The organism is Planotetraspora sp. GP83 (genome assembly GCF_041262585.1).
In the GTDB taxonomy this organism is placed as follows: domain Bacteria; phylum Actinomycetota; class Actinomycetes; order Streptosporangiales; family Streptosporangiaceae; genus JAOEGB01.
Window position 1 is genome coordinate 230353 of the sequence record NZ_JBGCBZ010000007.1, and the last position, 57671, is coordinate 288023.

At 71.6% G+C, this 57671-nt stretch carries 36 protein-coding genes (2 of these 36 only partly in view); 25 read left to right on the plus strand and 11 right to left on the minus strand.

The window, feature by feature from the left end:
- On the minus strand, positions 1-624 hold the 5' portion of the coding sequence (locus ABH927_RS12900) for an acetyl-CoA C-acyltransferase (RefSeq protein WP_370021174.1). It extends 585 nt beyond the left edge of the window; the window shows 624 of its 1209 coding nt (coding positions 1-624); the start codon lies at positions 622-624; the stop codon falls past the left edge of the window.
- 163 nt (positions 625-787) lie between these two features.
- On the opposite strand from ABH927_RS12900, the gene ABH927_RS12905 reads away from it, so the two are divergent.
- The 4 genes from ABH927_RS12905 (at position 788) to ABH927_RS12920 (ending at position 6178) form a co-directional block, all read left to right on the plus strand.
- A complete protein-coding gene (locus ABH927_RS12905; protein ID WP_370021176.1) occupies positions 788-2023 on the plus strand; it encodes an acetyl-CoA acetyltransferase in 1236 nt (411 codons plus the stop codon).
- A 32-nt stretch (positions 2024-2055) separates the two neighbouring features.
- Positions 2056-3567 (plus strand): carotenoid oxygenase family protein, encoded by a 1512-nt coding sequence (locus ABH927_RS12910; protein WP_370021178.1) that lies wholly within the window; start codon positions 2056-2058, stop codon positions 3565-3567.
- A gap of 102 nt (positions 3568-3669) precedes the next feature.
- A complete protein-coding gene (locus tag ABH927_RS12915) occupies positions 3670-4632 on the plus strand; it encodes a winged helix-turn-helix transcriptional regulator (protein ID WP_370021180.1) in 963 nt (320 codons plus the stop codon).
- A gap of 19 nt (positions 4633-4651) precedes the next feature.
- Positions 4652-6178 carry a long-chain-fatty-acid--CoA ligase gene (locus ABH927_RS12920; RefSeq protein WP_370021182.1) on the plus strand — a complete coding sequence of 509 codons (1527 nt, stop codon included), beginning with the start codon at positions 4652-4654 and terminating at the stop codon, positions 6176-6178.
- 42 nt (positions 6179-6220) lie between these two features.
- On the opposite strand, the gene ABH927_RS12925 is transcribed toward ABH927_RS12920, so the two are convergent.
- Positions 6221-7252 (minus strand): DUF418 domain-containing protein, encoded by a 1032-nt coding sequence (locus tag ABH927_RS12925; protein ID WP_370021184.1) that lies wholly within the window; start codon positions 7250-7252, stop codon positions 6221-6223.
- A gap of 120 nt (positions 7253-7372) precedes the next feature.
- Here ABH927_RS12925 and ABH927_RS12930 point away from each other — a divergent pair, with 120 nt between their 5' ends.
- From ABH927_RS12930 to ABH927_RS12940, 3 genes are all read left to right on the plus strand, one after another.
- Positions 7373-8521, plus strand: a complete 1149-nt coding sequence (locus ABH927_RS12930) for a sensor histidine kinase (RefSeq protein ID WP_370021185.1) — start codon at positions 7373-7375, stop codon at positions 8519-8521.
- The gene (locus ABH927_RS12935) at positions 8518-9186 is read left to right on the plus strand and encodes a response regulator (RefSeq protein ID WP_370021187.1); all 669 of its coding nucleotides are present in this window, start codon (positions 8518-8520) and stop codon (positions 9184-9186) included. Before ABH927_RS12930 ends, ABH927_RS12935 begins: the two co-directional genes overlap by 4 nt.
- A gap of 129 nt (positions 9187-9315) precedes the next feature.
- Positions 9316-10215, plus strand: coding sequence for an aminoglycoside phosphotransferase family protein (locus ABH927_RS12940; RefSeq protein WP_370021189.1), 900 nt, complete (start codon positions 9316-9318; stop codon positions 10213-10215).
- A gap of 265 nt (positions 10216-10480) precedes the next feature.
- Here ABH927_RS12940 and ABH927_RS12945 read toward each other — a convergent pair whose 3' ends face one another.
- From ABH927_RS12945 to ABH927_RS12965, 5 genes are read right to left on the minus strand one after another with little or no spacing between them, the layout of a single operon-like run.
- Positions 10481-12106, minus strand: a complete 1626-nt coding sequence (locus tag ABH927_RS12945) for a long-chain-fatty-acid--CoA ligase (protein ID WP_370021191.1) — start codon at positions 12104-12106, stop codon at positions 10481-10483.
- Positions 12103-13155 (minus strand): hypothetical protein, encoded by a 1053-nt coding sequence (locus ABH927_RS12950; protein WP_370021193.1) that lies wholly within the window; start codon positions 13153-13155, stop codon positions 12103-12105. Before ABH927_RS12950 ends, ABH927_RS12945 begins: the two co-directional genes overlap by 4 nt.
- Positions 13152-13892, minus strand: a complete 741-nt coding sequence (locus ABH927_RS12955) for a VOC family protein (RefSeq protein ID WP_370021195.1) — start codon at positions 13890-13892, stop codon at positions 13152-13154. The genes ABH927_RS12950 and ABH927_RS12955 overlap by 4 nt, the downstream gene beginning before the upstream one ends.
- The gene (locus ABH927_RS12960; protein WP_370021197.1) at positions 13889-14626 is read right to left on the minus strand and encodes an SDR family oxidoreductase; all 738 of its coding nucleotides are present in this window, start codon (positions 14624-14626) and stop codon (positions 13889-13891) included. The genes ABH927_RS12955 and ABH927_RS12960 overlap by 4 nt, the downstream gene beginning before the upstream one ends.
- Positions 14623-15180, minus strand: coding sequence for a nuclear transport factor 2 family protein (locus ABH927_RS12965; RefSeq protein WP_370021199.1), 558 nt, complete (start codon positions 15178-15180; stop codon positions 14623-14625). The genes ABH927_RS12960 and ABH927_RS12965 overlap by 4 nt, the downstream gene beginning before the upstream one ends.
- Positions 15181-15368: 188 nt before the next feature.
- On the opposite strand from ABH927_RS12965, the gene ABH927_RS12970 reads away from it, so the two are divergent.
- The 15 genes from ABH927_RS12970 to ABH927_RS13040 all read left to right on the plus strand — a co-directional run bounded on the left by ABH927_RS12970 (position 15369) and on the right by ABH927_RS13040 (position 31554).
- A complete protein-coding gene (locus tag ABH927_RS12970; protein ID WP_370021201.1) occupies positions 15369-16160 on the plus strand; it encodes an ABC transporter ATP-binding protein in 792 nt (263 codons plus the stop codon).
- Positions 16157-16867: an ABC transporter ATP-binding protein gene (locus ABH927_RS12975; RefSeq protein WP_370021203.1), complete on the plus strand. Its 711-nt coding sequence runs from the start codon at positions 16157-16159 to the stop codon at positions 16865-16867. The genes ABH927_RS12970 and ABH927_RS12975 overlap by 4 nt, the downstream gene beginning before the upstream one ends.
- Positions 16868-16879: 12 nt before the next feature.
- Positions 16880-17776: a branched-chain amino acid ABC transporter permease gene (locus ABH927_RS12980; protein WP_370021205.1), complete on the plus strand. Its 897-nt coding sequence runs from the start codon at positions 16880-16882 to the stop codon at positions 17774-17776.
- The gene (locus ABH927_RS12985) at positions 17773-18903 is read left to right on the plus strand and encodes a branched-chain amino acid ABC transporter permease (RefSeq protein ID WP_370021207.1); all 1131 of its coding nucleotides are present in this window, start codon (positions 17773-17775) and stop codon (positions 18901-18903) included. Before ABH927_RS12980 ends, ABH927_RS12985 begins: the two co-directional genes overlap by 4 nt.
- Complete coding sequence (locus tag ABH927_RS12990) at positions 18900-20198, plus strand: ABC transporter substrate-binding protein (protein ID WP_370021209.1); 1299 nt, start codon at positions 18900-18902, stop codon at positions 20196-20198. Before ABH927_RS12985 ends, ABH927_RS12990 begins: the two co-directional genes overlap by 4 nt.
- A 7-nt stretch (positions 20199-20205) precedes the next feature.
- The gene (locus ABH927_RS12995) at positions 20206-21855 is read left to right on the plus strand and encodes a class I adenylate-forming enzyme family protein (RefSeq protein ID WP_370021210.1); all 1650 of its coding nucleotides are present in this window, start codon (positions 20206-20208) and stop codon (positions 21853-21855) included.
- Positions 21852-22244, plus strand: coding sequence for a nuclear transport factor 2 family protein (locus tag ABH927_RS13000; RefSeq protein ID WP_370021212.1), 393 nt, complete (start codon positions 21852-21854; stop codon positions 22242-22244). Before ABH927_RS12995 ends, ABH927_RS13000 begins: the two co-directional genes overlap by 4 nt.
- Entirely contained in the window at positions 22241-23794 is a 1554-nt protein-coding gene (locus ABH927_RS13005) for a class I adenylate-forming enzyme family protein (RefSeq protein ID WP_370021214.1), read from the plus strand. Before ABH927_RS13000 ends, ABH927_RS13005 begins: the two co-directional genes overlap by 4 nt.
- Positions 23795-23826: 32 nt before the next feature.
- A complete protein-coding gene (locus ABH927_RS13010) occupies positions 23827-24771 on the plus strand; it encodes a LysR family transcriptional regulator (RefSeq protein WP_370021215.1) in 945 nt (314 codons plus the stop codon).
- A 114-nt stretch (positions 24772-24885) separates the two neighbouring features.
- Positions 24886-26607 (plus strand): ABC transporter substrate-binding protein, encoded by a 1722-nt coding sequence (locus ABH927_RS13015; RefSeq protein ID WP_370021216.1) that lies wholly within the window; start codon positions 24886-24888, stop codon positions 26605-26607.
- Positions 26592-27551 (plus strand): ABC transporter permease, encoded by a 960-nt coding sequence (locus tag ABH927_RS13020; RefSeq protein WP_370021218.1) that lies wholly within the window; start codon positions 26592-26594, stop codon positions 27549-27551. Before ABH927_RS13015 ends, ABH927_RS13020 begins: the two co-directional genes overlap by 16 nt.
- A complete protein-coding gene (locus tag ABH927_RS13025; RefSeq protein ID WP_370021220.1) occupies positions 27548-28441 on the plus strand; it encodes an ABC transporter permease in 894 nt (297 codons plus the stop codon). Before ABH927_RS13020 ends, ABH927_RS13025 begins: the two co-directional genes overlap by 4 nt.
- Entirely contained in the window at positions 28438-30303 is a 1866-nt protein-coding gene (locus ABH927_RS13030) for a dipeptide ABC transporter ATP-binding protein (protein ID WP_370021222.1), read from the plus strand. Before ABH927_RS13025 ends, ABH927_RS13030 begins: the two co-directional genes overlap by 4 nt.
- Positions 30300-31112 (plus strand): SDR family NAD(P)-dependent oxidoreductase, encoded by an 813-nt coding sequence (locus tag ABH927_RS13035; protein ID WP_370021224.1) that lies wholly within the window; start codon positions 30300-30302, stop codon positions 31110-31112. Before ABH927_RS13030 ends, ABH927_RS13035 begins: the two co-directional genes overlap by 4 nt.
- Positions 31113-31143: 31 nt before the next feature.
- Entirely contained in the window at positions 31144-31554 is a 411-nt protein-coding gene (locus tag ABH927_RS13040; protein WP_370021226.1) for an ester cyclase, read from the plus strand.
- Here ABH927_RS13040 and ABH927_RS13045 read toward each other — a convergent pair.
- Genes ABH927_RS13045 through ABH927_RS13060 form a run of 4 tightly spaced genes read right to left on the minus strand, consistent with a single transcriptional unit; the run spans position 31544 to position 55496 of the window.
- A complete protein-coding gene (locus tag ABH927_RS13045; protein ID WP_370021228.1) occupies positions 31544-32317 on the minus strand; it encodes an SDR family NAD(P)-dependent oxidoreductase in 774 nt (257 codons plus the stop codon). The two genes, ABH927_RS13040 and ABH927_RS13045, sit on opposite strands and share 11 nt — an antisense overlap.
- Positions 32314-38532 (minus strand): type I polyketide synthase, encoded by a 6219-nt coding sequence (locus ABH927_RS13050; RefSeq protein WP_370021230.1) that lies wholly within the window; start codon positions 38530-38532, stop codon positions 32314-32316. Before ABH927_RS13050 ends, ABH927_RS13045 begins: the two co-directional genes overlap by 4 nt.
- Before the next feature lie 6 nt (positions 38533-38538).
- Positions 38539-47277 (minus strand): type I polyketide synthase, encoded by an 8739-nt coding sequence (locus ABH927_RS13055; RefSeq protein WP_370021232.1) that lies wholly within the window; start codon positions 47275-47277, stop codon positions 38539-38541.
- Positions 47278-47318: 41 nt separating this feature from the next.
- Entirely contained in the window at positions 47319-55496 is an 8178-nt protein-coding gene (locus ABH927_RS13060; protein WP_370021234.1) for a type I polyketide synthase, read from the minus strand.
- Between the two features lie 589 nt (positions 55497-56085).
- On the opposite strand from ABH927_RS13060, the gene ABH927_RS13065 reads away from it, so the two are divergent.
- The 3 genes in view from ABH927_RS13065 to ABH927_RS13075 are tightly spaced (at most 1 nt apart) and all read left to right on the plus strand, a layout consistent with a single transcriptional unit that may run on beyond the window.
- Positions 56086-56685 (plus strand): sulfite oxidase-like oxidoreductase, encoded by a 600-nt coding sequence (locus ABH927_RS13065; protein ID WP_370021236.1) that lies wholly within the window; start codon positions 56086-56088, stop codon positions 56683-56685.
- Positions 56655-57413: a ferredoxin reductase gene (locus ABH927_RS13070; protein ID WP_370021238.1), complete on the plus strand. Its 759-nt coding sequence runs from the start codon at positions 56655-56657 to the stop codon at positions 57411-57413. Before ABH927_RS13065 ends, ABH927_RS13070 begins: the two co-directional genes overlap by 31 nt.
- Before the next feature lies 1 nt (position 57414).
- On the plus strand, positions 57415-57671 hold the 5' portion of the coding sequence (locus ABH927_RS13075) for a DUF6510 family protein (protein WP_370021239.1). It continues 22 nt past the right edge of the window; 257 of the gene's 279 nt are visible here — the first part of the coding sequence; its start codon is at positions 57415-57417; its stop codon lies off the right edge, out of view.

Genomic DNA, 57671 nt, shown 5'->3' on the forward strand with positions numbered 1-57671 from the left:
CCGGATCAGTTCGTCGCGGTCGAAGACCGTGCCGTCGGCGCGGTTCATCGGGATCACCGAGCCGGCGTAGTGGCCCCGGTCCCAGGCGGCGGCCGCCTTGGCCTGGGTCTCGACCCCGTAGGCGTCGAGCTCCTCGCGCCGCCACCCGTCGATGGTGGCGTTGAGGTCGGCCGCGATGCCCATGTGGACGGAGCCGATCCGCTTCACCGTCTCCGGGTCGGACCACAGCGGACCCCGGTCGCTGAACATCGGCACCCGGGAGACGCTCTCGACGCCCCCCGCCACGGCGAGGTCGAGGTCGCCGCCGCGGATCCGGCCGGCGGTCTGGGCGACCGCGTCGACGCCCGAGGCGCAGAAGCGGTTGATGGACCCGCCGGGCACGCCGTGGCCCCAGCCCGCGAGCAGCGTCGCGGTGCGGGCCAGGTTGGCGCCCTGCTCGTCCACCTGGGAGGCGGCGCCGACGACCACGTCGCCGACCGCCGAGGGGTCGATGCCGGTGCGGTCGACGAGCGCCCGCTGGAGGGCGACGACCAGGTCCACGGGGCTCAGATGGTGCAGCGATCCCCGGGCGGAGCCCTTCGCTCTCGGGGTTCGGACGTAGTCCAGCACGTAGACGTCGGGCACGCTGACGCCGTCCTCTCTGTCCTCAGTAACTCTGCTAAATGTAGTGTTGTGCGGTGAGCCCGGCAAGACCGGATTTCCGGCTCGACATGGAGATTCGGCCGCCGCGCGTTGACGCTTCACTCTTCTTGTTGTAGTAAGAATCGAAGAAATGGAGGTGCCGGACATGCCGGAAGCCGTGTGGATCCTGGGTGGGTACCAGACCGACTTCGCCAAGAACTGGGCCAAGGCCGGGCAGGAGTTCTCCGACCTCACCGAGGAGGTCGTCCGCGAGACGCTCGCCGACGCCGGGGTCGCCCCCGCCGACATCGGCGTGGTGCACGTCGGCAACGCGTTCGGCCAGCTCTTCACCCGTCAGGGCCAGCTCGGCGGCATGCCCGCCACGGTCGAGCCGGAGCTGTGGGAGGCGCCCTCCGCCCGGCATGAGGCGGCCTGCGCCTCCGGAGGCGTCGCCGCGCTCGCCGCGATGGCCGACATCGAGTCCGGCCGCTACGACAGCGCGCTCGTCCTCGGCCTGGAGCTGGAGAAGACCGTCCCCGGCGACCTCGCCGCCGGCCACCTCGGCGCCGCGGCCTGGATCGGCCACGAGGGTCGGGACGCCCAGTTCATGTGGCCGTACATGTTCAGCGCGCTGGCGGACGAGTACGACCGCCGCTACGGCATCGACGACGCTCACCTGCGCGCGATCGGCGAGCTCAACTTCCGCAACGCCCGCGCCAACCCCAACGCGCAGACCCGCGGCTGGACGCTGACCGACCGGAGCTTCGCCGCCGACGACGAGGCCAACCCCCTGGTCGAGGGACGGCTCCGCCGCTCCGACTGCAGCCAGATCACCGACGGCGGAGCGGGCGTGGTCCTGGTCGGCGAGCGTTTCCTCGCCCGCAACCCCGAGATCGCCCGTGGCCGCTCGCTCGCCCGCGTGCTCGGCTGGGGCCACCGGACCGTCGGGCTCCCGCTGGCCCAGAAGCTGGAGCGCAGCAGGGACGACGAGTACGTCCTGCCCCACGTCCGCCGGACCGTGCTCGACGCGTTCGCCCGCGCCGGGATCGCCGGCGTCGACGACCTGGACGGCATCGAGACCCACGACTGCTTCAGCATGTCGCAGTACGCCGCGATCGACCACTTCGGCATCACCGGCCCGGGGGAGAGCTGGAAGGCGATCGAGAACGGCGAGCTGGAGATCGGCGGCCGCATCCCCGTCAACCCGAGCGGCGGGCTCATCGGCGGCGGCCACCCGGTCGGCGCGACGGGGGTCCGCATGCTGCTGGACGCCGCCCGCCAGGTGACCGGCACGGCCGGCGCCTACCAGGTCGAGGGCGCGCGCCGGTTCGGCACGCTCAACATCGGTGGCAGCACCACCACGACCGTCAGCTTCGTCGTCGGCGCCGAGCCGGCGGCGTAACTGACCTCGCTCAACCAGAGGAGAGCATCAACGTGGACGTCGAAGTTGTCGGGCGCGTGCTGTCGACCCTTCCGGAGGATGACGACCATCCGTACCGGACGGGTCCCTGGCGGCCGCAGACGACGGAGTGGCGCGCGGACGACCTGGAGGTGATCGGGGAGATCCCCCCCGACCTCGACGGCGTCTACCTGCGCAACACCGAGAACCCGGTGCATCCCGCGCTGGAGCGCTACCACCCCTTCGATGGCGACGGCATGGTCCACGTGGTGGGCTTCCGGGACGGCAGGGCGTTCTACCGGAACCGGTTCGTCCGCACCGACGGCTTCCTCGCCGAAGGGGAGGCGGGCAAGGCGCTGTGGGCCGGCATCGCCGAGCGCCCCGCCAGGTCGATCCGCGAGGACGGCTGGGGCGCGCGCGGCCGGATGAAGGACGCCTCCAGCACCGACGTCGTCGTGCACGCCGGGGTCGCCCTGACGAGCTTCTACCAGTGCGGCGACCTCTACCGGCTCGACCCGCTCACGCTGGAGACGCTCGGCAAGGCCGACTGGGGCGGCGCCTTCCCGTACGCCTGCGGGGTGTCGGCGCACACCAAGGTCGACGAGCACACCGGCGAGCTGCTGTTCTTCAACTACGGCACGGCCGAGCCGTACATGCACTTCGGCGTCGTGGACTCCGGCAACCGCCTCAGCCGCTATGTGGAGGTGCCGCTGCCCGGGCCGCGGTTGCCGCACGACATGGCCTTCACGGAGAACTACGCGATCCTGAACGACTGCCCGCTGTTCTGGGAGCCCGAGCTGATGGCCAAGGGCCTCTACGCCGCCCGGTTCCACCCGGAGCTGCCCACGAGGCTCGGCGTCGTCCCGCGCCGCGGCGACGGCGAGGTCCGGTGGTTCGAGGCCGCGCCGACGTACGTCCTGCACTGGGTCAACGCGTACGAGGAGGGCGACGAGATCGTCCTCGACGGGTTCTTCCAGGGCGACCCCGACCCCAAGGACACCGGCGACGGCGGCTACTACCAGCGGATGTTCCGCTTCCTCGCGCTGGACAGGATGCAGACCCGGCTGCACCGCTGGCGGCTGAACCTGGTCACCGGCCAGTGCAAGGAGGAGCGGATCACCGACTCGATCACCGAGTTCGGCGTGATGAACAACGCCTACGGCGGACGCCGCCACCGCTACGCCTACGCCGCCAGCGGCGTCGAGGGCTGGTTCCTGTTCGACGGGCTGGTCCGCCACGACATGCTCACCGGTGCCGAGGAGCGGTTCAGCCTCCCGGCCGGGGTGTACGGCAGCGAGCCCGCGATGGCCCCCCGTGTGGGATCGGCCGCCGAGGACGACGGCTACCTTGTTACCCTGACGACCGACATGAATGAAGATCGTTCCGAGTGTCTGATCTTCGACGCCTCTCGGGTGGCGGACGGTCCGGTGGCCCGGATCCGGCTCCCCGAGCGGATCTCCAGCGGCACGCACGCCACGTGGGCGGCGGGGGACTCCATCCCCGGCTGGCGCGAGGCCGAGTCGCCCGAGAGCGCACTGGGTCTTTGAGGGCGCTGGGTTTCCGGTGAAGCGCGTCGGCGAGCTGGACGTCGTCTCGGAGCGGCATTCGAAGCCAGCGGGATGAAGCCAGGGGATTCGGAGCTACCGCCTATGGAGACGCACGTGCTCGTCCACCCACCGGATCGGCCCACGCAACTGCCTCCCGGGCACGTCAACGCGGTCGGCCTCACGCTGGGGCTGATCGGGGACGAGTGGAGCCTGCTGATCCTGCGGTACGCGATCCGCGGCGCCCGCCGCTACGGCGAGTGGCGGGCGGCCCTGCCCATCTCGCATGCCGTGCTGACCCGCAGGCTCGCCCAGCTCACCGAGATGGGGGTCTTCGAGCGGGTCGAGTACCAGAGCCGGGCCAAGCGGTTCGAATACCGCCTGACCAAGCGCGGGCGCGACCTGTGGCCCGTCCTGCTGGCCATCTGGGCGTGGGAGGCGGCCTGGGTTCCCGAGCACGTCGAGTCGCTGCCCGTGATGGTCCACCGGCGCTGCGGCCAGGAGTTCCTGCCGATCCTCACCTGCGCCGCCTGCGCGGAGCCGGTGCGCCCCCGGGACATCGCCGGCGGGTTCGGCCCGAGCGGCACCTGGGAGCGGTCCGCGCCCGCCGCCACGACCCGGCGCCGGTCGGGCTCCACGTTCGACAGTGGCGCGGGCATGTTCCCCCAGACGATGGCGCTCATCGGCAACCGCTGGTCGGCGGCCATCCTCGGCGGCGCGTTCCAGGGCCTGCACCGGTTCAGGGACTTCGAGCAGCGCCTCGGCGCACCCCCCACGATCGTCGCGGAGCGGCTCCGCGCCTTCTGCGAGCTCGGCGTCTTCGCGCAGACGCCGAGCCCGGAACGGCCCGACTGGCCGAGCTACCACCTCACGGAGAAGGGCCGCGCCTTCTTCCCAGTGATCATGACGCTGATCGACTGGGGCCAGCGGTGGTTCCGGGCGGCCGAAGGGCCCGCTCTGGTCTACATCCACCAGGCCTGCGGCCGCGCCTTTCAGGCGCAGCTCGTCTGCGACGCCTGCAAGGCGCCGCTGCGCGGGAACGAGGTCGCGGTGGAACCCCCCGCATGACAGAAAGGAGGACGCCCCCATGTCCTCGTCCATCGCCGGTCTTCTACGCCAGTCCGCCACCCGGGAGCCCGGCGCCCCCGCCGTGACCGGTGACGGCCGGTCCGTGACGTACGGCGAGCTCGCCGAGCGCTCCGACCGGGTGGCCGCCGCGCTGGTCGCCGCCGGCCTCGCCCCCGGAGACCGGGTCGGCTACGTCGACCGCAACGCGACCGAATACTTCGAGCTGCTGTTCGGCGCGGCGAAGGCCGGGGTCGTGCTGGTGCCCCTCAACTTCCGGCTCGCCCCGGACGAGATGCGGTGGATCCTCGGCGACGCCGAGGTGTCCCTCGTCGTCGCCGGGCCGGACCACGCCGCGTCGCTGGACGGGATCGGCGTTCCCGTCGTCGCCGTGGGGGACGGGTACGAGCGGTGGCTCGCGGAGCACGACCCGGTGGACCCGCGGCGCGACGCCACCGGCGACGAGCTGATCGTGCTGATGTACTCCTCCGGCACGACCGGCAGGCCCAAGGGCGTGCACGTCACCGTGAACAACCTCAGCGGCGCGGTCGAGCTCTTCGGAGGGTGCTTCAAGCTCGGCCCCGACTCGGTCAGCATGGTGCCGATCCCCTACTACCACATCGCCGGCGCGGGCTGGGCGCTGATCACGCTCGCCCAGGGCGGCACGCTCGTGCAGTGCCGGGAGCCCACCCCGGCGTCCATGCTCGACCAGCTCGTACGGCACCGCGTCACGCACACCGCCATGGTCCCCGCCGTCATCCAGGTCATGACCGAGCTGCCCGCCGCCCGCGACGCGGACTTCTCCGCGCTTCAGCAGATCGTGTACGGCGCGTCGCCCATCTCCGAGAGCCTGCTCAGCCGTGCCGTTGCCCTGTTCGGCGCGGAGTTCTTCCAGTCGTACGGCCTGACCGAGACCGTCGGCGTGACCACGCTGCTCGGCCCCGACCAGCACCTTCCCGGCAACCCCGTCAAGGGGCGGCTGCGCTCCGCAGGCCGGGCGGTGCCGGGCATGGAGGTCGCGATCGCCGACCTGGAGACCGGCCGGCCCGCGGAGCCCGGCGTGGTGGGCGAGGTCATCGTGCGCGGCCCCTGCGTGACCACCGGCTACTGGCGCAACCCGGCCGCGACCGAGGCGGCCTTCCTGCCCGGCGGCTGGCTGCGCACCGGCGACGCCGGATCTCTCGACGCGGACGGCTACCTCTACCTGCACGACCGGATCAAGGACATGATCGTCAGCGGCGGGGAGAACGTCTACCCCGCCGAGGTCGAGAGCGCGCTCGCCGGGCACCCCGCCGTGCTGGAGGCCGCCGTGATCGGGATCCCGTCCGAGCGCTGGGGCGAGACGCCGCTCGCGGTCGTGGTCCGGCGGCCCGGCACGGAGGCGACCGAGGAGGAGCTGCTCTCCTGGACGCGGGAGCGGCTGGCCCACTACAAGTGCCCGACCGCGATCACGTTCGCCGACGAGCTGCCGCGCAACCCCTCGGGCAAGATCCTCAAGCGCGAGCTCCGCCGCCCCTGGTGGGAGGGGACAGACCGGCAGATCAGCTGATCGGTCCGGGTGAACGCCCTGGCCCCGCCAGGGCCAGGGCGTTCAGCGGCGCAGGGGCGGGCGGCGGGCCCAGGTGGCCCAGCGCCAGAGCCACTCGAGGGGGCCCTGGCGGTATCGGCGCAGCCAGAGGGTGGACCACAGCCACTGGGCGGTGAGGATGGCCCCGGCGATCAGCGACACCGTCGTCATGGACCAGCCGTCCGGCGGGCCGCCGAGGACGTGACCGACCGCCAGAACGAGGACCGTGGCGGTCAGATAGTTGGTCAGCGCCATCCGGCCCAGCGGTGCGAAGATCACCCGCAGCGCCGGTCGGAGCGGCGTCCTGAGCACGACAAGCAGGGCGCACACGTACACTCCGGCGACGAGCAGCCCGGCCACGGCCATCGAGAGGCCCATGTCGCTCCGGTCGCCCGTCTGCCACCACAGGGCGGGCGCCGCCCCCGCCGCGAAGACCAGGCCGGCCACCGCCGGCACCAGGATGGACCGCTCGGTCCGGTCGATCAGCCCATACCTGGTCAGGGCCGAACCCAGCAGGAACAGCCCGGGGACCAGCGCGGTCCCGCCGCCGTAGACGGCCAGCGACGTCGCGAGGAGCGCGGCGGCGAGGCAGGTCACGGCCCACCGCGGCAGCCAGGTCGACGGCAGCAGCACCACCAGGCCGACGACGGCGTAGACGGTCAGGATGTCGCCCTGCCACAGCAGCATGTGCGCCAGGCCGAACCCGAGCAGCGCCAGAAGCCGCCGCAGCAGGAGCAGCCGAGGGCGGGCGGCGCGGTCCGCGGCCGACTCCAGCAGCAGCGAGAACCCGATGCCGAACAGCAGCGAGAAGATCGGGAAGAAGCGCTGCTCGGCGAGCAGCCCCATCCACGCGTCCCCCGGGCGTGCCGCTGAAGGGGGCAGGACGACCTCGCCGGCGTTGGCTATCGGCTGGACGTTGACCAGCAGGATCCCGCACAGCGCGAACCCTCGCACCACGTCGAGCGCGGCGATGCGCGGCCGTCCGGAGCCGGTCGTCGCGGGACCACCCGCGCCGGACGGCGCCGGGGCGTGGGAAGGGGAGTCGTGATGGGGCATGAGCCTCACCCTGCGGGCGGCGACCGGGGCCTGGCATCGGCCGGAAGCACGGTTCGCGTCCGCGGGGATCGTACTTTTGACCGGTTCGAGGCGCGGGCGCAGGCCCGTAGCCTGAACGCTGTGAACGTTCCGGATCGGCCGCCCGGGCGCGCCCGGGTCGCGGCCGACGCCGCGCTGGGCGCCGTGTTCGCCGCGGCGCTCGCCGTCTGGGCGGCCGCGATCGCGGACAGCTGGGGCGGCGGCTACTGGCGGTTCGACTGCGCAGCCGGCGCGGTGGTGTGCCTGATCGCTCTGGTGCGCCGGCGTGACCGGCTGCGGGCGGCGGTCGCGGGCCTGGCCGTCGCGGCGGCCGCCATCCTGGTCGCCCGGTTCGCCCAACTGCCCGGTGAGCCCGGCCCCGCCATGGCCTTGGCCCTGTCCGTGCTCGTGGGCTCGGCGATCAGAGCGCTTCCGGTCTTGCCGGCCGGTGCCGTCGCGGCCGGAGGGTTCGCGGTGGCCGCCGGCAGCCTTGCAGCTCACAAGACCTCCCCCGGAGTCCCGGCCGTGATCGTGTTGAACGGCACGGGATGGCTCGCCGCCGTGGCGATCGGGCTGGGTCTGCGACTGCTCGACGCCCGCCGCCGGGCCATCGCGGAGAAGGTGCGCCGCGATGAGCGCCTGGAGCTGGCCAGGGAGCTGCACGATGTGGTCGCCCACCACATCACCGGCATCGTGGTCCAGGCTCAGGCCGGGCGGCTCGTCGCCCGCAAGCACCCTGAAAAGGTGGAGGGCTCACTGGCGGGCATCGAGGCGGCCGGTTCCGACGCGCTGGCCGCGATGCGCCGCGTCGTCGGCCTGCTGCGCGACGCGGACGACGCGGCCCCCGCCACACCCGGACCTGAGCAGCTCAGCGAACTGGTCAGACGCTTCGATGGGCACGGACCCGCGGTGCGCCTGCGACTGCCCGACGGCGAATCGGTGTGGCCACCCGAAGTGACCAGCACCGTCTACCGGGTCGTCCAGGAATCGCTGACCAACATCGCGCGCCATGCTCCGCAGGCCCGCTCGGTCACGGTCAGCGTCGCCCAGGATCGGCAGGCCGTCACCGTCGAGGTCGTCGACGATGCCCCGCCGGTCGCGGCCCGGCACCACCACCGCGGCGGGTACGGTCTGGCCGGGATGCGCGAACGCGTCGAGGCCCTCGGCGGCACGCTGTGTGCCGGCCCGCGCCTCGAGGCCGGCTGGTCCGTGGTCGCCACCCTGCCCGTCCCCGCGGGGGAGCCCCGATGACCGTGCCGACGACGATCAGGGTCCTGCTGGCCGACGACCAGGCGATGGTGCGCGGCGGACTGCGGCTCATCCTGGAGGACCAGCCCGACATCAGCGTGGTCGCGGAGGCCTCGGACGGCGCGGAGGCGGTGGCCCTGGCCCGGCGGCTGCGGCCCGACGTGTGCCTCGTGGACATCCGGATGCCCCGCCTCGACGGCATCGAGGTCACCCGGGCCCTGGCCGGCCCCGGCGTCCCCGATCCGCTCCGGGTGATCGTGGTCACCACCTTCGACCTCGACGAGTACGTGTACGGCGCGCTGCGCGGCGGGGCGGTCGGCTTCATCCTGAAAGACGCCGGCCCCGTCCTGCTCGTCGAGGCCGTCCGGGCCGCGAGCGCCGGGGACGCCCTGATCTCGCCGTCGGTCACGCTACGGCTGCTGCGCCGCCTGACGGCCGCCGGAGCGCCCGCGGCCCGGGGGCCCGCGCGGCCGCTGTCCGAACGGGAGACCGAGGTCGTCCGGGCCATCGCCAGAGGCCGCACCAACCAGGAGATCGCCGCGGAGCTGTTCATCTCGTTGAGCACGGTCAAGAGCCACATATCCGGCATCCAGACCAAGCTCGGGATGCGCAACCGGGTCGAGATCGCCGCCTGGGCCTGGGAGCACCACATCATGGCGCCCGAATAGCGCCGGCTGCCCGGCCTCCGCGCCGTACACGAGGATGAGACACATGAATCCCGGAGGCCGCCAAGCGCTGCCGTTCTCCCATGGTGGCCGTAGGTGAGTGTTGAGCTATTTCCGTCTTCGTTGCCGGTTGTGAGCACGGTGGGCCGGACCGAGAGCGGCCAGTCGTGGCTGGCACGGCTTCCGTCGCTGGTGGAGGAGCTTCGGGAACGGTGGTCCCTTCGCCTCGGGGCGCCCTTCCATGGCGGAAGCTGTTCCTGGGTGGCGCCCGCGAGGCTGCCGGACGGGAGCATGGTGGTGCTCAAGGTGAGCTGGCCGCACCGGGAGGCGGCGGGCGAGGCGGAGGCGTTGCGGTGGTGGAACGGCCGCGGAGCCGTGTGGGTGCATCGGCATGACGAGGAGAGCTACGCGCTGCTGGTGGAGCGGTGTGAGCCGGGCGGCCCGCTGGGGTGCGCGGACCAGCTTCAGGCGGAGGAACGTCTGTTGCTGGGCGCTGAAGTGCTGGGGGAGTTGTGGCGGGTGCCGCCGCCGGAAGAGACTGGCCTGGAACGTCTTGGGGACGTAGCCGGCGAGTGGGCCGATCTGGTGGAGGCCCGGATGGACCGGCTGCGGCCCGGTTTCGACCCGGGACTGGTGGCCCACGGCGCACGGTTGCTGCGCGAGCTGCCCGCTACCGCCACGCGTGAGGTGGTCGTCCACGGCGACTTCAATCCGGGCAACGTGCTCGCCGCCCAGCGGCGACCCTGGCTGGCCATCGACGCCAAGCCGATGATCGGCGATCCCGGCTACGACCCCTGGCCGCTGCTGGGGCAGATCGACCGCCCTTTCGCGTACCCTGATCCGCGCCGTCCGCTCGCCTCCCGCTTCGCGCTGGTGGCAGATGCCCTCGGGGAGGACGAGAGACGTATGCGGGCATGGGCCGTGGCGCGCCGCGTGGAGACGGCGCTCTGGGCCGTCGAGCACGGGGATTCGGCTGGCGCGTGGGAAGCCATGGGCGAGGCTCGGGTGCTGGCGGATCTGACCGGAATGTAATGGTTGGCGGCCGCACGCGGTGTGAGGGCACCGGCCGCCAGATCACCAAGATCAGGCGTGCGCTCGGCCTCGTTCAACAGGGCGGCGAAGCTGCGAGATGCCTCGGTGGCAGTCATCGCTTTCATAGAATCAGATGATCGGTTGTCTGGTTGCTCTGTGCGTGAAGGAGCATGCGGTCATTGATCGACCCGGCCGGACATCGGGGGAGCCGGTGCGGTACGGCCGGCGGAGCCCCGGCGCGGTGGGGCTCCGCCGTACGACGCGGTCAGGGGCGGGGTGAGCCGTGGGTTTCGCGGAGGCGGGTCTTGAGGAGCTTGCCGCTGGCGTTGCGCGGCAGGGTGTCCACGAACGAGACGCCGCTGGGGCACTTGAAGTGCGCCAGGCGCTCGCGGCTCCAGGCGATCAGCTCCTCGCCGGTCACCGCCGCGCCCTGCCGTAGGACCACGACCGCGTGGGCGACCTCGCCCCAGCGCTCGGACGGCACGCCGATCACGGCGACCTCCAGCACGGCGGGGTGACCGGTCAGCGCGCTCTCGACCTCGGCGGGGTAGACGTTCTCCCCGCCGCTGACGATCATGTCCTTGATCCGGTCGTGCAGGTAGAGGTAACCGTCCTCGTCGAAGGAGCCGCCATCGCCGGTGCGCAGCCAGCCGCCGGGCAGGATCGCCGCCTCGGTCGCCGCCGGGTTGCGCCAGTAGCCGGCCATCACGTGACCGCCGCCGATCAGCACCTCGCCCCGCTCGCCGGGCGCCACGTCCTTCAGGGTGTCCGGGTCCACGATGCGCATCGGCACGCCGTGCATGGGACGGCCCGCCGACAGCAGCCGCCGCTCCTGACCGGGATCGGGCAGATGGTCCTCCGGGCGGAGCACGGTCACGCCGCCGGTCGACTCGGTCAGCCCGTAGCTCTGCAGGAAGGAGCACCCGATGGCGTCGGTCGCCGCCCGGATGACCGGCAGCGGGATGGGCGAGGCCCCGTAGACGACGTACTTGAGCGCCGACCAGTCGTAGGAGGAGACGTCCGGCAGCGACACCAGGCGCTGGATCAGCGTCGGCACCAGCGCGGCGTGCGACACCCGCCGTGAGATCAGCAGGTCGCGCAGGTCCTCCGGGGCGGTGGCCATCTCCAGCAGCAGGGCGGCCCCGTTGACGGCGGCGACCATGGCGAGCCCGAGCCCCGAGATGTGGAAGTAGGGGATGGGCGCCATCGCCACCGACGTCTCGTCGAGGTCGATCTCGTAATGCATGGTCGCCAGGGCCTGGCCGAGGTTGCGCCCGGTCAGCATGATGCCCTTGGGCAGGCCGGTCGTGCCCGACGTGTAGAAGATCAGCGCGGTGTCGCCGGGGTCCGCGAGGACGCCCGGGTCCGTCGCGGGCTGGGCGTCCAGCCACTGCTCGTACGGCGTTGCCCCTGCTCCTGCCGTGACCACGCGAAGCAGGGACGGCACGGTTTCGGGCGGCGGCGCGAGCCCGTCATCGCCCGCGCCGAGCACGAGGACGGCGGGCTCCGCGTCATCCAGGATCCGCGTTACCTCGGCCGGGGCCAGCCGGTTGTTCACCGCGGTCGCGATCGCGCCGATCTTGGCGCAGCCGTACAGCACCTCCAGGAACGACGGCGCGTTGACGCCGATGTAGGCGACCCGGTCGCCCGCCTCGACGCCGTCGGCCAGCAGGGCGCGGGCCACCTGGCTGGACCGGGCGTCCAACTGGGCGAAGGTGGTGACCCGGTCAGGCTCGATGACGGCGGGCAGATCGGGAGTGGAAGCGGCCCTGCGCCGGAGGATGTCGGCCAGCCGCTCGACGCGGGTTCCGTCGGCGTGCAGCGCGTAGCCGGCGTCCGGGCCCGGCCGGCTCGGCCCCATGACCACGCGGTCCGTGTCGTAGAGCGTCACGGTGCCTCCGGGAACCTGAACGGCGCGAAGACGGGGGGCTCGAAGAGACCGGGCGGGGCCGCGACCACCTCGGGGATGGCGCGGATGACCGGGCCGGCCGTCACGAACTGCGCCGCCGTCGTCCGGCTGACGGGGTCGTCCGGCTCGATGAGGTTGAGGGTCATGGTCATGGACGGCTTGCCGGTGACGGTGACCGTCCAGTGGTCGCGCCCGGCGTAGCGGGGCTGCTCCGGGTCCATCGTCCAGATGATCGACAGCGTCAGCACGCGCCGCCCGCCGGCGATGGCGTGCCAGCGCCACTCGGTGGCGGCGACGGTTCCGGCGGGGATGGTGCCCGCCGCCACCTGGAGGTCGCGGCCGGCGAGCTCGACGTGGTGGTCCGGCTCGTAGCGCTCGACGTCGAGCCCCATGCGCTCCGCCATGAACGCCAGGGTCTCCTTGTACAGCATGCCGTACAGCTTGGGCAGCTCACCGGCCGTGAGGTCGATGGCGGCGGGGTCGGAGCCCATGCCCATCACGTCGAACACGAAGTTGGGGTCGGGCATCCGGGTGGCGTCGAGCACCTCGTCGATGGCGATGTGCTCCAGCTCCAGGTTGACCCCGCTCAGGGCGAGGACGATCCGCTCGCCGATCACGCCGGGGCTGACGCCCACGCCGTACAGCGTGGTGCCGCCCTCGCGGCAGGCGGCGAGGAACATCTCCTCGCGCTCCAGGCCGTGCGCGCGGGGGAAGTGGTGGCCCGCCGTCGTGATCACGTTCTTGCCTGACCGCAGCAGCGCGCGGATGTCGGCGTCGTGCGTCTCGTACGGCACCTGCAGGCGGGGGGTGTGGATCACCACGTCGGCCGCCGTGTCCAGGATGTCCTTCACCTCCCGGGTGGCGATGACGCCGGTGAGGGGGCGGCGGGCGATGTCTCCCGCGTCGCGGCCGGCCTTGCGGTCGCCGTAGACGTAGAGGCCCGCGAGTTCGAGGTCGGGGGAGTCGAGGATCGCCCGCAGAGTGGTCTTGCCGATGGCGCCGGTCGCCCACTGGATGACGCGCAGTGTCACGTGTTCTCCTTTCCGGTGGCTCCGCCGATGAGGCCGGGGATGAGCCGCAGGGTCACGCCCGCCAGGGAGAACTCGCGGGCACCGCCGGTTTCGTGCGGGGCGCCGCGAAGGTCGGCGGCCACCAGGCCGCGCCGGTCCGCGACCGGGACAAATCTGACCAGGCCGTCGCCCACGCGGACGCCTTCGGTGGTCCGCTCGGCGCCGAACAGCCGCGCCCAGAGCTTCGCCGTCTCCTCGGGGCGGTCGACGGCGATGTCCACCGCGAGCAGGTCGAGAGGCGTGCCGGGGCTGCCGGGCGTCTCCCAGTCGTCGTAGTGCCACTCCTTGCCCGGCGGGATCTCGTCGGCCTCGACGAGCACGCCGAGCTCGCGGGGGTGGAGCTGGGTGATGGTCGCGCCCTGGAAGTCCTGCTGGTGGGTGATCCTGACCCCTTCCTTCTCGGCCCGCGCGGTCAGCCCGGCGGTGTCCGGCACGCGGAGGGCGACGACGTAGCCGCCCTCCCCGGAGGCGAGGAAGCGGTGCAGGGGGGAGGTCTCCGAGGCGGGGGCCACGATCTCCAGGTAGGTGCGGCCCAGGGTGAGCACCTCGTTGGCGATGCCCCAGGCGTCGAGCTCCGGGTCGGGGAACCCCTTGGGGAGGCCCAGCTCGCGGCGGGCCAGCGCGGCGGTCGCGGCCAGGTCGTGGGTCGCGACGGTCGCCTGTATCAGGCCGAGCTGGACCAGGTCGAGCGCGCTCATTTGGTGGTCCTGAGCGTCTGGGCGTTCAGCAGCTTGGCGAGCTGGCGCTCGTATCTGGCGGGGTCGCGGGCGGCGCGGGCGCGGGCGTCGACGGCCATCCAGTCGGTGTCCGCGACGTTCTCGCCCCGCTCGACCGCCTTGAGCCCGGCCCTGGCGATGTCGCGCGGATTCTCCTTGGCGCCGTCCACGTGGGCGGCCATCCGGGTGTCCACCGAGCCGACGATCAGCGCGGTGACCTGCGTGCCCTGCGGCTCCAGCTCGGCCCGGGAGATCGTGCTCAGCCAGAGCGCGGCGGCCTTCGAGGGGGAGTAGCCGCCCATGAACGGGGCCGGCACCATCCCGGCGACCGAGAGGACGTTGGCGATGGCCCCGCCGCCGTTCGCACCGAGCACCGGGGCGAAGGCGCGGGTCATGTTGAGGACGCCGAAGAAGTTGACCTCCATCTCGTCCCGTGCCGCCTGGTGGTCGTCGGTCAGGACGAGGCGCTGGTTGGCGTGGTAGCCCGCGTTGTTGATCAACAGATTGACGTCGGGGCAGGCGCTCGCGGCCTCGGCGACCTGGCCGGGGTCGGTGACGTCCAGCCGTACCGGCGTCCCGATCTCCACGTCGCGCGGGTCGCGCGCGGCGGCGTAGACCTTGGCCGCGCCCTGGGCGAGCAGCTCCTCGACGAACGCGCGGCCGATGCCGCGGTTGCCGCCGGTGACCAGGGCGACGGCCCCCTCGACGCGGATCATTGGGCGGCTCCCTTGTCTCCCTGGTGTCCCCGGTAGACCAGGTCGCTCGGGTACTTCCCGCCGCGGGCGAGGACTCCGGTGTCGGGGACGAGCATGCCGAAGATCCAGGTCTCGGCGGCGGGCGCGTCGTGGTTCCACTCCCACACCAGCGCGCGGTGCGCGATGCCCCAGCGCCCGTCGCGCCGCTCCATGCGGTCCACGATCCGCGCGCCGACGAAGGAGTGGCCGAGGCCGTCCGGAGTCTTCACCCGGCTGAACGTGGTGACGTACGACTCCGCCTGCGCGGTGTCGCCGTCCAGATCGATCAGCACGTTGGTCATGCAGTGCATGGTCAGGCTCTTGGGGTGGGTGACCGTGCGGGAGATGCTCGCGACGTAGTCGGCGGCGGTCCCGCTGAACACGCCGCCGTGGTCCTCGGTCGCGCCGGGCAGGTAGCAGGCGGCGAGGCCGTCCACGTCGCCCCGGTCGGCCGCGCGCAGGTAGCGCGCCAGCACCTCGTATATCTCCTGCTTGTCGAGCAGCGCCTGGACCGCGGGGTCGCGCTGGTCAGTCACGTGTGGCCTCCTCATCGCGTGTCTTCTGCTGCACGCTACAACTAACAGAGTTAGTTCGCCAGAGGTCGTTACGGACAGGTTTCGACCGGGTTGCGGACCGTTGACGTGTTCACTCTTTTTGTTGTAGTAAATGCGGTCACCGGCATCACACTGCTAACTGAAGCATGAAGCTCGCATTGGAGCGGCAGATGCAGACGGACATAGAGCCCGAAACCAGACCCTCGCTCGCGGTTTCGGACGTGACACTGCGGTTCGGCGGGGTGGCGGCACTCGACGGGGTCGGCTTCACCGTGGCCCCCGGCGAGATCTGCGGCCTCATCGGGCCGAACGGGGCCGGCAAGACGTCTCTGTTCAACTGCGTCACCCGGATCTACCGCCCCGACTCGGGGCGGATCGCCTTCGGCGGCACCGACCTCTCCCAGGTGCGGCCGCACGACGTCGTACGGCTCGGCATCGCCCGGACCTTCCAGAACCTCGCGCTGTTCCCCTCGCTGACCGTCCTGCAGAACACGCTGGCCGGCGCCCACGCCCGTAATCGGGCCGGGTTCGCCGGGGCCCTCGTGGGGTGGCCGGGGACCAGGGCCACCCAGCGCCGCCTCGAAGGGGAGGCCATGGACATCCTCACCGAGCTGGACCTGCGCGACCTCGCGCACCGCCCGGCGCGGGGCCTGCCGTACGGCACGCTCAAGCGGGTGGAGCTCGCCCGCGCGCTGGCGGCCAAGCCGCGGCTGCTGCTCCTCGACGAGCCCGCCGGCGGCCTGACCCACGCGGAGGTCCGCGACCTGGGCGACCTGATCCTGCGGCTGCGCCGCGACCACGAACTCGGCGCGCTACTCGTCGAGCACCACATGGGCCTGGTCATGAGCATCTCCGACCACGTCGTCGCGATGGAGTTCGGCCGGAAGATCGCCGACGGGACTCCGGAGCAGGTGCGCGCCGAGCCCCGCGTGGTCGAGGCGTACCTCGGGAAGGCGTCATGACACTCCTCACCGTGGAAGGGCTCACCGCCGGCTACGGCCAGGCGCGGGTGCTGCACGGCGTCGACCTGGAGATCGGGAAGGGCGAGGCCGTCGTCGTGCTCGGCGCCAACGGCGCGGGCAAGACCACGACCATGCGGGCCCTCGCGGGGCTCCTGCCGTACACCGGGCAAATCGGCTTCGAGGGCCAGGCCCTCGGCGGGCTCCGCCCGGACGCGGTCGTCTCGCGCGGCGTCAGCCTCGTGCCGCAGGGCCGGGGGACGTTCTCCCACCTCACCGTGCTGGAGAACCTGCACGTCGGGGCCGCCCTGCGCCGCGACAGGGACGGCATCCGCGAGGACGTCGAGCGCTGGTGCTCGGTCTTCCCCGTCCTCGCGGAACGTTCCCGTCAGGCGGCCGGGACGCTGTCGGGCGGCGAGCAGCAGATGCTGGCCGTCGCCAGGGCGCTGATGAGCCGCCCGCGCCTGCTGCTGTGCGACGAGCCGAGCCTCGGCCTCGCCCCGCGCGTGGTCGCCGGGCTCTTCGAGGTCCTCGCCCGAGTCAACCGTGAGGAGGGGGTCGCTCTGCTCATCGTCGAGCAGAACGCCGAGCTCGCCCTGAGCATCGCCCACCGGGTCTACCTGCTGGAAGTCGGCCGCGTCGTGGCCTCGGGCACCGCCGACGACTTCCGCGGCGACGAGACCATCCGACGCGCCTATCTGGGCTACTGAGGAGCGCCGCCCGTGGACATCTTCCTCGAACGACTCTTCGACGGCCTCACCAACGGAGCCGTCTACGCGATCATGGCGCTGGCCCTGGTGGTCGTGTTCCGCAGCACGGGCACGATCAACTTCGCCCAGGGTGAGATGGCGCTGTTCACCACCTACATCGCGTGGTGGCTGACGACCGTCGGCGTCCCGCTCTGGGCCGGCACGATCGCCGCCGCCGCCGTGGGGTTCCTGCTCGGCGCGGTGGTGGAGCGCACGCTGATCCGGCCCGTACGGCGGCGCAGCGACATGGCCACGCTCATCGTCGCCCTCGGCCTGTTCACCGCGTTCAACGCGCTGGCCGGGCTGCTGTGGAACTCCGAGACCAAGCCGATGCCCAGCCTCTTCCCGAGCGGGCTCAAGGACTACCTCTCCGTGGGCGGCGCCCGGCTGTACATCGACGCCCTCGGCGTCTGGCTGGTCGTCATCGCCCTGATCGGCGGGGTGTTCCTGCTGTTCAACCGCACCCGGCTGGGGCTGCACATGCGCGCGGTGGCCGACAATCCGGAGTCGGCGGCGCTCAGCGGCGTGCGGACCGGCCGGATCCTCATGCTGGGCTGGGGGCTCGCCGGGATCGTCGGCTCGCTCGCCGGGGTCCTCGTGACGCCGCTCTCCCCGCAGCAGCTCAGCCTCCAGACGATGTTCCCCATCCTGATCTACGCCTCGGCCGCCGCGCTGTTCGGCGGCCTCGACAGCCCGCTCGGCGCGGTCGTCGGCGGGCTCGTCATCGGCGTGCTGGAAGCGCTGATCACCGGCTACGTCGAGTTCATCGGCGGCACGCTGCCGCAGACGGCGGCCCTGGTCGTGATCGTCCTCATCCTCCTCCTGCGGCCCACCGGGCTGTTCGGGACCCGTCAGATGGAGCGGCTGTGACCCTTCTGGACCAGCACGACGCCGTGGGGGCCCCGCCCGCATCCCGCCGTCTTCCCATTGTGATCCGGGGCGGGTCCGGGGCGCACCGGGCGCTGCAGGTCGCCCTCGTGGTCGTCGTCGCCCTGGTGCTGCTCGGCGGGGCCTCCGCCGAGCCGTTCCGGGTCGGCCAGCTCACCAGCGTGCTGATTTTCGCGATCGCGATCAGCGGGCTCAACCTGGCCACCGGCTACACCGGGCTGCTGTCGATCGGGCATTCGGCGTTCTTCGGGCTCGGCGCGTACACCACGGGAGTCCTCGTGGTCTCCTACGGCGCGGCGCCGATGTCCACGATCCCGGTCGCCGTCCTGCTCTGTTTCGTGCTCGGGTTCGTCGTCGGGCTGCCCGCCCTGCGCATCCGCGGGCTCTACCTGGCGATGGTCACCCTCGCGGTCGGCGTCGCGTTTCCCGAGGTGGTCAAGCGGTTCGAGGACGCGACAGGGGGAGCGGCCGGCCTGGTCATCCGGTCCCGGCACCTCGCCCCGCCCGCGTGGACCGGCCTGACGGTCGGGCAGCGCGGCCTGTGGCTCTACTGGGTGAGCGCCGCCGCGCTGCTCCTGGTGCTGCTGCTCATCCGCAACCTGACCCGGAGCCGCGCGGGCATCGCCATGATCGCGACCCGGGACAACGAGATCGCCGCCGCCGCCTCCGGCGTACGGCTGGCGACCATGAAGACCGGCGTGTTCGGCCTCTCTGGGGCCGTCACGGGTCTCGCCGGAAGCCTGTTCGCCATGTACGTCGGCGCGCTGTCACCCGACGGCTCGTTCACGCTGCTGAAGTCGATCGAGCTGATCACCGGGCTCTTCGTCGGGGGCGCGGCCACGCTGCTCGGCCCCGTCATCGGCGCGCTCGCCGTCGTCTACCTGCCCTATTTCACCTCCGACCTGGCATCCGGACACGTGTCCGGCGTCCTGTTCGGCGTCATCCTCATCGTCATCGTGTTCCTGATGCCGGAGGGGGTCGCCGGAGTGGCCGGCCGGGCCGTACGACGTCTCGTCCAGATAAGCCCCGCGACCGGGGACGGCCCCTCCCAACCACGGGCCGAGCGGGCAACATCACCCACCCGTGAATCAGAGGGAGATCCCAGATGAGAACCAGATATCTGACCGTGGTCGGCGTCTCCGCCGCGCTGCTCGCCGCAGGCTGCGGCGGTGGCGGCGACAAGACGACGGACGACGACCCCGCCAAGCCCGCCGGATCGGCCGCCGCCGCCCAGGGCGTCACGCCGCTCGACGGCTGCGCCGACCCGGACGCCGCCAAGACGAAGATCACCGGGACGCTCAAGGTGGGCTGGAGCGCTCCACTGTCCGGGCCGCTCGCGGGGGCCGTCGGCGCCGTCCTCGACGGCATGAAGGCGCGCTTCGCCGTGGCGAACGCGGCCGGCGGCATCGGCGGCGTCAAGCTGGAGGTCGTCGCGAGGGACGACGCCTTCAACCCGGAGAAGGCCAAGGCCAACGTCAGCGAGCTGATCCAGAAGGACGGCGTGCACGTCCTCGACACGTTCGGCTCCGGGCAGCTGAACGCGGTCGCCGACGACCAGAACGAGGCCTGCGTGCCGCTGCTGTTCGCCCAGGCGGCCGTGCCGGCCTACCGCGACGCGGCGACCTACCCATGGACCACCGAGTACCTCGCGTCCGCCGAGGTCGAGATGGCCGTGGTCGTCCAGGGCCTCAAGAAGAAGTACCCCAGCGGCGCGACCGTCGCGCTCGCGGTGAACCAGACGGAGTCGGGCCAGGGGTACGCCAACGGCTTCAAGAAGGCGATCGAGGGCACCAACATCAAGATCGTCAAGGAGGCTCCGCTCACCGACCCGAACGCCGCCGCGACGACGCTGAAGGCGAGCGGCGCGCAGGTCCTCGTGGACGCGGGCGTCACCACCGACTGCCTCGCCCTGAGCATGGCCGTCGGACGGGCTGGCTGGAAGCCCGACAGCTTCATCCAGCCCGGCAACTGCGTCGACGGCAAGACGCTGTTCGAGCCCGCGGGCGAGGCGGCCGACGGCCAGCAGATCATGGTGTGGCTGAAGGACCCGGGCAACCCGATCTACGCCGACGACGCCGCGGTCAAGCAGTACCTGAGCGACACCGCCGCCAACGGCGCCAAGGCCCCCGCCAACAACTACACGGTGAACGGCTGGGCCATCGGAGACCTCATGGTGGACGCCTTCACCAAGGCGAACTCGTCCTCCGACGGCCTGAGCCGCGTCGGGATCATGAACGCGGCCCGGACCCAGAACTACCACCCGCCGATGTTCATCGACGGCATCGACTTCACGATGTCGGGTGCCAAGTCGATGGGGATCATGGCGTTCCGTCCCTTCACCTGGTCGAGCTCGAAGAAGGTCTTCGAGCCCGCCGGTGACGTCATCGACACCTCGGGAGACTGATCCAACGATGAGAGGGCTGCACCCCGCTGAGCGGGTCGAGGAGTACGTCGCCAGGGGCTGGTGGACGCGGGAGACGCTGGACGACCTGTTCCGGGCGCGGGTGGCCGCGGCGCCGGACCGGCTCGCCATCGTCGACCCCGCCAACAAGGCCGACCTGGTGGGCGCGGAACCGCGGCGGCTCACCTGGAGCGAGTTCGACGCCGAGGTGGACCGCCTCGCGTCGGTGCTGCGCGACCACGGGCTCCGGCCGGGCGACGTGCTGGCCGTACAGCTGCCGAACACGGTCGAGCTGGCCGCCGCCTACCTCGCCGGCTGGCGGCTCGGCCTGGTGATCTCCCCGCTGCCCGTGCAGTACAGGGCACACGAGATCGGGGAGCTCGGCGCGCTCGCGGGATTCGCCGGCTTTCTCACCGTGACAAGAATGGGCGGACGCGACATGGCTGAGGAGGCGCGCGCGGCACTGCCCGGCCTGCGCGTCCTCCTCGCCCACGGCGACCCCACGTTCGACGCCGAGCTGGCCGCGGCCCGCGGCCCGGTCGCGTCGCACGCCGGCGACCCCAACGACTGCGTGACCATCTGCTGGACGTCGGGCACCGAGAGCACCCCCAAGGGCGTGCGGAGGACCCACTACGACTGGCTCGCGGCGAGCTGGGTGACCGTGGACGCGCCCCGGCTGACCGCCGACGACGTGCTGCTGAACCCGTTCCCCATGGTGAACATGGCCGGCATCAACGGCATGTTCCTCCCATGGCTGCGGGTCGGCGGCGTGCTCGTCCAGCACCACCCGTTCGACCTGCCGACGTTCCTGCGGCAGATCGCGGAGGAACGCGCGACCTACACCGTCGCGCCGCCCGCGCTGCTCACCATGCTGCTGGCCAGGCCCGATCTGCTGGCGACGACCGACATCGGCTCGCTGCGCCTCATCGGGTCCGGCTCGGCTCCGCTGGCCCCGTCGATGGTGAAGGGCTGGCAGGAGGACTACGGCATCGGGATCATCAACTTCTTCGGGTCGAACGAGGGCATCGCGCTCATCACCGACCCGCATGACGTACCCGATCCGGAGCAGCGGGCGCTGTTCTTCCCCCGGTACGGCGTGCCGGGCGTGAAGTGGTCGATCCGGTCGGCGGAGCAGATCTCCACCCGCCTGGTCGATCCCGACACCGGTGAGGAGGTGACCGAGCCCGGCCGTCCCGGCGAGCTGCGCATCAAGGGGCCGATGGTCTTCCCCGGCTACCTCCAGGGCGACCGGCTCCCGAGCCCGTTCGACGAGCGGGGCTACCTGAAGACCGGTGACGTCTTCGTCATCGACGGTGAGCGCGGGGAGTTCCTCCGCTACGTCGACCGGGTCAAGGACCTCATCATCCGGGGCGGCATGAACATCGCGCCCGCGGAGCTGGAGGGCCTGATCAGCGCCCACCCGGACGTCGCGGAGGTGGCCGTCCTCGGCTACCCGGACGAGGTGCTGGGCGAGAAGGTGTGCGCCGTGGTCGTCCCGAAGGAGGGGCGCACCGTCACGCTGGACGCGCTGCTCACCCACCTGCGGGCGGCCCAGATCGCGTCCTACAAGCTGCCCGAACGGCTGGAGCTGCGCGAGGCGCTGCCCCGCAACCCGGTCGGCAAGATCCTCAAGCGCGACATCAGGAGAGAGCTCGCATGACGGACCAGAGACTTCGCGTCGCACAGGACATGATCGACGCCTGGAACGCGCTCGACTGGGAGCGGGTGATCGGCCTGTTCGCGCCCGACGGCGTCCTGCACAGCGTGATGCAGGAGCCGCTCATCGGGCGGGAGGCCATCCGGGAGCGGCTGGCCGTGCTCGCCGAAGGGCTGGAGCGGCTCGACATCAGGGTCAAGGCCATGGGCGTCGTCGACGGCCGCGTCTTCATGGAGCGGCTCGACGTCTTCGACGCGCGGGGCAGCCACGGCGAGGTCCCGGTCGTGGGAGTCCTCCGCATCGAGGACGGCCTGGTCGCCGAGTGGCTGGAGTACTACGACCGGGCCACCCTGCTGCGGGGCATGGGTCTGTCGGCCGACTTCGCCGAATGAGCGCCCCCGACGCGTTCCCGGACAGCTGGGGCGGCCTCCTCAGGGCCGCCACCCGCCGATTCGCCGACCGCACGGCGATCGTGGCCCACGGCGAGCGCCGGACCTACCGGGAGCTCGCCCGCAACGCCGCGAGGTTCGCCAACGCCCTGACCGGCCTGGGCGTACGGCCCGGCGACCGGGTGGCGCTCATGATGGAGGACCGGGTCGAGGCGCTGGAGGCCTACGTCGCCTGCGCCTTCGGCGGGTTCACGGCGGTGCACGTCAACGACCGGCTCAAGGCGGCCGAGGTCCAGGCCATCCTCGAGGACGCCGACGTCCGGGCGTTCGCCTGCACGGCGGGGCGGAGCGCCGTCGCGGGCCAGGTCGCCGGGCTCGGCGACCTGGCCGCGCTGGTCACCGTGGGCGGCGAGCCGCTTCCCGGCGGCCTGCGCTACGACGGCCTGCTCGCCAAGGCGTCCGACCGCGCCCCGGAGCCCGTCCCGGGAGAGGGCGCGGCGATCATCGGCTACACCAGCGGCACGACGGGAACGCCGAAGGGCGTCGTGGTGGAGAACGCGACGCTCGCCAGGATCATCCGGCACATGCCGTACCACTACCGCCTCGCGCCGGGCAGCCGCTGCGCGTTCACCGGCACGTTCTCGTTCGTGGCCGCGCTGTGGGGCGTCGTCCTGCCCCACCTCTACCTCGGCGGCACCCTGTCGTTCATGGCCGGGCGGGCGCCGGACGCGTGGGTGGACGCCATGATCCGCGAGCGCTCCACCTTCACGTACGCCCCCAGCCCGCTCGTCCCCGCGTTCACGGAGGAGGTGCGGCGGAGGCCCGAGGTGCTCGGCAGCCTCTCCGGGATCCTGCACTCGGCGTCCGCGCTCCCGCCCGACCAGGTCCGCGACCTGGTGGAGGTGGTCGGCCCGCGCTACATCGAGACGTGGGGGATGACCGAGACCGGCGCCCCCGTCACCGCCACGACGGCGGCCGACTGGGGCCCCGGCTGCCCGGCGGACGACATCTACGCGTCCGCGGGGCGGCCGGTGCCGATCGCGAGCGTGCGGGTCATCGGGGAGTCGGGGGAGTTCCTCCCGGCCGGAAGCACGGGGGAGCTGGTCGTCGAGTCCGACACGCTCTTCGCGGGCTACCACAACCGGCCCGGCCTGACCGCCGAGTCGTTCAGCGGCCCCTGGTTCCGCACCGGCGACGCCGGGCACGTCGACGAGGCCGGATACGTCTATATCACGGACCGGATCAAGGACATGATCATCACCGGAGGGATGAACGTCTACCCCGCCGAGGTCGAGAACGTGCTGGCCGGCATGCCGGGGGTCGCGCAGGCGGCCGTCTTCGGCCTGCCCGACGCCCGCTGGGGCGAGACCGTGGCCGCCGCCGTCGTCCCGGCCGGGGAACACGCGCCCGACGCCGAGGAGGTCGTCCGGTACGTCGGCGACCGGCTCGCCGGTTACAAGCGGCCGACCCGCGTGTTCGTCGTGGACGCGCTGCCCCGCACCGCCAGCCTGAAGGTTCGCAAGCAGGAGCTCCGCGACCGCTTTTTCCGGTAGGGAAAGTAGGCTTTTCCTCCTATCATGCGGCTATGGGAGCACTGCTCGACCTGGTCCAGCTACGAACTTTCGTCGCCATCGCCGACTGTGGAGGGTTCGGCCGCGCGGCGGCCGCGTTGCGGACGAGCCAGCCCACCGTGAGCCAACATGTGCGCGGTCTGGAGCGGGTCGTCGGCCGGCCGCTGGTCGAGCGGGCGGGCCGGCTGACCAGGTTCACGCCGGCGGGTGAGACGCTGCTGGTGGAGGCCCGGCGGCTGCTCGCCGTGCACGACGACGTCATGTCCCGCCTCGGGGCCGGCCGGCCGTCGACGCTGACAATCGGAGCCATCGAGGACGCGGCGGGCCAGGTGCTGCCCGACCTGCTCGCCGCGCTGCTGTCCGCGTTGCCCGGACACGACGTCGTCTTCCGGCTGGATCGCAGCCCGATCCTCGCCGAGGAGACGATGCGCGGAACGCTCGACATGGCGCTGATCCTCGGCGCCGTGGCCAACGTGGGTGGGACGGAGGTGGGCTCCCTGCCGCTGCGCTGGCTGGCGGCGCCCGGCTGGTTCCCGCCTCCCATGGGCGCGCCGCTGCCGCTCGTCGCCTTCCAGGAGCCGTGCGGCCTCCGGCGCCAGGCCGTACGCGTCCTGGAAGGGCTCGGCTGGGAGGTGCGGATCACGACCGAGGCGGTCAACCTGGAAGGCGTCCTCGCCGCCGCGCGGGCGGGCCTCGGAGTCGCCCTGCTGCCGACGGCGTACGGCGTGCCGGACGGCCTGCGGGAGGTTCACGAGCTTCCGCCGCAGGGAGCCATGGGACTGTGGCTGGTCGGCAGGCAGGGGCTGGACCCGGCGATCACGGCGAACTCCGGTGACATCCTGCGCAAGTTCTTCTCGTCGGTGATGATTCCCTCCGTGCCCGCACCGCCGACCGATAAGCGATTCGAATTGAAATTGATAGAGAATTCGAATTGTTCCGCCGAGGTGGAAAGCGCATAACGGCGTTGACCGGTGCGGCCGAATATGGTGTGATCGCCGAAGCGGGAACCGGGCATGAATGTTCTCGCGCCATCCGCCTGTTTCGCCCGCCGTTCCGGCAGAGAAGGTCGCACCATGTCCTTGAGCGATGACGCAGCCACTCGAGTCGAGGACGAACCCGTCAGAAAGCGCGGCCGACTGCGGTCGCGGCGCCGGAACGTCGTGTTCTCCGCCCTGGCCGCCCTCGTCGCCGTCGTCGTCGTCCTCGTGGTGTCCCTCACAGGCCGGGACGACGACCGGCCGCCGGCGCGGGGCTCCGGCAACGCCGGGCCGGTGGCCGGCGGGACCCTCAGGTACGCCGTCGCCGGCACCCAGGTGTCGCTCGACCCGGCGGTGGCGGCCACCGCGATCACCGGGCTCATCGACCGGAACATCTTCGACTCCCTGGTGGTGCAGACCGGCGCGGACAGCTTCGGCCCCTGGCTGGCGAAGCAGTGGGCGGTCTCGGCGGACGGCAAGACCTACACCTTCACCCTCCGCGAAGGCGTGCGATTCCACGACGGCACTCCGTTCACCGCGCAGGCCGTCAAGGCGTCGCTCGACCACGTCGTGGATCCCGCGACCAAGTCGGCGTACGCGGCGTCGCTGATCGCTCCGTACGAGAAGTCGCGGGTGGTGAGCGACCTGGTCGTCGAGGTGACGCTCTCCCGGCCCTTCACCCCGTTCCTGCAGGCGCTGTCGGTTCCCTACCTGGGGATCCAGAGCCCGGCCGCGCTCGCCAAGCCGGTCGCTCAGTACGAACCCGTCGGGACCGGCCCGTTCTCCTACGTCTCGTGGGAGAAGGACAAGCGTGTCTCGTTGAAGAAGAATCCCGGATATTCCTCTCCGCCGGAGAACGCGTCCCACCGGGGCGCGCCTTATCTGGACAATCTGGTATTCGAATTCGTCTCCGAGGACGCCACCCGGTACGGCGCGCTGACGAGTGGTCAGGTGCAGGCGATAGCGGGCGTCCCGCCGGTCGACGCCGAGCGGTTGAAATCTCTTCCCGGATTCACGTTGAACGCCCAGGAAACGCCGGGGCTCAATTACAACCTCTATTTCAACCAGACGCGCGGGCCGCTTCGGGACGTCAGGGTCCGCCGGGCGTTCTCGGCCGCCATCGACGTCGAAGGGCTCGTCAAGAACATCTATTTCGGCCATTTCAAGGCGGCGAGGAATCCGCTCAGCCCGACGACCGCCGCTTACGACGCCGGCGCCGAGAGCGCCCGCGCGGCCTACGACCCCGCTCAGGCGAAGAGGCTGCTGGACGAGGCGGGCTGGACGAAGACCGACGCGGACGGCTACCGCGTCAAGGACGGCAAGACCCTCACCCTGGTCTGGCCCTTCTGGGCCGAGGGCAACAAGGAGCAGCGCGACGTGCTGGCCGAGGGGATCCAGGCCCAGGCCAAGCTGGCCGGGATCAAGGTCGACCGGCCGGCCGTGGACACGGGGACATTCGTCAGCAAGCACCTCATCGGCGGCGGCTACGACCTGATCGACGTCAGCTTCGCCAGGCCCACGCCCGACGTGCTCCGTTTCGCGTTCGCCTCCGGCAACACCTACGCCAAGGCGGGCGGCAACGTCGCGCTCGTCAGGTCGCCCCAGATCGATCACTGGGTCGAGGAGGCGGCGGAGACCTCCGACCTCGCGACGGCCGTCCGTGACTACTCCGCCGTCCAGACCGAGGTGCTCAAGCAGGCCTACGTGCTTCCCCTCTACACCCCCGTTCAGCTCGTGGGCCTGTCCGGCAAGGTGCGCGGCGTCACCTTCGACGCGCAGACCTACCCGGTCTTCCACGGCGCGTGGCTGGGGGCCTGATCTCCGTGCCGCCGCTGGCGCGCTGGCTGTCCCGCAGGCTCGCGCTGACCCTGGTGGTGCTGTGGGGGGCGGCGACGCTGGCCTTCATCGGCATGCGGCTGGTGCCGGGCGACCCGGCCCGCGTGATCGCGGGCGGGGTGCAGGCCCACGCCACGCCGGAGGTGCTCGACGCCATCCGCGAGCGGTACGGCCTGCGCGAGCCGATCGTCGTCCAGTACGCCGTCTTCCTCGGCAGGCTCGCCCGCGCCGACCTCGGCGAGTCCTACCAGCTCAACCAGTCCGTCGGCGGCGTGGTCCTGGAGCAGCTCGGAGCCACGGCCGCGCTGGCGGCGGGCGCCGCACTTCTCGGCTTCGCCCTGGCGCTGACCCTGGCCCTGCTCACCGCCGGACGGCCACGCGCCCGGGCGCTGTCCCGCGCGGTCGAGTTCTGCGCCATCTCGACGCCCAACTTCTGGATCGGCATCCTGCTGCTCACCGCCTTCTCCTTCCACCTGCGCTGGTTTCCCGTGCTGGGCGACGACGGCGTCGCCGCGCTCGTGCTGCCGTGGGTCGCCCTCGCGCTGCCGATCGCCGGCGTTCTGTCGCAGGTCACCAGGGAGGGGCTGGAACGCGCGCTCGACCAGCCGTTCGCTCTCACCGCCCGATCGAGAGGCGCGGCGGAGAACCGCATCCGGCTGCGCCACGCGCTGCGCCACGCCGCGCTGCCCGTGCTCACCCTCTCGGGCTGGGCGCTCGGCGAGCTCCTCGCCGGGGTCGTGGTGGTGGAGACCGTCTTCGCCCGTCAGGGCGTCGGCCAGGTCGTCGTCGCGGCGGTCAACGGCCGGGACTTCCCCGTGGTGACGGGAGTGGTGGTGCTGGCGGCACTGTGGTTTTCTTTGATCAACACCGGCCTCGACCTGCTCTATCGGGTCGTCGACCCGCGGATGCGGCAGGTCGCGCTGTGACCGTTCCCCAGACAGCCGCCACGGCTCCGCCGTACGACGACGGAGTCCGCGCCGCCGCGGCCCGGTCCCGGACGTCGCGCCGGCGCGTCCCGCGGCCCGTGCCGCTCCTCGCCGCCGCGTTCTTCATCCTGATCTTCGTGGCCGCGGCCTTCCCCGGCCTGTTCGCACACGGGCCGAATGTGGTCGATCCGGCGGCCGCGCTGCGCGGCCCCGGTCCGGGCCACCCCTTCGGCACCGACCAGCTGGGGCGCGACGTGTTCGCCAGGGTCGTCTACGGAGCGCGCCCCTCGTTGCTCGTCGGGCTGGGCTCGACGTTGCTGGCGGGTGCGGCCGGTTCCGTATGGGGGCTGCTGGCGGCGCTGGGCGGACGGGTCGTCGGCGAGGCCGCCATGCGGGTGGCCGACGTCTTCCTGGCGTTCCCCAGCATTCTGATGGCCCTTCTCGTGGTGGCCGTCCTCGGACCGGGCACCGGCCACGCCGTCGTGGCGATCACCATCGCCCTCGCGCCGGGCTTCGCCCGCATCGTCCGGGTCCAGGCCCTGGTCGTGCGGGGCTCGCCGTACGTGCGGGCCGCGATCAACCTCGGGCTGCCGCCCTCGCGGATCCTCTGCCGCCACATCGTGCCCAACGTGCTCGCGCCCCTGCTGATCCTCGCGACGCTGAACGTCGGCACCGCCATCATCGCGGGGGCGTCCCTCAGCTTCCTCGGGCTCGGTCCGCAGCCTCCCGATCCGGAGTGGGGTTCGATGCTGGCGCAGTCCCGCGACTACCTTGACGCGAGCTGGACCCTCGCGATCTTCCCCGGCGCGGCCATCACTCTCACCGTCATGTCCGTGTCCGTCATCGGACGCGAGCTGCAGGCCCGGTATGAAGGGCGGGAGTTCCGATGACCGGCCCGATGACCGATGCCGCGCCGGCCGAGCCGCTGCTCGCCGTGGAGCGACTCTCGGTCGACTTCACCACGCGGCAGGGTGTCGTGCGTGCCGTACGGGATGTCAGCCTCTCCCTGCGCGCGGGGGAGTGTCTCGCAGTGGTGGGGGAATCCGGCTCGGGCAAGAGCGTGACGGCGCGGGCGCTGCTGGGGCTGGCCGGGAGGACCGCGGACGTGCGCGCCGAGACCCTCTCGTTCGAGGGACGAGACCTTCGCCGGCTCAGCCCCGGGCAGTGGCGCAAGCTGCGCGGCCGTCGCGCCGGCTACGTCCTTCAGGACGCGCTGACCTCGCTGGATCCGCTGCGCAGGGTCGGGGACGAGGTCGCCGAGCCACTCGAGGTCCACGGCCTGGCGAGCCGGGACACCCTGGACGAGCAGGTCATCGAGCTGCTCGCGGAGGCCGGTGTGCCCGATGCGGACATGCGGTACCTGCAGTACCCGCACGAGCTGTCGGGCGGGCTGCGGCAGCGGGCGCTGATCGCCTCGGCCATCGCCGCGCGGCCGTCGCTGCTGGTCGCCGACGAGCCGACCACCGCGCTCGACGTCACCGTGCAGGCCCAGGTCCTCGACCTCCTGAAGGGCATGAAGGACGCCGGTACGGCGGTGCTGCTGATCAGCCATGACCTGGCGGTCGTGGCCCGGCTGGCCGATCACATCGCCATCCTCTACGGAGGCATGGTGATGGAGCGGGGGCCGGCGGCGACCTTGCTGGCGGCTCCCGCGCATCCCTACGCGGTGGATCTCCTGGCCGCCGTGCCGAGCCTGGACGGACCGGTGGAAGACATTCCGGCGCTCAGATCGGCTCCTCCAGCGGGGGACGGATGCCCCTACGCCCCCCGCTGCGCGCTGGCCGACGACCGCTGCGCGGCTGAGCTCCCGGCGCCCGTGGCGTACGGGCCGGACCGCATCGTCCGCTGCTGGCACCCCGTCGCGGACGAGACCGGACGCCGGCCGCGGCCCGCGCGTACGGCTCAGCCGCCCCCCGCGCGCGGCCGGGCGGTGGTCGCCGTTCGCGGCGTCACGAAGCGGTTCCGGTCGCCGGACGGATCTGCTGCCGGGGTTTGGCGCACCGCCGTCGACGACGTGTCGTTCGACCTGATGACGGGGGAGGCGCTCGGACTCGTCGGCGAGTCGGGGTCAGGCAAGAGCACCACCGCCAGGATCGTGCTGGCGGAGTTCGAGCCCGACGCCGGATCGGTGCACCTGGACGGGCAGGCGTGGAGCGGCCTGCGGGAACGGGATCGCCGAGCCCGGCGTTCCCGTGTGCAGCTCATCGACCAGGACCCGCTGAGCTCCTTCGACCCCCGCTTCACCGTCGAACGCGTCATCGGGGAGGCGCTGCCGCGCGATGCGGCACGACGCGGCGGGCGCGACCGCGTCGTGGAGTTGCTGGGCGAGGTGGGGCTCGACGCGAGTCTGCTCGGCCGGCGGCCGGGCCAGCTCTCGGGCGGGCAACGGCAGCGGGTGGCCATCGCGCGGGCTCTCGCCCCGAATCCCGAGGTGATCGTCTGCGATGAGCCGGTCTCCGCCCTCGATGTCACCGTCCAGGCCCAGATTCTCGCCCTGCTCGCCCGGTTACGGCGCGAGGTCGGGGTCTCACTGCTGTTCATCTCCCACGACCTGGGGGTCGTCCGCCAGGTGTGCGACCGGGTGGCCGTCATGAAGGACGGAGCGGTGGTCGAGATCGGGGAGATCGACACGGTGTTCCGGTCGCCGCGCGCCGCCTACACCCGCGCGCTGCTCGCCGCCGTCCCGCGGATTGCCGCGGGCCCGGCGGCGGGGAAACTCGCATCCGCCATGGACCTGAAGGGCTCGACATGACCGCAACCACCCCTGACCCCGACCACCAGGGCCCCGGCGCGTCCGGGACGCCGCGGGCCGTCGTCGTGACGGGCGCCGCCTCGGGAATCGGCCGCGCCGCGGTCGAGCTGTTCGCCGAACGGGGAGTCGGCGTCGTCGCGGTCGACCAGGACGAGCGCGGTCTGAAGGAGCTCTCCCGGCTCGACCAGGTGGTCACCCTGGCCGGTGACGTGTCGGTGGAGGCCACCAACCACGCCGCCGTGGCGCTGGCCGTCGAGCGGTTCGGCAGGCTCGACGCCGTGGTCCTGAACGCCGGGATCGGGGGGACGCGCCCCTTCGAGACGCCCGGCGCGATCGAGGCCGCCGACCGCATTCTCGCGGTCAATCTCCGCGGCCCGATCCTGGGCATCCGCGCCGCGGCTCCCGTCCTGCGCGCCGGAGGCGGCGGGGCCATCGTGGTGACCGCGTCGGTCGCCGGGCTGCGTGCCGACCCCGGCAACTGGGCGTACAACGCGTCCAAGGGCGCCGTGATCAATCTGGTCCGTGCCGCGGCCATCGACTACGCCGTGCAGGGGATCCGGGTCAACGCCCTCGCCCCCGGCCTGACCTGGACTCGGATCAACGCCGGAGTCCGGCAGGACCCGCTCCTCACCGCGGAGATCGAACGGCGCGTCCCGCTCCAGCGGTTCGCCGAGCCGCGCGAGCAGGCCGAGGCGATCTGGTTCCTGGTCTCGCCCGCCGCCTCCTACATCACGGGGACGACGCTCGTCGTCGACGGCGGTCTCGACGCCAGCCTCGGCATTCTGCCCCTGCCGGGAACACCCCGGTGACCAGCCCGATTCGAATCGAAAGGACCTGCCGATGAGCACGACGGAGACCAACCGCGCGGTGGCGAGGCGCTTCTACGAGGAGGCCGTCACCCAAGGACGTCTGGAGGTCCTCGACGAGATCATCGCCGATGACGCCAGGGACGGCGCGGGACCGGCCGGAGGAGCCGGCGGCCGGGACGGTTTCGTCCAGCACATCACCTGGCTGCGCTCGGCGGTCGAGGGCGTGACCGCCACGGTGACGGACACCGTCGCCGAGGGGGACCGGGTCGTCGTGTACTGGACGATCGAGGGAGTGCAGCGCGGCAACGTGTTCGGCGCTCCGCCGAGCGGACGGCGTTTCACCGGTCAGAGCATCAGCACGATCAGGTTCCGGGACGGCCGGATCGTCGAGTACGAGGTCCTCCCCGACCGCCTGGGCATCCTGGAGCAGCTCACGCTCTGACGGGTCCGCCCGGCGGGAGGAGCAGGCCGGTGTTCGCGGTCAGCCCGCCGTCCACGGGAAGGGTCACTCCGGTGATGTAGGAGGCGGCGGGCGAGGCCAGGAACCATATGGCCTCGGCCTGCTCGCGGGGACGCGCCCAGCGGCGCATCGGGATCCGCCGTGTCAGCTCGGCCGCGAGCTCCGGGTCCTCCCGGTGTACGGCGGTGCGCGGGGTGTCGGTGAGGCCCGGCGCCACAGCGTTGATCCGGATGCCCTGTGCCGCGTAGTCGATCGAAGTGCCTCTGACGAGGTTGACCACGCCCGCCTTGGTCGCGTTGTACGCCCAGACGCCCGGATCGCCCCCCAGCCCTGAGATCGACGCGGTCAGCACGATCGCGCCGCCGCCTCCTGCGCGCAGGACCGGCGCGGCGGCCCGGATGCCCAGCACCGGGCCGCGCAGGTTGACGGCGACCATCCGGTCGAATCGCTCGACCGCGCCCGGCGCCTCCAAAGGAGGCGTCGCACCGATCCCGGCGTTGAGCACCGCGGCGTCCAGCCGTCCGAACCGGTCGAGCGCCAGCTCGACGGCCACGACGTTGGTGGACTCCTCCGCCACGTCGCCGACGAGGGGCACGACGCCGTGGGACGCCTCCAGCTCGGAGAGCGCGGCTCCGGAGAGGTCCACGGCCACGACGTCGTACCCGCGCTCGGCGAACAGCTCGGCGCTCGCGCGCCCGATCCCGGCTCCCGCGCCGGTCACGATCGCCGACGGCCGGGCGGTCACACGTCCGGCCCGTCGATGTCGATCAGCATGCTGATCCAGGAGCGGATCGCCTGGGCGGTGGTGTCGGAGCTCTCCTCCAGGGTGCTGAAGTGGTCGCCCGGAATGTCCACGGCCTCGTGCGCCACCGGCCAGTACGCCCGCCAGTCCACGTCCGAGTCGACTGTGGTGCCCCGCAGGGGCTCGGCCGCTCGGAGCAGCAGGATCGGGGTCCGCACCGGTTTGGGCTGCCATCCGACGAAGAGGCGGTTGTAGGTGCCCATCGTCGTCAGCCTGTTGTCGTGCAGCGTCATGTCGAACCGGTCGATCCGCTCCAGCATCCCGCCGATCATGGCGGCCAGCCACCAGTCCATGCCCTCCCGCATGGCGGCGTCGATGGGGTAGCTGTCGATCAGCGCGAGCCCGGCGGGGAACAGGCCCTCATCCTCCAGCGCCACGGTGACCGCGTGCGCCACGCAGCCGCCCATCGAACGTCCGACGATCACGAACGGCTCGTCGCCCACGCTGCGGCGCAGCCCTTCCACGTTCATCTGGATCAGCGTCTCCAGCGAATCCGGCAGCGATTCGTCCGCCCCGTCGGTGAATCCCGGAGAGGGCACCACGTACACGTTCCGCTCGTCTCGGAAGGTCTGCCCGAACCGGGAGTACTCGTGCGGCCCGGAGATCGCGCTGAGCGCCGGAAAACAGACCAGCGAGACCCGGCCTGGCCCGGTGGCCAGCCGGATCGGGTCCAGCGCGTGCCGGCCGCGCTCCGACGCGCCGAACTGGCCCCGGATGTGGGAGGCCGCCAGCAGCAACTGCGCCGCCTCCACGTGCTTACCCGCATCGTGCATTCCCCGGTGGATCGCGGCCAGCCCCCCCGTGGCCTGCTTCGCGCCGGTACGGCCCGGCAGCCCGCCCGGTGCCGATGCCGTCTCGCCGAGCTCACCCGCCAGGAAACCGGCGATCGCCTGAGGGGTGGGGTGGTCGAAGGTGAGGGTGGCGGGGAGGCGGAGCCCGGTGGCGGTGTTGAGGCCGTTGCGCAGCTCGACGGCGGTGAGGGAGTCGAGGCCGAGCTCGATGAGTGCCCGGTCGGTGGGGATGGCCTCGGGGTTGGGATGGCTCAGCACGGTCCCGACCTCGGTGCGCACCAGGTCCAGGAGAAGTCGCTCGCGTTCGGGGTGGTCGAGTCCGGCCAGCCGGTCGGTGACCGAGGACGCTCCGCCGGCGGCGGTGCGGGCCACCGGCCGGGAGGACCGGATGAGCCCGCGCAGAAGCGGGGGTGGCGCCGAGTCCGTGACGGAGCCGAGGAGCGTGGGGACGAGAAGCGCGCTGGAGTGGCGACGGAAGACCGTGGTGTCGAAGAGGGCGAGTGCCTCGGCGGTGCTCAGTGGTCGCAGTCCGGTGCGGGCGATGCGGGCGTGGTCCGCAGTGCTGAGGTGGGTGGTGATTCCGGTGGCTTGGTCCCAGAGTCCCCAGGCGAGGGTGGTGGCGGGTTGGTGGTTGGCGGTGCGGTGGGTGGCGAGGGCGTCGAGGTAGGTGTTGGCGGCGGCGTAGTTGGCTTGTCCGGCTCCGCCGAGGAGTCCGGAGATGGAGGAGAAGCAGATGAAGGCGGTGAGGTTGTGATTGGTGGTGAGGTGGTGGAGGTTCCAGGCGCCGTCGATTTTGGGGGCGAGGACGGTGTGGAGTCGTTCGGGGGTGAGGTTGGTGATGGGGGTGTCGTCGGTGGTTCCGGCGGTGTGGATGACGGCGGTGAGGGGGTGGTCGGGGGGGATGGTGGCGAGGGTTTCGGTGAGGGCGTGGTGGTCGGTGACGTCGCAGGTGGCGATGGTGATGTGGGCGCCGAGTTCGGTGAGTTCGGTGTGGAGTTCGTGTGCGCCGGGGGTGTGGGGGCCGCGTCGGCTGGTGAGGAGGAGGTGGCGGATGCCATGGGTGGTGACGAGGTGGCGGGCGAGGGTGCTGCCGAGTCCGCCGGTGCCGCCGGTGATCAGCACCGTCCCCTCCGGATCCCAGGGCTGGGGGTCCGGTTCGGGTTCCGGCGCGCGGGCCAGGCGGGGAACCTGAACCAGCCCTTCGCGCAGGGCGAGCTGGGATTCGTCGGCGGCGAGAGCCGCGGGGACGGCCGTCGGCAGGGCGCCGACGGATCGAGGATCGTCGTCCAGGTCGGCGAGCAGGATGCGGCCGGGTTGTTCGGTTTGGGCTGATCGTACGAGGCCCCAGACGGGGGCGGTGGTGAGGTCGGGGGTGTCGTCGTTCTTGGCGGCGACGGCGTTGCGGGTCAGGACGAGGAGTCGTGTGGTGGCCCATCGGTCGTCGGCCGGCCATTGCTGCAGGGCGGCCAGGACCTGCTCGGTGTTGTGGTGTGCGCCGGAGACGGGGTCGGTCTGGCCCGTCACCGAGAGGACGACCAGAGCGGGGACGGGTTCTCCGGCTTCGACGGCGGCCGTGAGCGCGGCCAGGTCGGCGAACAGGGACGTCGTGACTCCCGCGCCGCGGAGCTTTTCGTAGAGCGCGCGCTCTCCCAGCACAGCCCATGCCTCCCGTCCGGCAGGAGCCGGGGCCAGTGGAGGCCATTCGACGTGGAACAGCGCGTTGGGCCTGGCCGGAGTGGTGGTGCGCAACTGATCGGCGGAGACGAGCCGGGCGACGAGCGAGTCGATCGAGATCACCGGCGCGCCGGTGGCGTCCGCGGCCTGCAGCGTCAGTGAACCGGAATCGGCCATCACCACCCGAACCCGGAGCGCCGTCGCACCCGATGCGTGCAGTCGCACGCCGTTCCAGGCGAACGGCAAGCGGTTCTGTCCCTCCGGCACATCGGCCAGGCCGCGCAACGCGGGCAGGTGCACGGCCGCGTCGAGCAGTGCGGGATGCACCCCGAAGGCGGCCGCGTCGGTTCGGTCGCCCTCTGGGAGGACGACGTCGGCGAAGAGTTCGTCACCGCGTTGCCAGGCGGCGCGGAGCCCTTGGAACGCCGGGCCGTACCGCAACCCCGCCTCGGCCAGAGCCGGATAGACCGTTTCGACCTCTAACGGGGTCGCATTCCTGGGCGGCCACACCGCGAAGTCGAAGCCGGGCTCCGCGTCGCTGTTCGCCAGTACGGCGGTGGCGTGCCGGGTCCACTCGGTGGCGGCGTCGCCGGGGCGGGAGTAGATGTCGACGGTGTGCCGGTCGGCGTTCACGATGACCTGGAGGTGGACGCCGTCGCGGTCGGGCAGGACGAGGGGGGCGTGGAGGATCAGTTCGTCGATGGTGGTGTGGCCGGTGTGGTCGGCGGCGTGGGTGGCGAGGTCGATGAAGGCGGTGCCGGGGACGATGACGGTGTCGAAGACGGTGTGGTCGGCGAGCCAGGGGTGGGTGGCGAGGGAGAGTTTGCCGGTGAGGACGGTGCCGTCGCCGTCGGCGAGGGTGACGGCGGCGCCCAGCAGCGGATGGTCCGCCGCGCCCAGGCCCAGTCCTGACACGTCGCTGGGTCCGGCGGGGGGTGGCTCGACCCACAGTCGTTCGTGCTGGAAGGCGTAGGTGGGCAGGTCGACGGTGGTGGGGGTGCTGTCGGTGTAGAGGGCCGCCCAGTTGACGGGGGTGCCTCGGGTGTGGAGGTGGGCGGCGGCGGTGAGCGTGGTGGCGACTTCGGGCCGGTCGCGGCGCAGGGCGGGGACGGCGGCCACACCGGGGTCGTCGCCGAGGGTCTCCTGGACCAGGGCGGTCAGCACGCCGTCCGGGCCGAGTTCGGCGAAGGAGGTGATGCCCTGGGCGTGGGCGGTGCGGATCACGTCGTGGAAGCGGACGGCGTTGCGCAGGTGGCGGGCCCAGTAGGCGGGGGAGGCGAGCTCGTCGGGGGTGGCCACCTGGCCGGTGAGGTCGGAGATGACGAGGATCCGCGGAGGGTGGAAGGTCAGGGCGGCAAGGGTGTCCTCGAACTCGGCGAGGATGGGGTCCATGTGGTGGGAGTGGAAGGCATGGCTGACGGTGAGGTTGCGGGTCTTGCGGCCCTGGGCGCGGAAGGCGTCGGCCAGGGCGTGGACGGCGGGGGCGTCGCCGGAGATGACCACTGAGGTGGCGGTGTTGAGGGCGGCGATGGTCACGCCGTCGGTGAGGGCGGTGGTGATCTCGTCTTCGGTGGCCTGGATGGCGGCCATGGCTCCGCCGCCGGGCAGGGTCTGCATCAGGCGGCCGCGGGCGGCCACCAGGGCGGTGGCGTCGGTGGCGTCGAGAACGCCGGCGATGTGGGCGGCGGCCAGGGCGCCGATGGAGTGGCCGGCCACGGCGGCGGGGGTGATGCCCCACGATTGGAGCAGCCGGGCCAGGGCGACCTCGACGGCGAACAGACCGGCCTGGGTGTAAACCGTCTGGTTGAGCAGTCCGGGCTCGGCCTCGCCGAAGACGACGTCTTTGAGGGGGGCCGGGACATGGCCGGCCAGGTGGCGGTCCAGGTGCTCGATGAGGGTGTCGAAGGTGGCGGCGAAGACAGGGAAGGTGTCGTAGAGCTGTCGTCCCATCCCGGTCCGTTGGCTGCCTTGTCCGGTGAACAGGAACGCCACTGCGGGGTTCCCGCCGACCGAGCCCGTCACTGTGCTCGGGAGGGCGCTGCCCGCGGCCAGGGCCCGCAGGCCCTCGGTGAGGTCGGCGCGGGCTGGGCCGATGACAACGGCGCGGTGGTCGAAGGCGGTGCGGGTGGTGGCCAGCGAGTGGGCCACGTCGGCGGGGTCGAGGTCGGGGTGGCGGTCGAGGTGAGCCAGCAGGCGGTCGGCCTGGGCGCGCAGGGCGGCGGGGGTGCGGCCGGAGATCGTCCAGGGGATGGCGGGCAGAGCCCGTCCCGGCTCCCGCTCGGGCCCGGCGTCGGCGGGGACGGCGTCGGCGGGTGCTTGTTCGATGATGATGTGGGCGTTGGTGCCGCTGACGCCGAAGGCGGAGATGGCGGCTCTGCGGGGGCGGTTGAGGTTGGGCCAGGGCTGGGTTTCGGTGAGGAGTTGGAGGGTGCCGGCCGACCAGTCGACGTGGGGGGTGGGTTCGTCTACGTGCAGTGTTTGGGGGAGGGTGCCGTGGCGGATGGCCTGGACCATTTTGATGATTCCGGCGACTCCGGCGGCGGCTTGGGCGTGGCCGATGTTGGATTTCAGTGAGCCGAGCCAGAGGGGGTGGTCGGTGGGTCGGCCTTGTCCGTAGGTGGCGAGCAGGGCTTGGGCTTCGATGGGGTCGCCGAGGGTGGTGCCGGTGCCGTGGGCTTCGACGGTGTCGATGTCGGCTGGGGTGAGGGCGGCGTTGTCGAGGGCTTGGCGGATGACGCGTTGCTGGGATGGGCCGTTGGGGGCGGTGAGGCCGTTGGAGGCGCCGTCTTGGTTGACGGCTGAGCCGCGGATCACGGCGAGCACGCGATGTCCGTGCCGTCGCGCGTCGGAGAGCCGTTCTACCAGGAGCAGTCCGACGCCTTCGGCCCAGCCGGTGCCGTCGGCGGCGGCGGCGAAGGCTTTGCACCGCCCGTCCGGAGCAAGCCCCCGCTGCCGGGAGAACTCCGTGAAACCGATGGGGGTGGACATCACCGTGACGCCGCCCGCCAGAGCCAGATCCGACTCGCCCGACCGGAGCGACTGCACGGCCAGGTGCAGCGCCACCAGCGACGACGAGCAGGCGGTGTCCACGGTCACCGCGGGCCCCTCAAACCCGAAGGTGTACGCGATCCTCCCCGACACGACGCTGCCGAGATTGCCGATGGCGAGATATCCCTCTAAATCCTCCGGCACCTGCAGGAATCGTGCACCGTAAGTGCGGTCGGCGAGTCCCGCGTACACGGCCGTCCTGCTTCCTCGCAACGGGACCGGGTCGATGCCGGCTCGTTCGAAGGTTTCCCAGGCGACCTCCAGGAGCAGGCGTTGCTGGGGGTCGCTGGCGAGTGCTTCGCGGCGGGAGATGCCGAAGAAGTCGGCGTCGAAGTCGCCGGGGTTGTCGAGGAATCCGCCGTGGCGGGTGTAGGTGGTGCCGGGGCGGTCGGGGTCGGGGTCGTACAGGTCGTCGGTGTTCCAGCCGCGGTCGGTGGGGAACTCGGCGATGGTGTCTTTGCCGGAGGAGACCAGGTCCCACAGGTCCTCGGGGGAGGCTACGCCGCCGGGCAGCCGGCAGCCCATCCCCACGATCGCGATCGGCTCCCTGGACCTGGCTTCCACCTGGCGCAGCCGCTTCTCGGCCTGCTTGGTCTCAGCGATCGAGCGCTTGAGGTATTCGCGCAGCTTGTCGTCGTTCGCCATCGCGGATCAGCCCCTGTCCAGGAGGTTGAAGAGATCGTCGTCGGTCGCGGAGTCGAGGTCGATCTCGTCGTCCTCAGGGTCGTCTCCGCCTGGAGCGGCGGCGTCCAAGCGCGCCACCAGGGCACGCAGCCGGGAAACAATCTCGGCCTGATCGCCGGGATCGGCGAACAGCGCCGCCTCCAGCCGCTGCAGCGTGGTCAGAGGGTCGGGCGGCTCGCCGGCGACAGAGCCGGCCACTGAGCCGTCTGCCGCGTCGGCCTCGGCGAGAGCCGAGACGATGTGGTCGGTCACGGCCGCGGGCGTCGGATGGTCGAAGATCAACGTGGCGGGGAGGGGCAACCCGGTGGCCGCCCGGAGCCGGTTGCGCAGATCGACCGCCGTCAGCGAGTCCAGGCCCAGCTCGCGGAACGCCCTCCCGACTCCCACGGCATCCAGGTCAGAGTGCCGTAGGACCGCTGCGACCTCCGTACGGACCAGGTCCAGTACGGCTTCGCGGCGTTCGGCGGAGCCGAGCCCGGCGAAGCGGCGTGCCGGCGATGGAGCGGGCGAAGCGCCGCCCGGGAGCGCCGTATCGTCCGTGCCGGCGGCCACCGTGGACGTGCGGGAGGCGTCAAGCCAGTAACGCGAGCGCTGGAACGCGTAGGTGGGCAGCTCGACGCGGCGGGGTTCGGTTCCCGCGAGCGCCACCGTCCAGTCAACGGACACGCCGCGGACGAACGCCTCCGCGAGCGAGACCAGGAACCGGTCCAGCCCGCCCTCGTCGCGGCGGAGGGTCCCGGTGACGAGCGCGGGGGGCCCGTCGCCCGCGGCCACGGCGTCGTCCAGGGTTTCGTTGATGCTCGCGGTCAGCACCGGATGAGGGCTGATCTCGATGAAGGCCCGGTGGCCCTGCTCGGAGAGCGCCCGGGTGGCCGCCTCGAACCGCACTGTCTGCCGCAGGTTGGCGTACCAGTACTCGGCGTCCAGCGCCGCGGTGCCGATCCAGTCACCGGTCACGGTGGACAGCATGGGCACGGTCCCCGCGCGGGGAGCGATCGGCGCAAGCGCCTTGATGAGATCGTCGTGGATGGCCTCCACCTGGGCGGAGTGCGAGGCGTAGTCGACGGGGATCCGCCGGTTGCGCACCCCGTCGGCCTCCAGCTCCGCCAGCAACTCCGCCAGGGCGTCCACCTGGCCGGACACGACCACGCTCGCGGGGCCGTTGACGACCGCCACGGAAAGGCGGTCACTCCACGGCGTGATTCTGGCCTGGGCCTCGGCCATGGGGAGGGAGACCGACGCCATGCCGCCGTCGCCGGACAGCGCGGTGATCGCACGGCTGCGCAACGCGACGACGCGGGCGCCGTCCCGCAGCGACAGCCCGCCGGCCACCACGGCGGCGGCGATCTCCCCCTGCGAGTGGCCGACCACCGCGTCCGGGCGGACCCCGTGCGCCCGCCACAGGTCGGCCAGTGACACCATGACGGCCCAGAGCAGGGGCTGGACCACATCCACCCGCTCAAGACCGGGCGCGCCGGGCGCGCCGCGGACCACGTCGAGCAGCGACCAGTCCGTGAACTCCGCCAGCGCGGCCGCGCACTCGGCGAGCCGCTCCGCGAAGACCGGAGCCGTGTCCATCAGCTCGGCGGCCATCCCCAGCCACTGCCCGCCCTGGCCGGGGAAGACGAACACGACCTTGCCGTCGGCGTCGGCCGTACCACGCACCACGTGGTCGGGCAGCGCGCCGTCGCCTGCGAGCGCGCGCAGGCCGGACACGAGCCCGGCGCGATCCGCGCCGACCACCACGGCACGCTCCGCGAAGAGCCCCCGGGTCGTGACGAGCGAATGCGCGACGTCGACCGGATCAAGCTCGGCGCGGCCCTCGACGAGTGTGGCGAGGCTGACGGCCTGGCCGCGCAACCCCGCGGGCACGTGGCCGGACAGCACCCACGGCAGGGCCGGCGGCGCGGTGGCCGGGCTCCGCGATGGCTCTTCGAGCTCCGGCGGCTGCTCCAGGATCACGTGGGCGTTGGTGCCGCTGACCCCGAAGGACGACACAGCGGCACGCTTCGGCCTGCCGGTCTCCGGCCACGGGCGGGCATCGGTGAGCAGCCGGACCGCCCCCGCGGACCAGTCCACGTGCGGGGTCGGCTCGTCCACGTGCAGTGTCTTCGGCAGTACGGCGTGGCGCATCGCCATCACCATCTTGATGACGCCCGCCCCTCCGGCGGCGGCCTGCGTGTGCGCGATGTTCGACTTCAGCGATCCGAGCCACACCGGCTGGTCGTCTGGCCGGTCCCGGCCATAGGTCGCCAGCAGCGCCTGGGCCTCGATGGGGTCGCCGAGGGTGGTGCCGGTGCCGTGGCCCTCCACGGCGTCGACCTCGGCGGAGGTGAGCCCCGCGTTGGCCAGCGCCTGGCGGATCACCCGCTGCTGTGACGGCCCGCTGGGCGCGGTCAGCCCGTTCGACGCGCCGTCCTGGTTGACCGCCGATCCGCGGACTATCGCCAGCACCGGATGGCCGTTCCGGCGCGCGTCCGACAGCCGCTCCAGGAGGAGCAGGCTGACGCCCTCCCCCCAGCCGGTGCCGTCCGCCGCCGCCGAGAACGCCTTGCAGCGCCCGTCCACCGACAGCGCCCGCTGGCGCGAGAACTCCACGAACGTGGTGGGCGTGGACATCACCGCGACCCCGCCCGCCAGCGCCAGGTCCGACTCCCCGGTGCGCAGCGACTGCGCGGCCAGGTGCAGCGCCACCAGCGACGACGAACACGCCGTGTCGACCGTGACCGCGGGCCCCTCGAAGCCGAAGGTGTAGGCGATGCGCCCGGTCGCGATGCTACCCGCGCTGCCGTTTCCGAGATAGCCCTCCAGGTCTCCGGGGACCTCCCGCAGACGGGGGGCGTAATCGTGGTACATCATCCCGGCGAAGACGCCGGTACGGCTCCCGCGCAGCGACAGCGGATCGATGCCGGCCCGCTCGAACGTCTCCCAGGCCACCTCCAGCAGCAGCCGCTGCTGTGGGTCGGTGGCTATCGCCTCACGCGGCGAGATGCCGAAGAACGCGGGGTCGAAGTCGGCGATGTCCCTGAGGAACCCGCCGTGGCGGGTGTAGGACTTCCCCACGCGGTCGGGGTCCGGATCGTACAGCTCGTCGATGTCCCAACCTCGGTCGGCCGGGAACTCCGACACGGCCTCACCCGCAGCGTCCACCAGCCGCCAGAGCGCCTCGGGTGACTCGATCCCACCGGGGAGCCGGCACGCCATCCCGACGATCACGATCGGGTCGTCGGCGGCGGAGCCCGGTGCCGCCGTCTCGGCGGTGACGGGCGCGGCTTCCGCCCGGTCGCCGGTCAGCTCGCGTCCCAGCAGGTCGGCGATCGCCTGAGGGGTGGGGTGGTCGAAGGTGAGGGTGGCGGGGAGGCGGAGCCCGGTGGCGGTGTTGAGGCGGTTGCGGAGTTCCACGGCGGTGAGCGAGTCGAGGCCCAGTTCGACGAGAGGACGATCGATCGGGATGGCGTCAGGACGGGGGTGGCCGAGCACGGCGCCGATTTCCGCGCGCGTGACGTCGAGCAGGAAAGCGCCGCGCTGGTCCTGGTCAAGCCCTGTGAGCTGGGTTGTGAGGGCCGGTGATAGGCCGTTGAGGGCACGTGCGGCGGGGCGCCGCGCCGGGATGAGCCCGCGCAGGAGCGGCGGTCGCGACTCCGTGGCGGCGATGGCGAACCGGGCCGGCACCAGCAGAGGCTGAGGGTCGGAAAAGACGGCGGTGTCGAAGAGGGCGAGTGCGTCGGGGGTGGTGAGGGGGCGTAGGCCGGTGCGGGCGATGCGGGCGTGGTCTGCGGTGCTGAGGTGGGTGGTGATTCCGGTGGCTTGGTCCCAGAGTCCCCAGGCGAGGGTGGTGGCGGGTTGGTGGTTGGCGGTGCGGTGGGTGGCGAGGGCGTCGAGGTAGGTGTTGGCGGCGGCGTAGTTGGCTTGTCCGGCTCCGCCGAGGAGTCCGGAGATGGAGGAGAAGCAGATGAAGGCGGTGAGGTTGTGGTTGGTGGTGAGGTGGTGGAGGTTCCAGGCGCCGTCGATTTTGGGGGCGAGGACGGTGTGGAGTCGTTCGGGGGTGAGGTTGGTGATGGGGGTGTCGTCGGTGGTTCCGGCGGTGTGGATGACGGCGGTGAGGGGGTGGTCGGGGGGGATGGTGGCGAGGGTTTCGGTGAGGGCGTGGTGGTCGGTGACGTCGCAGGTGGCGATGGTGATGTGGGCGCCGAGTTCGGTGAGTTCGGTGTGGAGTTCGTGTGCGCCGGGGGTGTGGGGGCCGCGTCGGCTGGTGAGGAGGAGGTGGCGGATGCCGTGGGTGGTGACGAGGTGGCGGGCGAGGGTGCTGCCGAGTCCGCCGGTGCCGCCGGTGATCAGCACCGTCCCGTCCGGATCCCACTGCCGAGGGTTGATATTCGTGGTGGAGGCGCGGGCCAGACGCGGGATGAGAGCACGTCCCTCGCGGAGGGCGAATTGCGGTTCGTCTGCGGTGAGGGCCGTGGAGACGGCTGCGGGTAGCGCTGCGAGGGAGGCGGTGGTCTCGTCCCAGTCGGCGAGCAGGATGCGGCCGGGTTGTTCGGTTTGGGCTGATCGTACGAGGCCCCAGACGGGGGCGGTGGTGAGGTCGGGGGTGTCGTCCTCTGCTGCGGCGACGGCGTCGCGGGTGAGCACCAGGAGGTGCGCGGTGGCCCATCGGTCGTCGGCCGGCCATTGTCGCAGGGCGGCCAGGACCTGCTCGGTGTTGTCGTGTGCGCCGCGCACGAGGTCGGTCTGGCCCGTCACCGGAAGGACGACCAGAGCGGGGAGGGGCTCCCCGGCGTCGACGGCCGCGGCGAGTCCGGCCAGATCGGGGAACACCGAGGTCTCGACCCCGGCGTCGCCGAGCCCGTGATCGTCCCGGCCGAGGACCGCCCATGCTCCACGGCTGGGGGCGGCCAGAGCCACGGCGTCCCACTGCAGCCGGAACAGCGCATCGTTATGGGCCGGCCGGGCGGGCCGAAGCTGCTCGGCGGAGACCGGCCGCGCCTGCAACGAGTCGATTGAGATGACGGGCCTGCCGGTGGCGTCCGCGGCGTGCAAGGTCAGCGAGTCCGGGCCGGACAGCACCGCGCGGACGCGCAGGGCCGTCGCGCCCGAGGCGTGCAGTCGCACGCCGCTCCAGGCGAACGGCAGGAGGGTACGGCCGGCTTCCCCGTCCTCGAGCCAACTCAGGGCGGCGGCGTGCAGGGCCGCGTCGAGCAGGGCCGGATGCAGCCCGTACGGCTCCACGCCGGTCTGCTCTTCCTCTATTAGAGAGTCGGGCAGCGCGACCTCGGCGAAGACCTCGTCACCACGTCGCCAGGCTGCGCGCAGGCCCTGGAACACCGGCCCGTACTCCAGGCCGACATCGTGGAACCGGTCGTAGGCGTCGGACAGGTTCAGGGGCTCGGCACCTCGCGGCGGCCACACCCCCAGCTCCCCCCCACCCCGCGCCGTGATCATGCACACATTCCCGCGGTCACATGCTGAGCTGGGGCTATGTCCTCCGTGATCATGCGCGGAGCGCGTATCGGAGGTGTCCTCCAGTGCTGTGAGCACTCCGGTGGCGTGCCGGGTCCACTCGGTGGTGGCGTTGCCGGGGCGGGAGTAGATGTCGACGGTGTGCCGGTCGGCGTCGGTGGTGGTGACGATGACTTGGAGGTCGACGTCGTCGTGGTGGTGGAGGACCAGGGGGGTCTGGAGGATGAGTTCGTCGACCGTGGTGTGGCGGGTGTGGTTTGTGGTGTGGTCGGCGGCGTGGATGGCGAGGTCGATGAAGGCGGTGCCGGGGACGATGACGGTGTCGAAGACGGTGTGGTCGGCGAGCCAGGGGTGGGTGGCGAGGGAGAGTTTGCCGGTGAGGACGGTGCCGTCGCCGTCGGCGAGGGTGACGGCGGCGCCCAGCAGCGGATGGTCCGCCATGCCCAGTCCGAGCCCCGACGGGTCCGTGGCGGCTGAGGCCGATCCCTCTATCCAGAGCCGTTCGTGCTGGAAGGCGTAGGTGGGCAGGTCGACGGTGGTGGGGGTGCTGTCGGTGTAGAGGGCCGCCCAGTTGACGGGGGTGCCTCGGGTGTGGAGGTGGGCGGCGGCGGTGAGAGCGGTGGCGACTTCGGGCCGGTCACGCCGGAGCACCGGGATGGCGGTGATGTCCTCCTCGGCTTCCAGCGTTTCGCGGACGAGTGCGCTGAGGACCCCGTCCGGCCCGATCTCCAGAAACGCGCTCAGCCCTTCACCGGGGGCGGGCCCTTCGCGCATCTGGCGGATGGCGTCGTGGAAGCGGATGGGGTGGCGGAGGTGGTGGGTCCAGTAGTCGGGAGAGGTGAGTTGTTCGGTGGTGGCGGGTTGTCCGGTGTGGTCGGAGATGAAGTCGATGGTGGGTGGGTGGAAGGTGATTTGGGTGAGGGCGGTGTGGAAGCTGTCGAGGATGGGGTCCATGTGGTGGGAGTGGAAGGCATGGCTGACGGTCAGGTTGCGGGTCTTGCGGCCCTGGGCGCGGAAGGCGTCGGTCAGGGCGTGGACGGCGGGGGCGTCGCCGGAGATGACCACTGAGGTGGGGGTGTTGAGGGCGGCGATGGTCACGCCGTCGGTGAGGGCGGTGGTGATCTCGTCTTCGGTGGCCTGGATGGCGGCCATGGCTCCGCCGCCGGGCAGGGTCTGCATCAGGCGGCCGCGGGCGGCCACCAGGGCGGTGGCGTCGGTGGCGTCGAGAACGCCGGCGATGTGGGCGGCGGCGAGGGCGCCGATGGAGTGGCCGGCCACGGCGGCGGGGGTGATGCCCCACGATTGGAGCAGCCGGGCCAGGGCGACCTCGACGGCGAACAGACCGGCCTGGGTGTAAACCGTCTGGTTGAGCAGTCCGGGTTCGGCCTCGCCGAAGACGACGTCTTTGAGGGGGGCGGGGACATGGCCGGCCAGGTGGTGGTCCAGGAGTTCGGTGAGGGTGTCGAAGGTGTGGGCGAAGACAGGGAAGGTGTGGTGCAGGTCGCGCCCCATGCCGATGCGCTGGCTGCCTTGGCCGGTGAACAGGAACGCCACTCCGGGGTTCCCGCCGGCCGAGCCCGTCACGACACCAGTCGCCCCGGGTGCCGCTGTGGTGGCGAGGGTTCGGGTGGCGTTGGTCAGGTCGTGGTGGGTTTCGGCGATGATGACGGCGCGGTGTTCGAAGTGGGTGCGGGTGGTGGCGAGGGAGTATCCGACGTCGACGGGGTTGAGGGTGGGGTGGGTGTCGAGGTGGGCGGCGAGGCGTTGGGCTTGGGCGTGTAGTGCGGCGGGGGTGCGGCCGGAGATCACCCAGGGGACGACCGGCAGCCGGTGTTCGGTCTCCCGCTCGGGCACCGGCACGGGGTCGGGTGCTTGTTCGATGATGATGTGGGCGTTGGTGCCGCTGACGCCGAAGGCGGAGATGGCGGCTCTGCGGGGGCGGTTGAGGTTGGGCCAGGGCTGGGTTTCGGTGAGGAGTTGGAGGGTGCCGGCCGACCAGTCGACGTGGGGGGTGGGTTCGTCTACGTGGAGGGTTTTGGGGAGGGTGCCGTGGCGGATGGCCTGGACCATTTTGATGATTCCGGCGACTCCGGCGGCGGCTTGGGCGTGGCCGATGTTGGATTTCAGTGAGCCGAGCCGGAGGGGGTGGTCGGTGGGTCGGCCTTGTCCGTAGGTGGCGAGCAGGGCTTGGGCTTCGATGGGGTCGCCGAGGGTGGTGCCGGTGCCGTGGGCTTCGACGGTGTCGATGTCGGCTGGGGTGAGGGCGGCGTTGTCGAGGGCTTGGCGGATGACGCGTTGCTGGGATGGGCCGTTGGGGGCGGTGAGGCCGTTGGAGGCGCCGTCTTGGTTGACGGCTGAGCCGCGGATCACGGCGAGCACGCGATGTCCGTGCCGTCGCGCGTCGGAGAGCCGTTCTACCAGGAGCAGTCCGACGCCTTCGGCCCAGCCGGTGCCGTCGGCGGCGGCGGCGAAGGCTTTGCACCGCCCGTCCGGAGCAAGCCCCCGCTGCCGCGAGAACTCCACGAAAGTGCCCGGCGATGCCATAACGGTCACACCACCCGCCAAGGCGAGGTCGGACTCTCCCGACCGGAGTGACCGTACGGCCAGGTGCAGCGCCACCAGCGACGACGAGCAGGCGGTGTCCACGGTCACCGCGGGCCCCTCAAACCCGAACGAGTAAGAGATCCTCCCCGACAGGACGCTGGCCGCCGTTCCGGTGATCAGGTATCCCTCGATCTCCTCAGGTGTCCGGCCGAGGCTGTTCGCGTAGTCCTGGCCGTTGGTTCCGGCGAACACGCCGGTGCGGCTTCCCTTCAGCGAGCGCGGGTCGATGCCGGCTCGTTCGAAGGTTTCCCAGGCGACCTCCAGGAGTAGGCGTTGCTGGGGGTCGCTGGCGAGTGCTTCGCGGCGGGAGATGCCGAAGAAGTCGGCGTCGAAGTCGCCGGGGTTGTCGAGGAATCCGCCGTGGCGGGTGTAGGTGGTGCCGGGGCGGTCGGGGTCGGGGTCGTACAGGTCGTCGGTGTTCCAGCCGCGGTCGGTGGGGAACTCGGCGATGGCGTCTTTGCCGGAGGAGACCAGGTCCCACAGGTCCTCGGGGGAGGCCACGCCGCCGGGCAGCCGGCAGCCCATCCCCACGATCGCGATCGGCTCTCGTTGTTCCTCTCGTACATCCCGTAATTCTTCGCGCGTCTTGTGCAGTTCCTCGGTCACACGCCGGAGGAGATGCCGGATCTGGTCGTCACTCACAGGGGTCTGCCTCCAGGGCACAGGCTGGGCAAGGGAGAGGCTCAGGAGATGCCGAGTTCGTTGCTGATGAAGCTGATGAGCTCGTCGTCGGAGGCCGAGGACAGGTCTCCGGACGCCGGATGACCGCCCGGCACGCCGTCGGGCACCGCCTCACCGGGCGGCGGCGTGTCCACGAGCCGCCGCAACCGCGCTGTCGCGGCGTCCCGGTCCAGGCGAGACACCGAAGCGACGGAGAGCAGGCTCTCAAGTTCCTCGATCTTGGTCAGCATCGCGGCGAGCGGGGGTTCCGGCTCAGGCACCAGTACGGCATGCAGGTGGTCGACGAGCTCCGCGGGAGTCGGGTAGTCGAAGATGAGAGAGCTGGGCAGTGCCGTACCCGTGAGCCGGCTGAGGCGGTTCCGCAGCTCGACCGCGGACAGAGAGCTGAATCCCTGGTCGCGGAAGCCGCGCTGGTCGTCCACATCCGCCGCCGAGCTGTGCCCGAGCACGGCGGCGATCTCGGTGCGGACGACCCTGCGAACCGTCTGCCGCCTTTCCGCGTCGGGCAGTGTGGACAGCCGCCGCACCAGTTCCGGGCCGTCGTCGCCCCCCGCCTCCGAGGCGGCAACGGGGACGCTGACGGCGGCTTCACGGGCCTCGGGCAGCTCGGCGAGCAGGGGGTGGGGCCGGGTCGCGAGTACGGCGGTCCAGTCGGCCCTGCTGACGACGAGCCGGGTCTCCCCGTGATCGAGCGCCTCCTCCAGCGCGGTGACCGCGAGGTCCGGGTCCATCGGCCGTAACCCGCTGCGCCGCAACTGCTGCTTGGCTCCGTCGCCGGCGATGCCGTCGCCGTCCCACTGGCCCCACGCGATCGATGTGGCGGGCAGGCCGATGGAGCGGCGGTGCTCGGCGAACGCGTCCAGGAAGGCGTTGCCCGGCGCGTAGTTGCCCTGCCCCGCGGTGCCGATCGTCCCGGCGATCGACGAGAACAGGACGAACGCGGAGAGGTCCAGGTCGCGGGTCAGCTCGTGCAGGTTCAGCGCCCCGCCGACCTTGACCCGCTGTGCCCGGTGCATCCGCTCGGCGGTCAGCGAGTCGAGCAGGGAGTCGTCCAGGACCGCCGCGGTGTGGATCACCGCGTTGAGCGGGTGTTCGGGAGGGATGGCGGCGAGTACGGCGGCGAGCGCGTCCCGGTCGGACACGTCGCAGGCGGCGATGGTGACCCGCGCGCCGAGGCCGGTGAGCTCGGCCTCCAGCTCCGCGGCGCCCGGAGCGTCGAGCCCCCGGCGGCCGATGAGCAGCAGGTGCCGGACGCCGCGCCGAGCCAGGCGGCGTGCGACATGCCCACCGAGGGCACCCGTACCACCAGTGATCAGTACGGTCCCGGACGATGCCCACGGTGCCGGTACGGCGGAGCCGTCGAGGAGGGGCGCGGGCACCAGCCGGCGCGCCAGAAGCCCGGAGGCGCGGACGGCCAGCTCGGACTCGCCGTGAGCTCCGGCCAACGCGGTGACGGCGTGTGCGGCGGCTCGGGCGTCCGGCCTCGCGGGCAGGTCGAGCAGGCCGCCCCATCCCTCAGGCCTCTCGGCTGCCACCACGCCACCGAGGCCCCACGCCAGCGCGCGGGCGGGATGGCTCAACTCATCGGACGGCGTCGCCGAGACCGTTCCGCTGGTCGCGATCCAGAGCCGCCCGGAGATCCCGGCGACGCCGAGGGCCTGGATCAGGGCCACCTCGGCGGCGTTTCCTCCGGACACTGCCGGATGCGCCGCGTGCGGGGTGTCATCGAACGAGACAAGGGACAGCACCCCTGTGACCGGCTCGTCATGGGAGACGGAGCCCAGCGCCTCGATGAGCGCGTCCCGGTCGGCCGTCCCGGCATCGATCACGATGGACGCCACCTCGGCGCCCCGCTCCTCGAAGGCATGGACGAGGACCTCGGCCCATTCCGCTGCCTCACTGTGGGCGGGACGGACCAGCAACCAGCGCCCGGAGAGGCGGGCCGGCGTCTCCGCGGTGACGGGCCGCCACGCCAGCCGGTACCGCCAGGAGTCGATGGTCGATCGAGTGCTCCGCGCGGCGTGCCAGGACGCGAGCGCCGGCAGGACCGCGCCGAGCGACTCCCGCACCCGCTCGTCGTCGGCTCCCAGCGTTTCGACCAGGGAATCGAGGTCGCCGCGGCTGACCGTGTCCCAGAAGCGGGCGTGCGCCTGGTCACCTTCGCCGTTCCCAGCCGCGGCGGCGGCGTTGGGTTTGGGATGGTCGAGCCAGTGCCTCCGCTGCTGGAAGGCGTAGGTGGGGAGGTCGACGGTGGTGGGGGTGCTGTCGGTGTAGATGGCCGCCCAGTTGACGGGGGTGCCTCGGGTGTGGAGGTGGGCGGCGGCGGTGAGAGCGGTGGTGGTTTCGGGCCGGTCGCGGCGGAGGGCGGCGATGGCGGCGATGTCGGGGTCAGGAAGCGTCTCTTGGACGAGCGCGGTGAGTACGGCGTCTGGTCCGATTTCGAGGTAGTTGGCGATGCCGTGGTTGTGCGCGGTCTGTAGGGCGTCGTGGAAGCGGATGGGGTGGCGGAGGTGGTGGGTCCAGTAGTCGGGGGAGGTGAGTTGTTCGGTGGTGGCGGGTTGTCCGGTGTGGTCGGAGATGAAGTCGATGGTGGGTGGGTGGAAGGTGATTTGGGTGAGGGCGGTGTGGAAGGCGTTGAGGATGGGGTCCATTCGGTGGGAGTGGAAGGCGTGGCTGACGGGGAGTTGGCGGGTTTTGCGGCCTTGGTCGCGGAAGTGTTGGGCGACGTGTTGGACGGGGGCGGTGTCGCCGGAGATGACGGTGCTGGTGGGGGTGTTGATGGCGGCGATGGTGACGCCGGGGATGAGGGCTTGGGTGGTTTCTTGTTCGGTGGCTTGGATGGCGATCATGGTGCCGCCGGTGGGGAGGGTTGACATGAGGTGGGCGCGGGTGGCGATGAGGATGGTGGCGTTGTGGAGGTCGAGGATGCCGGCGATGTGGGCGGCGGCGAGGGCGCCGGCGGAGTGTCCCGTGACGGTGGTGGGGGTGATGCCCCAGGATTCGAGGAGGCGGTAGAGGGAGACTTGGAGGGCGAACAGGGCGGGTTGGGTGTAGACGGTGTGGTCGATGAGGTGGGGGTCGGCGGTGCCGAAGATGACGTCGGCCACTCGTGCGGGGGTGGGCCCGTTGTGGAGTCGGCGTAGTTGGTGGTCGAGGTGGTCGGTGATCGTGTCGAAGGTGTGGGCGTAGAGGGGGAAGGTGTCGTAGAGCTGTCGTCCCATCCCGGTCCGTTGGCTGCCTTGTCCGGTGAACAGGAACGCCACTGCGGGGTTCCCGCCGGCCGAGCCCGTCACGACACCAGTCGCCCCGGGTGCCGCTGTGGTGGCGAGGGTTCGGGTGGCGTTGGTCAGGTCGTCGCGGGTTTCGGCGATGATGACGGCGCGGTGTTCGAAGTGGGTGCGGGTGGTGGCCAGGGAGTATCCGACGTCCACGGGGTTGAGGGTGGGGTGGGTGTCGAGGTGGACGGCGAGGCGTTGGGCTTGGGCGTGTAGTGCGGCGGGGGAGCGGCCGGAGATCACCCAGGGGATGACCGGCAGCCGGTGTCCCGGCCCGGCTTGCGGTTGTTGTTCCGCTTCCCGCTCCCGTGCCGCTTCCGTGTCCCGCGAGGACTGTTCCGCGTCCTGCCGTTGTCCGGGTGTGGGTTCGGTGTGGGGCCGGGGCTCGGGTTCTGGTGGTGCTTGCTCCACGATGACATGGGCGTTGGTGCCGCTGATCCCGAAGGACGACACGCCGGCACGCCGTACAGAACCGGTCTGAGGCCAGGGAGTGTTGTCGGCCAGCAGCGAGATCGCGCCGTTGGACCACTCGATGTGCCGCGACGGCTCCTCCACGTGCAGCGTTTTGGGCAGGACCCCGTGGTGGATGGCCTGCACCATTTTGATGACTCCGGCTACCCCGGCGGCGGCCTGGGCGTGGCCGATGTTGGACTTCAGCGATCCCAGCCATAGAGGATGGCCGGCGGGCCGGCCTTGTCCGTAGGTGGCGAGCAGGGCCTGGGCCTCGATCGGGTCGCCCAGTGTGGTGCCGGTGCCGTGGGCCTCGACCGTGTCCACGTCGGCACCGCTCAGCGCGGCGTCCTCCAGCGCCTGCCGGATCACCCGCTGCTGTGAGAGCCCGTTGGGAGCGGTGAGGCCGTTGGACGCGCCGTCCTGGTTGACCGCCGAGCCGCGAATCACCGCCAGCACCCGATGCCCATGCCGCCGCGCGTCCGACAGCCGCTCCACCAGAAGCAGTCCGACGCCTTCGGCCCATCCCGTGCCATTGGCCGCCGCCCCGAACGCCTTGCACCGCCCGTCCGGAGCGAGCCCACCCTGCCGGGAGAACTCCGTGAACATCCCGGGGGTGGACATCACCGTGACCCCGCCCGCCAGAGCCAGATCCGACTCGCCCGACCGGAGCGACCGTACGGCCAGATGCAGTGCCACCAGCGACGACGAGCACGCCGTGTCGACGGTGACCGCGGGACCCTCCAACCCGAAGATGTAGGCGATCCGCCCGGACGCGACGCTCGTCAGCGTTCCGGTCAGCGCGTAACCCTCGGCTCCTTCGGCGGTCTCGTGCAGCCGCGGGCCGTAGTCCTGCGGCATCATGCCGACGAAGACTCCCGTCCGGCTGCCCTTCAGCGACTCCGGCACGATCCCGGCCCGCTCGAAGGTCTCCCACGCCACCTCCAGCAGCAACCGCTGCTGCGGGTCCATCGCGGCGGCCTCGCGAGGGCCGATGCCGAAGAACTCCGCGTCGAACCGGTCGGCGTCGTGCAGGAACCCGCCCTCCCGTGTGGTGGACGTGCCGGGCCGTACGGCATCGGGGTCGTACAGTCCTTCCACATCCCATCCCCGGTTGGCCGGGAAGACGCTGATCGCATCCGTCCCGCCCAGCACGAGCTGCCAGAGCTTCTCGGGGGTGTCGGCCCCTCCCGGCCACCTACCGGCCATCGCGACCAGCGCGATCGGCTCGTTCTCAGGCGCCGCCCCGGTGTGTGCGACCGCCGTGGCGGTGGGCTCAGCCGTACGGCCGGCCGACGTGGCCCGCAGATGCCGCGCGAGTGCGATCGGCGTGGGGTGATCGAAGGTGACGGTCGGAGACACCGGAAGCCCGGTCGAGGCGGACAGGGTGTCGCGTAACTCCACCACGCCGAGCGAATCCAGTCCCAAATCCTTGAACGTACGGTCGGACGCCACGGACGCCGCGTCGGCGTGTCCGAGGACTCCAGCGGTGGCGGAGACCACCAGGTCCAGCACCACCTTTTCCTGCGCCTCGCCGGTCAACCCGGAGATCCGAGCGGCCAGCGCGTTATCCGGTTCGAGCGCCTTGCCGGGATCCAGCGCTCCGCCGGTCTCATGCGCGCCGGTCTCGTTCTGGCCGGTCTCGTTCTGGGCGATTCCGTGTCCGGCGGTTCCCTGCGTGGCGATGTCCGGCCGGGCTGTGATTCCCGGTGTGGTTGCCGGTGTGGTTGCCGGACTGCCGAGCCAGTGGCGGCTGCGTTGGAAGGCATAGGTCGGCAGGGGGACGCGCCGCGCGCCCGGCCGTACGGCTCGCCTCCAATCGACCGGGGACCCGTGCACGTGGAGCTGGGCGAGTGCCCGGAGGAATTGGCCGAGATCGCCGTTGTCGCGCCGCAGCGTTCCCGCGACCACGGCGTCGCGTGCGGCGGGGATGTCCGGGGCGGCGCTTTCGAGGATCTGCCGGAGCCCCACGACGAGGATCGGGTGCGGGCTCGTTTCGACGAAGACGTTGTGGCCGTCGTTCAGCGCGGCGTGGACCGCGCGGTCGAATTCGACAGTCTGGCGGAGGTTTCGATACCAGTAACCGGCGTCGAGCTCAGAGGTGTCGAGCAGTCCACCCGTGACGCTGGAGTAGAACGCGGTGCCGGTGCTCCGCGGGAGGTACCTCGGAAGGCGCTCCAGCAACTGCTCCCGCACCGCCTCCACATGGGGAGAGTGCGAGGCGTAGTCGATCCTCACCCGGCGCGCGGACACGTCCTCGGCCAGGTATCCGGCCACCAGCTCGTCAATCGCGTCCGCGTCGCCGGACACCACGGTGGCCGACGGGCCGTTGACCGCGCCGATGTTCAGGCGTCCGGTCCAGCGGGTGAGCCGGGTGCGCACCTGAGCCACAGGCAGGGGGATCGAGGCCATCCCGCCGCGTCCCGAGATCGCGGCGATCGCCTGGCTGCGGAGCACCACGATGGCGGCGGCGTCCTCCAGGGACAGCGCCCCGGCGACGTGGGCGGCGGCGATCTCGCCCTGGGAATGTCCTATCACGGCGTCGGGGCGGATGCCGTACGACTCCCAGAGCCGCGCGAGCGCGACCATGACCGCGAACAACGCCGGCTGGACGACGTCGACCCGGTCCAGCGAGGGTGCTCCCGGAAGGCTCCACAGCACGTCGACCGGCGACCAGCCGGTGTGGGGCTCCAGGGCGTCCGCGACGGCTCTCAAGTGCCCGGCGAACAGTGGCGAGGCTTCGGCCAGGTCCCGCCCCATGCCCAGCCACTGGCCGCCCTGGCCGGGGAAGACGAACACCGTGCCCCCGACGTCCCGCATCGCGCCGTGAACCACTCCGGGAACGTGGTCTCCCACGCTGAACGCCAGGAGTTGATCCCGGAGTTCGCGGCGGTCCGTGCCCACAAGGACGGCTCGATGTTCCAGCGTGGACCGCGTGGTGGCGAGGGAGAAGGCGACGTCGGACAGGTCCCCGTCGAGGGCCGCCGAGCCGTACAGCCTGCCGGCCTGCTCGCGCAGCGCGGCGGCGGTCCGGGCGGAGAGAACCAAGGGCACAGTGGGCGGGGTCTCAGGAGCGGTCGCCGGCGCCTCATCCGTGTCGCCGGCTGTGTCATCGGAGCCGTCTGCCGGGACTTCGGTGAGGCCGTCGGCGACCGGTGGCTCGCTGAGCACGACGTGGCAGTTCACGCCGCCGACCCCGAAGGAGCTGACCCCGGCGACGAGCGTGGCGTCCGGGCGCGGCCATGGCCGCAGCTCGTCCGCCACCTTCAGGTTGAGGGCCGCGAAGTCGATCTGAGGGTTCGGCGTCTCGAAGTTCAGGCTGGGTGGGACCTCGCGATGGCGGATGCTCAGGACGGTCTTGAGCAGCCCGACGATGCCGGCGGCTCCCTCCAGATGGCCGACGTTGGTCTTGGCCGACCCGACGATCAGGGGCTGCTCCGCCGGCCGGGCGGTGCCGAGGGCCGCACCCAGCGCGGCGGCCTCGATCGGGTCGCCGACCTTCGTCCCCGTGCCGTGCGACTCGACGACCTGTACGGCGGCGCGTTCGACGCCGGCACGGCGCACGGCCAGCCGTATGACCTCTTCCTGCGCGGCGGCATTGGGTACCGTGAGTCCGCTCGTCGCCCCGTCGTTGTTGACCGCGCTGCCGGTGATGACGGCGTACACGTTGTCGCCGTCGGCGAGCGCCCTCGACAGCGGCTTGAGCACGACGACTCCGCCGCCCTCACCCCGGACGTAGCCGTTCGCGCGGGCGTCGAAGGTGAAGCAGCGCCCGTCCGGCGACAGCCCGCCGAACCTGCCGGCGGTCACCGTGCTCTCCGGCGCCAGGTTGAGATTGACCCCTCCGGCCAGCGCCACGGCCGACTCGCCCGATCGCAGGCTCTCGCAGGCCAGGTGCACCGCCACGAGCGCGGACGACTGGGCGGTGTCCACCGTCAGGCTCGGGCCGCGCAGGCCGAGACAGTAGGAGATCCGGTTCGCCAGGATTCCGCGGTTCAGCCCCGCGAGCGAGTGCCGGCTGATGGCGTCGTCGCCGTGCCGGTAGACCAGAGTGGCGTAGTCGGAGGACATGGCCCCGAGGAACACCCCCGCGTGGACGCCCGCCAGGTCTCCCGGTGGGAGCATGGCGTCTTCCAGCGCCTCCCATGCCAACTCCAGGACAAGCCGCTGCTGGGGATCCATGGCCGCGGCCTCGCGGGGAGAGACTCCGAAGAAGCCCGCGTCGAACTCGTCGACCTGCTCCAGGAACCCGCCACGGTGACCCGCCAGTCTCGGCTCCGCGCGCAGCCGTCTCTCCGACGGCTCACCGATCGCGTCGCGCCCGGAGCGCAGGAGTTCCCAGAGATCCTCCGGAGTCGGCGCGCCGGGCAGCCGGCAGGCGAGCCCGACCACCGCGATGGCACCCTCGCCCGCACCGCGCCGCCGGATGGGTTCCGCCGTTCCGTCTCCAGCCATACTCAATATCCGCCTCTTGTCGTGCTCTTGTCGCGCCTCATGCGCTTCACTGCCCGCTTTCTCACACACGGCTTCTCACACACGGCTTCTCGCATGGTGCATGGGTCGGCGTCGCGTATTCGCCGCCGACGGCGCGCCGCAAACGAGTCATGCGTGTTCGTGAATGCGGACGGAATCGCACCACCGCCCGCGCTCCCTCGGTTCATCGCCGTCAGGGGACGCTACCCCGCAGGTAGCAGCGATGTGATTCGGATGAAACATATATTTAATAAGGCATTCCTCACATCGTTGACGGTCGCATGAATTTCCCGGCGAAGTCAACAGTGACGTGGATCACCGAGCCTTCCGGCGCCATTCATAAGGATTTCTTTCCGTCTTTCATCAAGGAAATTAATCGGAGAGCCGGCGAGAGGCGACTCTTTAATGTCCCCGAAGAGGCGATCCGGCGAAAGAGGCGGCTCCGGGCCGCGGACGCGCGTCGGCGTCACAGGACCCCGGTGGTCCCGCGCCGTCCGCCGTCTGGTGATATGTGCTACGTGGAGGTTCGGTCACTAGGATCACCACAATTCGCCCAGCAGAGGAGGAACCAATGGGGATCATCTCCCGTGGTTTCCATGGCCGGTCACGTGACGGGGACGTGAAGCTGCCGCCCGGCCAGTATCTGACCCATGACTTCCCGGTCCTCTCGGCCGGGCCGACGCCGAGGGTGCCGCTGGAGCGGTGGGAGTTCACCGTCACGACCGAGGCCGGGCAGGTCCATCGCTGGTCGTGGCAGGACCTCGTGGCGCTGCCGAGCGTCACGCCCACGGTCGACCTGCACTGCGTCACCAAGTGGTCCAAGCTCGGCACCAACTGGCAGGGCGTCTCCTTGGACGTGTTGCTGGCCGATGTCGAGACCGCCGCGGACTACGCGCTCGTGCACTCGTACGGCGGCTACACCACGAACCTCCCGCTGGAGGACCTGCTCGACGGGCAGGCGTGGATCGCCTACCGCTACGACGGTGAGGACCTCACGCCTGAACACGGCGGCCCCGCCCGGCTGCTCGTCCCGCACCTCTACCTCTGGAAGTCCGCCAAGTGGGTGCGCGGCATCCAGTTGCTGCTGGAGGACGAACCGGGCTTCTGGGAGACGGCCGGCTACCACAACTACGGTGACCCGTGGCGCGAGCAGAGATACCAGGGCGACTGAGCGGCCGCCGGCTGGGCTGGCAGGCCGCCCGGCTGACCGAGGTCCGCCAAGAGACGTCCACGGCCCGCACCCTGGTCTTCCAACTGCCCGACTGGCCCGGCCACCTGCCCGGCCAGCACATCGACGTGCGACTGACCGCCGAGGACGGCTACAGCACCCAGCGCAGCTACTCTCTGGCGGCCCCCGCCGACGGCGACCGGATCGAGCTGACCGTGCAGGACGTCCCCGGCGGGGAGGTCTCGCCGTACCTCACGGAGGTGCTGGAGGTCGGCGACGAGGTGGAGATCCGCGGGCCGGTGGGCGGCTGGTTCGTGTGGCGTCCCACCGGCACGGCCCCGGTGCTGCTGGTGGCCGGAGGCTCGGGTCTGGTCCCGCTGATGGCCATGATCCGCGCCCGCCGTGAGGCAGGCAGCCGCACGCCCTTCCGGCTGCTCTACTCGGTGCGCGAACCCGCACAGCGCCTCTACGCCGAGGAGTTGCGCCGCCCCCTGCCGGGGCTCGACGTCGCCTACCTCTTCACGCGGACGGCCCCCGACGGCTGGTCCCGCCCGCCGGGACGGCTCGGCGTGGCCGACCTCAACACCCACGGCTGGCCCGCGCAGTTCGAGCCCGACTGCTTCGTCTGCGGGCCGACCGGGTTCGTGGAGACGGCCGCCGACATCCTGGTCGCCCTCGGTCACGATCCGCGCCGGATCAAGACCGAACGCTTCGGCCCCACGGGAGGCTGACATGACCGAACGAGACGACGCCTACAGGGACGGCAACTCCCTGGCCGGGCCGCTCAGCGAGATCTTCGCCGTCGATGTCACCGCGGCAGGCGGCCACTGCGCGCACTGCGGGCTGACCGGCCCGGTCGCGACCATGCGGGTGTACGGCTCGGCCGAGGCCATGGTCGGCCGCTGCCCCGGATGTGAAGAGGTGATGATGCGCCTGGTCCGCGGCCCCGACGCCGCCTGGCTGGACCTGCGCGGCACGGTGACCCTGCG

Bases quoted from the DNA above. Each gene is read 5' to 3' on its own strand.
- ABH927_RS12970 (WP_370021201.1), top strand. From the start codon at position 15,369: ATGCAGACGGACATAGAGCCCGAAACCAGACCCTCGCTCGCGGTTTCG.
- ABH927_RS13035 (WP_370021224.1), top strand. From the start codon at position 30,300: ATGACCGCAACCACCCCTGACCCCGACCACCAGGGCCCCGGCGCGTCC.
- ABH927_RS13010 (WP_370021215.1), top strand. From the start codon at position 23,827: ATGGGAGCACTGCTCGACCTGGTCCAGCTACGAACTTTCGTCGCCATC.
- ABH927_RS12975 (WP_370021203.1), top strand. From the start codon at position 16,157: ATGACACTCCTCACCGTGGAAGGGCTCACCGCCGGCTACGGCCAGGCG.
- ABH927_RS13065 (WP_370021236.1), top strand. From the start codon at position 56,086: ATGGGGATCATCTCCCGTGGTTTCCATGGCCGGTCACGTGACGGGGAC.
- ABH927_RS13040 (WP_370021226.1), top strand. From the start codon at position 31,144: ATGAGCACGACGGAGACCAACCGCGCGGTGGCGAGGCGCTTCTACGAG.
- ABH927_RS12960 (WP_370021197.1), bottom strand. From the start codon at position 14,626: ATGATCCGCGTCGAGGGGGCCGTCGCCCTGGTCACCGGCGGCAACCGC.
- ABH927_RS13015 (WP_370021216.1), top strand. From the start codon at position 24,886: ATGTCCTTGAGCGATGACGCAGCCACTCGAGTCGAGGACGAACCCGTC.
- ABH927_RS13060 (WP_370021234.1), bottom strand. From the start codon at position 55,496: ATGGCTGGAGACGGAACGGCGGAACCCATCCGGCGGCGCGGTGCGGGC.
- ABH927_RS12915 (WP_370021180.1), top strand. From the start codon at position 3,670: ATGGAGACGCACGTGCTCGTCCACCCACCGGATCGGCCCACGCAACTG.
- ABH927_RS12925 (WP_370021184.1), bottom strand. From the start codon at position 7,252: ATGCCCCATCACGACTCCCCTTCCCACGCCCCGGCGCCGTCCGGCGCG.
- ABH927_RS12955 (WP_370021195.1), bottom strand. From the start codon at position 13,892: ATGAGCGCGCTCGACCTGGTCCAGCTCGGCCTGATACAGGCGACCGTC.
- ABH927_RS12920 (WP_370021182.1), top strand. From the start codon at position 4,652: ATGTCCTCGTCCATCGCCGGTCTTCTACGCCAGTCCGCCACCCGGGAG.
- ABH927_RS12995 (WP_370021210.1), top strand. From the start codon at position 20,206: ATGAGAGGGCTGCACCCCGCTGAGCGGGTCGAGGAGTACGTCGCCAGG.
- ABH927_RS13050 (WP_370021230.1), bottom strand. From the start codon at position 38,532: ATGGCGAACGACGACAAGCTGCGCGAATACCTCAAGCGCTCGATCGCT.
- ABH927_RS12935 (WP_370021187.1), top strand. From the start codon at position 8,518: ATGACCGTGCCGACGACGATCAGGGTCCTGCTGGCCGACGACCAGGCG.
- ABH927_RS12905 (WP_370021176.1), top strand. From the start codon at position 788: ATGCCGGAAGCCGTGTGGATCCTGGGTGGGTACCAGACCGACTTCGCC.
- ABH927_RS13000 (WP_370021212.1), top strand. From the start codon at position 21,852: ATGACGGACCAGAGACTTCGCGTCGCACAGGACATGATCGACGCCTGG.
- ABH927_RS13030 (WP_370021222.1), top strand. From the start codon at position 28,438: ATGACCGGCCCGATGACCGATGCCGCGCCGGCCGAGCCGCTGCTCGCC.
- ABH927_RS13005 (WP_370021214.1), top strand. From the start codon at position 22,241: ATGAGCGCCCCCGACGCGTTCCCGGACAGCTGGGGCGGCCTCCTCAGG.
- ABH927_RS12990 (WP_370021209.1), top strand. From the start codon at position 18,900: ATGAGAACCAGATATCTGACCGTGGTCGGCGTCTCCGCCGCGCTGCTC.